This window comes from Microbacterium sp. ACRRU (assembly GCF_022346945.1).
Taxonomy (GTDB): Bacteria; Actinomycetota; Actinomycetes; order Actinomycetales; family Microbacteriaceae; genus Microbacterium; species Microbacterium mcarthurae.
Genome location: NZ_JAKRNI010000020.1, coordinates 1 through 54,164 on the forward strand (window position 1 = coordinate 1; position 54,164 = coordinate 54,164).

The 54,164-nt window shown below is 70.9% G+C and carries 42 protein-coding genes; 23 read left to right on the forward strand and 19 right to left on the reverse strand.

What is annotated here, in order from left to right; all coding sequences use genetic code 11:
• Window positions 1-409: 409 nt before the first annotated feature.
• Window positions 410-1,414, reverse strand: coding sequence for a LacI family DNA-binding transcriptional regulator (locus MHY30_RS10360; RefSeq protein ID WP_239276841.1), 1,005 nt, complete (start codon window positions 1,412-1,414; stop codon window positions 410-412).
• A gap of 172 nt (window positions 1,415-1,586) precedes the next feature.
• Between MHY30_RS10360 and MHY30_RS10365 the strand changes: the two genes are divergently transcribed.
• The 5 genes from MHY30_RS10365 to MHY30_RS10385 all read left to right on the forward strand — a co-directional run bounded on the left by MHY30_RS10365 (window position 1,587) and on the right by MHY30_RS10385 (window position 8,704).
• Window positions 1,587-2,876 (forward strand): extracellular solute-binding protein, encoded by a 1,290-nt coding sequence (locus MHY30_RS10365; protein WP_239276842.1) that lies wholly within the window; start codon window positions 1,587-1,589, stop codon window positions 2,874-2,876.
• Window positions 2,877-2,886: 10 nt separating this feature from the next.
• Window positions 2,887-3,909, forward strand: coding sequence for a carbohydrate ABC transporter permease (locus MHY30_RS10370; RefSeq protein ID WP_239276843.1), 1,023 nt, complete (start codon window positions 2,887-2,889; stop codon window positions 3,907-3,909).
• Window positions 3,906-4,790, forward strand: coding sequence for a carbohydrate ABC transporter permease (locus MHY30_RS10375; RefSeq protein ID WP_239276844.1), 885 nt, complete (start codon window positions 3,906-3,908; stop codon window positions 4,788-4,790). Before MHY30_RS10370 ends, MHY30_RS10375 begins: the two co-directional genes overlap by 4 nt.
• Window positions 4,791-4,795: 5 nt before the next feature.
• Entirely contained in the window at window positions 4,796-7,114 is a 2,319-nt protein-coding gene (locus MHY30_RS10380) for a glycoside hydrolase family 3 N-terminal domain-containing protein (RefSeq protein WP_239276845.1), read from the forward strand.
• A gap of 114 nt (window positions 7,115-7,228) precedes the next feature.
• Window positions 7,229-8,704 (forward strand): deoxyguanosinetriphosphate triphosphohydrolase family protein, encoded by a 1,476-nt coding sequence (locus MHY30_RS10385; RefSeq protein ID WP_239276846.1) that lies wholly within the window; start codon window positions 7,229-7,231, stop codon window positions 8,702-8,704.
• A gap of 307 nt (window positions 8,705-9,011) precedes the next feature.
• On the opposite strand, the gene araA is transcribed toward MHY30_RS10385, so the two are convergent.
• The 4 genes from araA to MHY30_RS10405 form a co-directional block, all read right to left on the reverse strand.
• A complete protein-coding gene (gene araA, locus MHY30_RS10390; protein WP_239276847.1) occupies window positions 9,012-10,523 on the reverse strand; it encodes an L-arabinose isomerase in 1,512 nt (503 codons plus the stop codon).
• Between the two features lie 17 nt (window positions 10,524-10,540).
• The gene (locus MHY30_RS10395; RefSeq protein ID WP_239276848.1) at window positions 10,541-12,112 is read right to left on the reverse strand and encodes a xylulokinase; all 1,572 of its coding nucleotides are present in this window, start codon (window positions 12,110-12,112) and stop codon (window positions 10,541-10,543) included.
• A complete protein-coding gene (locus tag MHY30_RS10400) occupies window positions 12,109-12,825 on the reverse strand; it encodes an L-ribulose-5-phosphate 4-epimerase (protein WP_239276849.1) in 717 nt (238 codons plus the stop codon). Before MHY30_RS10400 ends, MHY30_RS10395 begins: the two co-directional genes overlap by 4 nt.
• A gap of 563 nt (window positions 12,826-13,388) precedes the next feature.
• Entirely contained in the window at window positions 13,389-14,357 is a 969-nt protein-coding gene (locus MHY30_RS10405) for a LacI family DNA-binding transcriptional regulator (protein ID WP_239276850.1), read from the reverse strand.
• 136 nt (window positions 14,358-14,493) lie between these two features.
• Between MHY30_RS10405 and MHY30_RS10410 the strand changes: the two genes are divergently transcribed.
• The gene (locus tag MHY30_RS10410) at window positions 14,494-15,516 is read left to right on the forward strand and encodes a 6-phosphofructokinase (protein ID WP_239276851.1); all 1,023 of its coding nucleotides are present in this window, start codon (window positions 14,494-14,496) and stop codon (window positions 15,514-15,516) included.
• Between the two features lie 104 nt (window positions 15,517-15,620).
• On the opposite strand, the gene MHY30_RS10415 is transcribed toward MHY30_RS10410, so the two are convergent.
• Complete coding sequence (locus MHY30_RS10415) at window positions 15,621-16,991, reverse strand: 2-oxo acid dehydrogenase subunit E2 (RefSeq protein WP_239276852.1); 1,371 nt, start codon at window positions 16,989-16,991, stop codon at window positions 15,621-15,623.
• A gap of 24 nt (window positions 16,992-17,015) precedes the next feature.
• Entirely contained in the window at window positions 17,016-19,190 is a 2,175-nt protein-coding gene (locus MHY30_RS10420) for a thiamine pyrophosphate-dependent enzyme (RefSeq protein WP_239276853.1), read from the reverse strand.
• Between the two features lie 223 nt (window positions 19,191-19,413).
• Here MHY30_RS10420 and MHY30_RS10425 point away from each other — a divergent pair, with 223 nt between their 5' ends.
• The gene (locus MHY30_RS10425; protein ID WP_239276854.1) at window positions 19,414-20,151 is read left to right on the forward strand and encodes a GntR family transcriptional regulator; all 738 of its coding nucleotides are present in this window, start codon (window positions 19,414-19,416) and stop codon (window positions 20,149-20,151) included.
• Between the two features lie 48 nt (window positions 20,152-20,199).
• On the opposite strand, the gene MHY30_RS10430 is transcribed toward MHY30_RS10425, so the two are convergent.
• The 6 genes from MHY30_RS10430 to MHY30_RS10455 form a co-directional block, all read right to left on the reverse strand.
• Window positions 20,200-20,973: an HAD-IA family hydrolase gene (locus MHY30_RS10430; protein WP_239276855.1), complete on the reverse strand. Its 774-nt coding sequence runs from the start codon at window positions 20,971-20,973 to the stop codon at window positions 20,200-20,202.
• Window positions 20,970-21,842, reverse strand: coding sequence for a class II fructose-bisphosphate aldolase (locus tag MHY30_RS10435; protein ID WP_239276856.1), 873 nt, complete (start codon window positions 21,840-21,842; stop codon window positions 20,970-20,972). Before MHY30_RS10435 ends, MHY30_RS10430 begins: the two co-directional genes overlap by 4 nt.
• Before the next feature lie 77 nt (window positions 21,843-21,919).
• On the reverse strand, window positions 21,920-23,293 hold the full coding sequence (locus MHY30_RS10440; protein ID WP_239276857.1) for an iron-containing alcohol dehydrogenase: 1,374 nt from the start codon (window positions 23,291-23,293) through the stop codon (window positions 21,920-21,922).
• Window positions 23,294-23,333: 40 nt separating this feature from the next.
• Complete coding sequence (locus MHY30_RS10445; RefSeq protein ID WP_239276858.1) at window positions 23,334-24,158, reverse strand: HAD-IIA family hydrolase; 825 nt, start codon at window positions 24,156-24,158, stop codon at window positions 23,334-23,336.
• Window positions 24,155-25,648 carry a glycerol kinase GlpK gene (locus tag MHY30_RS10450; protein ID WP_239276859.1) on the reverse strand — a complete coding sequence of 498 codons (1,494 nt, stop codon included), beginning with the start codon at window positions 25,646-25,648 and terminating at the stop codon, window positions 24,155-24,157. Before MHY30_RS10450 ends, MHY30_RS10445 begins: the two co-directional genes overlap by 4 nt.
• 98 nt (window positions 25,649-25,746) lie before the next feature.
• Window positions 25,747-27,246, reverse strand: coding sequence for a glycerol kinase GlpK (locus MHY30_RS10455; protein ID WP_239276860.1), 1,500 nt, complete (start codon window positions 27,244-27,246; stop codon window positions 25,747-25,749).
• A 205-nt stretch (window positions 27,247-27,451) separates the two neighbouring features.
• Here MHY30_RS10455 and MHY30_RS10460 point away from each other — a divergent pair, with 205 nt between their 5' ends.
• Genes MHY30_RS10460 through MHY30_RS10470 form a run of 3 tightly spaced genes read left to right on the forward strand, consistent with a single transcriptional unit; the run spans window position 27,452 to window position 30,518 of the window.
• On the forward strand, window positions 27,452-28,396 hold the full coding sequence (locus MHY30_RS10460) for a hypothetical protein (RefSeq protein WP_239276861.1): 945 nt from the start codon (window positions 27,452-27,454) through the stop codon (window positions 28,394-28,396).
• Between the two features lie 4 nt (window positions 28,397-28,400).
• Complete coding sequence (locus MHY30_RS10465; RefSeq protein ID WP_239276862.1) at window positions 28,401-29,231, forward strand: HAD family hydrolase; 831 nt, start codon at window positions 28,401-28,403, stop codon at window positions 29,229-29,231.
• A 9-nt stretch (window positions 29,232-29,240) separates the two neighbouring features.
• On the forward strand, window positions 29,241-30,518 hold the full coding sequence (locus MHY30_RS10470; protein ID WP_239276863.1) for a RuBisCO large subunit C-terminal-like domain-containing protein: 1,278 nt from the start codon (window positions 29,241-29,243) through the stop codon (window positions 30,516-30,518).
• Between the two features lie 57 nt (window positions 30,519-30,575).
• On the opposite strand, the gene MHY30_RS10475 is transcribed toward MHY30_RS10470, so the two are convergent.
• Complete coding sequence (locus MHY30_RS10475; protein ID WP_239276864.1) at window positions 30,576-31,343, reverse strand: triose-phosphate isomerase family protein; 768 nt, start codon at window positions 31,341-31,343, stop codon at window positions 30,576-30,578.
• A 116-nt stretch (window positions 31,344-31,459) separates the two neighbouring features.
• On the opposite strand from MHY30_RS10475, the gene MHY30_RS10480 reads away from it, so the two are divergent.
• Genes MHY30_RS10480 through MHY30_RS10490 form a run of 3 tightly spaced genes read left to right on the forward strand, consistent with a single transcriptional unit; the run spans window position 31,460 to window position 35,370 of the window.
• On the forward strand, window positions 31,460-33,136 hold the full coding sequence (locus tag MHY30_RS10480; protein WP_239276865.1) for a glycerol-3-phosphate dehydrogenase/oxidase: 1,677 nt from the start codon (window positions 31,460-31,462) through the stop codon (window positions 33,134-33,136).
• A gap of 4 nt (window positions 33,137-33,140) precedes the next feature.
• Complete coding sequence (gene lpdA, locus MHY30_RS10485; RefSeq protein ID WP_239276866.1) at window positions 33,141-34,538, forward strand: dihydrolipoyl dehydrogenase; 1,398 nt, start codon at window positions 33,141-33,143, stop codon at window positions 34,536-34,538.
• A gap of 52 nt (window positions 34,539-34,590) precedes the next feature.
• Complete coding sequence (locus MHY30_RS10490) at window positions 34,591-35,370, forward strand: hypothetical protein (protein ID WP_239276867.1); 780 nt, start codon at window positions 34,591-34,593, stop codon at window positions 35,368-35,370.
• On the opposite strand, the gene xylB is transcribed toward MHY30_RS10490, so the two are convergent.
• The 4 genes from xylB to MHY30_RS10510 all read right to left on the reverse strand — a co-directional run bounded on the left by xylB (window position 35,334) and on the right by MHY30_RS10510 (window position 40,048).
• Complete coding sequence (xylB, locus tag MHY30_RS10495; protein ID WP_239276868.1) at window positions 35,334-36,725, reverse strand: xylulokinase; 1,392 nt, start codon at window positions 36,723-36,725, stop codon at window positions 35,334-35,336. The genes MHY30_RS10490 and xylB overlap by 37 nt on opposite strands.
• Before the next feature lie 207 nt (window positions 36,726-36,932).
• Complete coding sequence (gene xylA, locus MHY30_RS10500) at window positions 36,933-38,120, reverse strand: xylose isomerase (RefSeq protein ID WP_239276869.1); 1,188 nt, start codon at window positions 38,118-38,120, stop codon at window positions 36,933-36,935.
• Between the two features lie 101 nt (window positions 38,121-38,221).
• Complete coding sequence (locus MHY30_RS10505) at window positions 38,222-39,118, reverse strand: triacylglycerol lipase (protein WP_239276870.1); 897 nt, start codon at window positions 39,116-39,118, stop codon at window positions 38,222-38,224.
• 444 nt (window positions 39,119-39,562) lie between these two features.
• Entirely contained in the window at window positions 39,563-40,048 is a 486-nt protein-coding gene (locus MHY30_RS10510; RefSeq protein WP_239276871.1) for a glutathione peroxidase, read from the reverse strand.
• Between the two features lie 184 nt (window positions 40,049-40,232).
• Here MHY30_RS10510 and MHY30_RS10515 point away from each other — a divergent pair, with 184 nt between their 5' ends.
• The 3 genes from MHY30_RS10515 to MHY30_RS10525 all read left to right on the forward strand — a co-directional run bounded on the left by MHY30_RS10515 (window position 40,233) and on the right by MHY30_RS10525 (window position 44,043).
• Complete coding sequence (locus tag MHY30_RS10515; RefSeq protein WP_239276872.1) at window positions 40,233-41,390, forward strand: ROK family transcriptional regulator; 1,158 nt, start codon at window positions 40,233-40,235, stop codon at window positions 41,388-41,390.
• A 57-nt stretch (window positions 41,391-41,447) separates the two neighbouring features.
• Window positions 41,448-42,701 (forward strand): D-arabinono-1,4-lactone oxidase, encoded by a 1,254-nt coding sequence (locus MHY30_RS10520; protein ID WP_239276873.1) that lies wholly within the window; start codon window positions 41,448-41,450, stop codon window positions 42,699-42,701.
• A 193-nt stretch (window positions 42,702-42,894) separates the two neighbouring features.
• The gene (locus MHY30_RS10525; RefSeq protein ID WP_239276874.1) at window positions 42,895-44,043 is read left to right on the forward strand and encodes a nucleotidyltransferase family protein; all 1,149 of its coding nucleotides are present in this window, start codon (window positions 42,895-42,897) and stop codon (window positions 44,041-44,043) included.
• Between the two features lie 12 nt (window positions 44,044-44,055).
• On the opposite strand, the gene MHY30_RS15365 is transcribed toward MHY30_RS10525, so the two are convergent.
• Entirely contained in the window at window positions 44,056-45,378 is a 1,323-nt protein-coding gene (locus MHY30_RS15365) for an O-antigen ligase (RefSeq protein WP_239276875.1), read from the reverse strand.
• Between the two features lie 31 nt (window positions 45,379-45,409).
• On the opposite strand from MHY30_RS15365, the gene MHY30_RS10535 reads away from it, so the two are divergent.
• From MHY30_RS10535 to MHY30_RS10565, 7 genes are all read left to right on the forward strand, one after another.
• Window positions 45,410-46,849: an oligosaccharide flippase family protein gene (locus MHY30_RS10535; RefSeq protein WP_239276876.1), complete on the forward strand. Its 1,440-nt coding sequence runs from the start codon at window positions 45,410-45,412 to the stop codon at window positions 46,847-46,849.
• Window positions 46,850-46,923: 74 nt separating this feature from the next.
• Window positions 46,924-47,844, forward strand: coding sequence for an NAD-dependent epimerase/dehydratase family protein (locus MHY30_RS10540; RefSeq protein WP_239276877.1), 921 nt, complete (start codon window positions 46,924-46,926; stop codon window positions 47,842-47,844).
• On the forward strand, window positions 47,841-48,944 hold the full coding sequence (locus tag MHY30_RS10545) for a glycosyltransferase (RefSeq protein ID WP_239276878.1): 1,104 nt from the start codon (window positions 47,841-47,843) through the stop codon (window positions 48,942-48,944). Before MHY30_RS10540 ends, MHY30_RS10545 begins: the two co-directional genes overlap by 4 nt.
• Window positions 48,941-50,035 carry a glycosyltransferase family 1 protein gene (locus MHY30_RS15370; RefSeq protein WP_239276879.1) on the forward strand — a complete coding sequence of 365 codons (1,095 nt, stop codon included), beginning with the start codon at window positions 48,941-48,943 and terminating at the stop codon, window positions 50,033-50,035. Before MHY30_RS10545 ends, MHY30_RS15370 begins: the two co-directional genes overlap by 4 nt.
• 84 nt (window positions 50,036-50,119) lie before the next feature.
• The gene (locus MHY30_RS10555) at window positions 50,120-51,022 is read left to right on the forward strand and encodes an SDR family oxidoreductase (protein WP_239276880.1); all 903 of its coding nucleotides are present in this window, start codon (window positions 50,120-50,122) and stop codon (window positions 51,020-51,022) included.
• 167 nt (window positions 51,023-51,189) lie between these two features.
• The gene (locus tag MHY30_RS10560) at window positions 51,190-52,569 is read left to right on the forward strand and encodes an alpha/beta fold hydrolase (protein ID WP_239276881.1); all 1,380 of its coding nucleotides are present in this window, start codon (window positions 51,190-51,192) and stop codon (window positions 52,567-52,569) included.
• On the forward strand, window positions 52,566-54,110 hold the full coding sequence (locus MHY30_RS10565; RefSeq protein ID WP_239276882.1) for a GMC family oxidoreductase: 1,545 nt from the start codon (window positions 52,566-52,568) through the stop codon (window positions 54,108-54,110). The genes MHY30_RS10560 and MHY30_RS10565 overlap by 4 nt, the downstream gene beginning before the upstream one ends.
• Window positions 54,111-54,164 lie beyond the last annotated feature (54 nt).

Consider the following 54,164-nt stretch of genomic DNA (forward strand, 5'->3'; position numbering starts at 1 on the left):
GGCGGGGGGCAGAGTGTCCAAGACACGCCGATGCCGAGCGCGCGCATCCGCGTGTCTTGGACACCGAACCGCGGGAGGGACGCGGATCGTCAGGGCCGCTCTCGACCGGCGCAGCGAGTGTCCACCACACGCGGACACGCCTCACACGCGTCCGCGTGTCTTGGACACCCAACCGCGAGAGGAACGCGCATCGCCGGGGCCGCTCTCGACCGGCGCAGCGAGTGTCCACAACACGCGGACACGCCTCACACACGTCCGCGTGTCCTGGACACCGAACCCGCGGGAGGAACGCGCCCCACCGCGCACCCACCCCCTGAGGGTCCACAACACGCGGACACGCCTCACACGCGTCCGCGTGTCTTGGACACCGAACCCGCGGGCGGAGCGCGGGGCGGCGCCGGGAACAGGGTCAGCGGGGCCGAGGCGGGGGTGCGGTCGTGGCGCGGACGACGAGCCGGGTCGGCAGCTGGACGTGGGTTTCGGGCAAGTCCTCGCCCGTCAGGAGCGCGAGGACGATGCGCACCGCCTCGGCCCCGAGGCGTTTCATGGGCTGACGGATCGTCGTGAGGCCGGGCTGGGCGCGCGCGGCCTCGGGCACGTCGTCGAACCCGACGACCGATAGATCGTCGGGGACGCGCAGCCCCCGTTCGGCGGCGACTTCGATGATCGACAGGGCGGACAGGTCGTTCGCGGCAAAGACGGCGGTGGGTCGATCGAGCAGCGCGAGCATCGCGTGCGCGGCCTCGCGCGCGACGTCCTGCTCATAGCGTCCGACCCCCACCAGCGCGGGATCGAACGGGATGCCGGCCGCCGACAACGCCGCGCGATAACCGGACGCGCGCGCCACCGCCGACCGCAGGTCGGGGCGACCGGCGATGAAGCCGATGCGACGGTGGCCGAGCTGCACGAGGTAGTGGACGGCCTGCTGGGCGCCGGTGTAGCTGTCGGATTCGACCGTGGGCAGGTCAGCGCGGCCCGTGTGCGGGTCGACGGCGACGATCGGCACCTCGCTCACGACGTTGACGACCGTGGGCGTGACCAGGATCGCCGCGTCGATGAGCGTGCCGCTCAGGCGGCTCAGCGAGCGCCGCTCCCAGCCCTCACCGTCGCGGCGGGCACCCGTGTAGGCGAGGAGGTCGTAGCCCGTGTCGGACAACGCCCCGCCCACACCCTTCAGAATCTCCGCCGAGAACGGCTCGATGTCGGCCACGAGCACGCCGATGACCCCCGTGCGGCGCGCCCGCATGCTGCTGGCCACCAGACTGGACTCATAGCCGAGCGCCTCGACGGCGTCGAGCACACGCGCGACCGTCTCGGGCGAGACGCCGTATCGGCCGTTGACGGCCTTGGACACGGTTGCCACCGAAACCCCCGCGGCGGTGGCGACGTCGTGGATGGTCGCGCGTCTGTTCACGGCTCGACACTAGTCGTGGAAATCATTTTCGAAAACGTTTGACGCTCGTCACGCCCCGGGTGACACTTCTGGAACCTCGGGCCGCACACCCGGGGGTGAACGAACGGCATCGCAGCCGAACACCGGAGCATCCCGCGAGGGACGCACCTCGACGAAGAGAAACGGGAATCACATGAACACGAGGAAGATCCTCGCCGCGTCGGCCATCGCCGTCGCCGGCACCCTGGCCCTCGGCGGTTGCGCCGCGGGCGGCGGCGGCGGACAGAACGCCGACGGCAGCGTCACCCTGACTTTCTGGCACAACTCCACCACCGGTGACGGAAAGAAGTACTGGGAAGACACCGCCGCGGCCTTCGAGGAGGCCAACCCGGGTGTCACCATCGAGATCCAGGCCGTGCAGAACGAGGAGATGGACGGCAAGCTCCAGACCGCGCTGAACTCCGGCGACGCGCCGGACGTCTTCATGGCACGCGGTGGCGGCAAGCTCGCCGACATCGTCGAGGCCGGCCAGGCGATGGATCTCACCGACAAGATCTCCGACGACGTCAAGTCCGCTCTGGGCGGATCGCTCGGCGCCTTCGAGGTCGACGGCAAGAACTACGGCATGCCCGTCGCCGTGCTCCCCTCGGGCATCTTCACCTCGCAGGACCTGCTCACCGCCGCGGGTGTCACCGAGGCCCCCGCGACGATCGACGACCTCGTGGCGGCGGACGAGAAGATCCGCGCCACCGGCGTCGCCCCCATCGCCGTGGGCGCCAAGGACGCGTGGCCTGCCGCGCACTGGTACTACAACTTCGCACTGCGCGCCTGCGCCAAGGACGTGCTGGATGCCGCGGCCGAGAGCCGTAACTTCGACGACCCGTGCTGGCTCGAAGCGGGCGAGAACCTGCAGGCCTTCCTCGAGACCGAACCCTTCAACGAGGGCTTCCTGACCACCGCAGCCCAGCAGGGCGCCGGTTCTTCGGCGGGTCTTCTGGCCAACAAGCAGGCCGCGATGGAGCTCATGGGCGCCTGGAACCCCGGCGTCATCGCGTCGCTGACGCCCGACCAGCAGCCGCTGCCCGACCTCGGCTGGTTCCCGTTCCCCGAGGTCCCCGGTGGTGACGGAGAGCCCGGCGCCATCATGGGCGGCGTCGACGGATACTCCTGCTGGGTCAACGCCCCCGAACAGTGCGTCGACTTCCTCAACTTCATGGTGACCCAGGAGAACCAGGAGTACTACGCGGAAGCGTTCCAGACCATCCCCGCCTCGAGCGAGGCGACCGCAGCGGTCACGACGCCCGCCCTGCAGTCGGCCCTGGCCGCCTACACCGACGCCCCCTACGTGTCGGTGTGGCTCGACACCCTCTACGGCCAGAACGTCGGCAACGCGCTGAATGTCGCCGTGGTCGACATGTTCGCCGGCAAGGGCACACCGCAGGGCATCGTCGACGCCGTCAACGCGGCTGGCGCCCGCTCCTAAGGATCCCGACATGACCACCGTGCGTCACCCCGTCGCCACCGCGTCGGACGACGTCGCCGGTCGCCGCCTGGCCGAGGAAGGAGCTACCCGCTCCTCCTCGGCCGGGCGGTCGCCCGTGCGGCGCCGCCGAGAGAACTGGCGCATCCGCGGCGAACTGGCGATCCTCCTGGGCCCTGCCCTGGTGGTCTTCGTCTCGTTCGTCATCCTGCCGGTGGCCCTGGCCGCCTTCTACGGCTTCTACAGCTGGTCGGGGTTCGGCGTCCCCACCGAGTTCGTCGGATTCCGCAACTACCTGACGATCCTCACCGACCCCGCTTTCCACGAGGCGCTCGGTCACAACGCGTTCATCGTCGTCGGGTCCCTCGTGCTGCAGGGGCCGCTCGCCCTCGGACTCGCGCTCCTGCTCAACCGCAAGATGCGAGCGCAGTCCCTGATCCGCGTGCTGATCTTCGTTCCCTACGTCATCTCCGAGGTCGTCGTCGGCCTCGGCTGGGGCCTCATGCTGCAGTCCGGCGGCGCGCTCAACGGCGCACTGGAGAAGATCGGGCTCGGCGCCCTCCGCGCCGACTGGATCTCCGACCCGGCGCTGGCGATCTGGACGCTGCTCATCATCATCACGTGGAAGTACATCGGCTTCGCCGTCATCCTCTTCCTCGCGGGGCTCCAAGGCATCCCGGAGGAGCTGTCCGAGGCCGCCGCCATCGACGGCGCGTCGTTCTGGCAGATCCAGCGCCACATCGTGCTGCCCCTCATGGGACCCACGATCCGCATCTGGGCGTTCCTGTCGATCATCGGCTCGCTGCAGCTGTTCGACCTCGTCTGGATCATCTGGGGTCAGTACGTCGCCTCGACGGCCGGAACCTCGACCATGGCCACCTACATGGTCGCCAACGGCCGCAACGCCGGCAGCTTCGGCTACGGCAGCGCCGTGGCCGTGGTGATGTTCCTCATCTCCCTCGCCGTCGCCCTCATCTACCAGCGCTTCGTGCTCCGTCGTGACACGGCCGGCGCTCTCACGGGAGGCACCAAGTGACCGCCACCGCCACCCTCGTCGCGCCGAAGGCGCCGCGATCGGCCCGCCGCTCCCCTGTCGGCACCTCGCGCTCGAGCTCGGTCATCGTGGGCTTCGTCGCCCTCCTGCTGATCGGAATGATGCTCGCCCCGGTGGTGTACATCATCCTCGGCGGCTTCCGCTCGAACGCCGAGATCACCGTCGACTCGTCCGGGTTCCCGACCCGGTGGAACTGGGAGAACTACGCCGACGTCCTCGGCAGCGGCGTGTTCTGGGGCCAGGTCGGCAACTCGGCGATCGCCGCGATCGCGACGACGGTGTTCGTCGTCGCGCTGGGTCTGATGGCCGCGTACGCATTGTCGCGCTACCGCTTCCGCGGGCGCGGGGCCGTGTACGCGCTGTTCACCGCGGGGCTCATGTTCCCGATGACGGTGGCGATCACGCCGCTGTACATCCTGGTGCGCAACCTCGGGCTGACGAACTCGCTCACCGGCGTCATCATCCCCCAAATCGCGTTCGCGCTGCCGCTGACGATCATCATCCTGTCGCCGTTCCTCGCCGCGATCCCGAAGGAGCTGCAGGAGGCCTCCTCCATCGACGGTCTCGGTCGTCTCGGCTTCTTCTGGCGCATGGTGCTGCCGCTGGCCGTCCCCGCAGTCGTCACCGTCGGCATCCTGGCGTTCGTCAACAGCTGGAACTCCTACATGCTCCCGCTGTTCATCCTCAACAACGAGGCCTCGTACACGCTCCCGCTGGGCACGCAGGCCTTCGCTTCGCAGTACTCCGTCGACACCGCGCGCGTGCTCGCATTCACCTCGCTGTCGATGATCCCCGCTCTGCTGTTCTTCAGCGTGTTCGAGCGACGGATCGTCGGCGGCCTCACCGGCGCCGTGAAGGGCTGATCCGCATGACCATCCACACCTCCGACATCGGCGCACCGCTGGCCCCCGGCGTCTCGGCCCGCGTGCAGGCGCTCGTGACCGAGATGACCCTGGACGAGAAGCTGGCCCAGCTGGTCGGCTACTGGGTCGACCAGGGCGACGAGGTCGTCGCGCCGATGTCCGGCGAGAAGGTCACCTCGACCGACTACGCGGATGCCACGGTCCACGGCCTCGGCCACCTCACCCGGGTGTACGGCACGCGGCCGGTCGACCCGGTCGACCGGGCCGCCTGGCTGTGGAGCGAGCAGCGTCGACTGAAGACCGAGACGCGTCTGGGCATCCCCGCCCTCGTGCACGAGGAGTGCCTGACCGGTTTCGCGGCGTGGAAGGCGGCGACCTTCCCCACCCCGCTCGCGTGGGGCGCGTCGTTCGATCCCGAGACCGTCGAGCTCGTGGCATCCGCCATCGGACGCTCGATGCGCGAGGTCGGCGTGCACCAGGGACTCGCGCCGGTGCTCGATGTCATCCGCGATCCCCGGTGGGGACGTGTCGACGAGTGCATCGCCGAAGACCCGTACGTGGTCGGCACGATCGGCACCGCGTACGTGCGGGGCCTGCAGGACGCCGGTGTGCACGCGACGCTCAAGCACTTCGTCGGGTACTCGGGCTCACGGGCGGGCCGCAACCACGCCCCGGTGCACGCGGGTCCGCGCGAGCTGCAGGACGTGTTCCTCCCGCCGTTCGAGATGGCGGTGCGCGATGGCGGTGTGCGTTCGGTGATGAACTCGTACGCCGAGATCGACGGCGTCCCCGTCGCCGCCTCGCCCGAGCTGCTCACCGATCTGCTCCGCCGACGGTGGGGCTTCGACGGCACCGTGGTCTCCGACTACTTCGCGGTGGACTTCCTCCGTTCGATGCACGGCGTCGCGGGCACCCCCGGCGAGGCCGCGCAGCTCGCCCTGGAGGCGGGGATCGACGTCGAGCTCCCCGGCGCCGACGCATACCCGCACCTGGCCGCGCGGGTGGCATCCGGCGACCTTCCCGAAGCCGTGATCGACCGCGCGGTCGCGCGCGTCCTCGCCGAGAAGGAGGACCTCGGTCTCCTGGATGCCACCTTCGACGACGCCCCCACGGAGGTCGACCTCGACGACGCCGAACACCGCGCGCTGGCGTACCGCCTGGCGCTGGAGAGCGCCGTGCTGCTGCGCAACGACGGCGTACTGCCGCTCGCGGCCGCTCCCGGACGCATCGCCGTCATCGGGCCCAACGGCGACAGCGCCGAGGCGCTCATGGGCTGCTACTCGTTCGCCAACCACGTGCTCGCGCACCACCCCGGGACGCCGATGGGCTTCGACATCCCGACGGTGCGCGAGGCCCTGGCCGCGCGGTTCCCGGATGTCGTCGCGGCGGAAGGCTGCGCGGTCGAGGGGACGGATGCCTCGGGCATCGCCGCGGCGGTCGAACTCGCCCGTTCGGCCGACGTCGCGGTGGTCGTCGTCGGCGACCGCGCGGGCCTGTTCGGTCGCGGCACGGTGGGCGAGGGGAACGACGCCGATTCTCTCGAGCTGCCGGGCCTGCAGCGCCGTCTCGTCGAGGAGGTCGTGGCGACCGGGACGCCCGTGGTGATGGTGCTGCTGACCGGCCGCCCGTACGCCCTCGGGTGGGCCCTCGACGAGGCCACCGGTCCCGCGGCGGTCGTGCAGTCCTTCTTCCCGGGCGAGGAGGGCGGTCCCGCCCTCGCGACCCTGCTGGCCGGTGACGCCTCTCCCTCGGGGCGCCTCCCGGTGTCGCTTCCCCGCTCGGCCGGGGCGCAGCCGTACTCGTACCTGCACCCGATCCTCGGCGGTCCCACCGAGGTCACGAGCACCGACCCGACCCCCGTCCGGCCGTTCGGTTTCGGATTGTCGTACACGTCGTTCCGGCGCGAGGGCCTCGAGGTGGACGGGACGTCCGGCTCCGCCGTGGAGGTGCGCGCCGGCGATGCGTTCTGCGCGCGCGTCCGCGTGACCAACACGGGCGAGCACCGCGGTGCCGACGTCGTTCAGCTCTACGCGCACCGTGCCGTCGCGAGCGTGACGCGCCCCGTCGCCCAGCTCGTCGCGTACGCCCGGGTGGAGCTCGAGCCGGGCGAGACGGCGGACGTGCGGTTCACGATCCCCGCGTCGCGCCTGGCGTACAGCGATCGTGCGCTGCGCCGGGTCGTCGAGCCCGGCGAGGTCGAGCTGCGCGTGGGTCCGTCCTGCGCCGAGGTCGACGAAGCCGTGGCCCTGCGCCTCACGGGCCCGGCGTTCGAGCTGCGTCCCGACGACGCTCGCATCGTCGCCGTCGAGGTGCGCCGGGGCTGATCCCGCCTCTCCTGTCCGCGAGACTTCATCGCGCCGACGACCGCCCCGCATACTGCACGGGGGTTGTCGGCGCGATGCTGTCTCGCGGGGGTGGACGGCCGATAGCGTGGACGGATGACGCTCCCCACGGCATCCTCGCGCGTGTTCGACGATCGCGACGCCGCCGGCGCCGACCCGTGGTCGATCGACCTGGAACGCATTCAGTTCTCGCCGTACTTCTCCCGCCTGTCGGCCGTGACCCAGGTGGTGTCGCCGTCGATCTCGGGCGCCCCGGTGCACAACCGCCTCACGCACACGCTCAAGGTCAGCGCGATCGCCCGCGTCGTTGCCCTGCAGCTGAACACGAGCGCCGGCACCGACGTGTGCAACGCCACCGTCGTCGAAGCCGCCGCGTACGCGCACGACCTGGGCCACCCGCCGTTCGGCCACCTAGGTGAATCGACGCTCGACCGTCTCGCGCGCACCGAGCTCGGCCTTGCCGACGGGTTCGAGGGCAACGCGCAGACGTATCGCATCCTCGCGGCCCTCGACGTCGTCGAGCACGCGCCCCGAGGGCTCAACCTCACCGCCGCCGTGCGCGCGGCCTCGGCGAAGTACCCGTGGTCGCCGTCGGTGTCGGCGGCCGAGATCGAGCGGCTCGGTCCGCCCCGTGGCATCCGTCGCGCCTCCGACGGCGCGTACCGCGTGCACAAGTACTCGGTGTACGACCTGGATGCCGCTGACCTGGACCGGGCGCGGGAGGGCGTGGATGCCGAGCCGCTGCGGCAGACGATCGAGGGCGCCGTCATGGATCTCGCCGACGACATCGCGTACTCGGTGCACGACGTCGACGACTTCTACCGCGCGGGGATCCTGGACCACGCCCCGATCGCGGCGGAGTTCCGCGGCTGGCTGGACGACGTGCTCGAGTGGCGCTCGCGCGATGACGCCGAGGTGCGGGCTGAGCTCGCGCCCGGCGCGGCCCTGGAGCGCTTGCGGCGGAAGATGCGCCGCGACGACCCGTGGATCGCGGACGACGAGGCGTTCCTCGACGCGGTGAGCGACGTGGATGCCGAGATGGTCACCGACCTGCTCGCGCGCCCGTTCGACGGGTCGTTGACGGCCGAGCGGCGGCTGGCCGCGTTCACCGACCGGTGGATCCGCCGCTTCCAGGAATCGGTGCATCTGCGACCGCTGGACACTCCGCGGTCCGGACCGGTGGCGCTCTCGCCGTCGGCCTGGCACCACGTCGAGGTGCTGAAGTTCGTCCACAAGCGGTTCGTGCTGAGCCGCCCCGACCTGGCGATTCAGCAACGCGGAATGAGCCGGATCCTCGCGCGCTCCGTCCGCGCGCTCGGCGAATGGCTCGACGACGACCCCGACCGATCGCGCACCCCCCGGCGGCTGCGCGAGCTCATCGCCCTCGCGCAAGAGCAGTCCGCCGCGCTTCCCGCCGAACGCCGGCCGACGGATGCCGAGGCCGAGACGCTCGCGCGCTCCCGCGGGATCGTCGACTACGTGGCATCCCTCACCGACGCTCAGGCGTTCACGCTGTCGGAGGCGATCTCCGGCCGCGCCGACCGCCTGTGGTCGCTGGGCCAGCGACTGTAGCGCGGGCTCCCGGCATCCATGTCCCACTTCGTGCGACGGCAGTCTCCCAGAGCTGCACAAAGTGGGACACGCACGCCGGTCGAACGCCGCGGCTGCCGCGGCTGCGGGCACACGAATGCCCCGGGTCCCGCGGTGGCCCACCACCGACGCGGGCCCGGGGCACGGTTCGTGCGCCGGAACAACCGGGGCACGGTTCGTGCTGTGGGGCGCTCGATGTCCACCCCACTGCACGAGACGCGCCCCGAGCGACCGGTTCGCGTACGTGCCGCACCGCCCCGGGGCTCGAAGCAACCCGGGGCGGCGGGGGTCAGATGCCCTGGGCCAGGCGGTAGTACGCCTGGTTCCAGCGCAGCTCGCTCTGGAAGCCGCGGACCGTGGTGTCCTCGTCGATGACGACGAGCTCGGTCTTGGCCATCTCTGCGAAGTCGCGGAACACCTCGATGCCCACGGCCGTCGTCATGACGGTGTGGTGGGCGGCGCCGGCGGCGAGCCAGCACGCGGCCGACGTCGCGAAGTCCGGGGCGGGCTTCCACACCGCGCGGCCCACGGGGAGCTTCGGCAGGTCGGGAGCCTCGACGTTCTCGACGACGTTCGCCGTGAGGCGGAAGCGGTCGCGCATGTCGCTCAGCGCCACGACGAGGGCGGGCCCGGGGTCGGCGGTGAACACCAGGCGCACCGGGTCTTCCTTGCCGCCGATGCCCAGCTCGTGGATCTCCAGGCGCGGCTTGGCCGTCGTGAGCGACGGCGAGACCTCGAGCATGTGCGCCCCGAGGATGCGCTCGTTGCCGGGGACGAGGTCGTAGGTGTAGTCCTCCATGAGCGACGCGCCACCGGGGAGGCCCGCGCCCATGACGTTCGCGACGCGCACGAGGATCGCCGTCTTCCAGTCGCCCTCGGCGCCGAATCCGTAGCCCTCGGCCATGAGGCGCTGCACCGCGAGGCCGGGCAGCTGCTTCAGGGCACCGAGGTCTTCGAACGACGTCGTGAAGGCGCCGAAGCCGCCCTCCTCGAGGAACGACCGCAGGCCGAGCTCGATCGCGGCGCCGTCGCGCAGCGACTGGTGCCGCGCGCCACCGGGGAGCAGTTCCTCGACCACCTCGTAGCTGTCGATGTACTCCTGCACGAGCGCGTCGATGTCGGCATCCGAGGCCTGCGCGACGGCCTCGACGAGCTCGTTGACGCCCCACGTGTTGACCTGGACGCCGAAGCGCAGCTCGGCTTCGGTCTTGTCGCCCTCGGTGACGGCGACGAAGCGCATGTTGTCGCCGAAGCGCGCGAGCTTGAGGGTGCGGGCGGCGGTCCAGCCGGCGGCGGCGCGCTCCCAGTCCTCGATCTGCTGACGCACGGCGGGGTTCGACACGTGCCCGACGACGGTCTTGCGCGCGACGCCGAGGCGCGTCTGGATGTACCCGAACTCACGGTCGCCGTGCGCGGCCTGGTTGAGGTTCATGAAGTCGAAGTCGATGTCGTTCCACGGCAGCTCGACGTTGGCCTGCGTGTGCAGGTGCAGCAGCGGCTTCTGCAGCGCGTCGAGGCCTGCGATCCACATCTTCGCGGGGCTGAAGGTGTGCATCCACGCGATGACGCCGATGACGTCGTCACGGCCGTTGACCTCGAGGGCCATGCGGCGGATGCTGTCGGAGTCCTTCAGCACGGGCTTCCAGACGATCTTCACGGGCAGGCCCGCGAGGCCTTCGACGACACCCTGGGACTGCTCGGCGACCTGCTTCAGGGTCTCCTCGCCGTAGAGGTTCTGGCTGCCGGTGACGAACCAGACCTCGTAGCCGTCGAGGTCGTTCTTGAGGGGCGTGCGGGTCATGTCTTTTCCTGTCGTTCTCAAAGGGATGCCACGGCGGCCGCCTCGACGGCGAGCCCGGCGCGGTAACGGTCGAGGTAGGCCGAGAAGCCGGCGACGTCCGCCGGTTCGGGCTCGGCGGTGACGATGGGCGCGTCGGCGAAGACGGCCTCGCGCAGGTAGGTGTCGAGGTCGCGGCCCGCGCCGTCGGCGACGTACGCGGCGAGCACGGCCATGCCCCACGCCCCGCCCTCGGACGCGGTCTCGGCGACCGCGACGGGGGCGTCGAGGGCCGCCGCGAGGAAGCGCTGCGCGACCCCCGCGGTGCGGAACATGCCGCCGTGCGCGTACATCTTGTCGAGGCCGACGCCCTCGCCGTGGAGGACGGCCATGCCGAGCGCGAGCGTCCCGAAGACGCCGTACAGCTGTGCGCGCATGAAGTTCGGCAGCGTCAAGCGGCTGTCGGGAGTGCGGACGACGAGCGGGCGTCCCTCGTCGAGACCGGCGATCGGCTCACCGGCGAGGTGGTTGTAGGCCAGCAGTCCGCCGGCGTCGGCCTCGCCCTCCAGCGCCGCGGCGAAGAGCGCCGCGTACGTGGCATCCGGAGTCTGGGGCACGCCCGCGGCGGCAGCGAACGCGCCGAACATGTTCGCCCACGCCGCCAGCTCGCTCGCGCCGTTGTTGCAGTGCACCATCGCCACCGCGTCGCCGGACGGGGTCGTGACCAGGTCGAGCTCGTGGTGCACCTCGGTCAGCGGCCGCTCGAGCACGACCATCGCGAAGATGCTCGTGCCGGCACTGACGTTGCCCGTGCGCGGCGCGACGGCGCACGTCGCGACCATGCCCGTGCCCGCGTCGCCCTCGGGCGGGGCGAACGGGATGCCGGGCTGCAGCGCGCCGCTCGGATCGAGCAGCGCGGCGCCCGCCGCCGTCAGGCTGCCCGCTTCGGCGCCCGCGACGAGCACGCGCGGCAGCAGGTCGGCGAGCGCGGGCACGCGTCCGGCGGCGAGGCCGTCGTACCGCTCCACGAGTTCGGCGTCGTAGTCACGGGTGGCGGAGTCGATCGGGAACATGCCCGAGGCGTCGCCGACGCCCAGGACCTTCTCGCCCGTCAGCTGCCAGTGCACGTAGCCGGCGAGCGTGGTGAGGAAGCGGATCTCGGGCACATGGGGCTCGGCATCCACGACCGCCTGGTGCAGGTGCGCGATGGACCAGCGCAGCGGGATGTTCACGCCCAGCAGGTCGGTCAGCTCGGCCGCGGCGACACCGGTGTTGGTGTTGCGCCACGTGCGGAAGGGAGCGAGCAACTCCCCGTCGGCGTCGAAGGCGAGGTAGCCGTGCATCATCGCCGACACACCCATCGCGGCGTACCGCTCGGGGGTGACACCGTACTTGTGCTGTGCGTCGGCGACGAGGCCGGCATAGGCGGCGCGGAGCCCCGACCACACGGCATCCAGCGAGTACGTCCACAGCTTGTCGGCGTAGACGTTCTCCCACTCGTGCGAACCCGTGGCGAGCACCTCGGCGTCGGGGCCGATGAGACACGCCTTGATGCGGGTGGAGCCGAGCTCGATGCCGAGGGAAGCCCGGCCTTCGGTGATGTGCGCGTTCATCGACGGTCGTCCGTGCTCTGTCCGTAGACGTTCTGGTAGCGGTTGTAGAGGGCGTCGATCTTGTCCTGCGGGATCGGGATGAGGGGTCCGGCCTCGCGCGCGATGTGCACGGTGCGGGCGACGTCTTCGAGCATGACGGCGGCCTTCACGGCATCCTTCGCGCTCGTCCCGATCGTGAAGGGACCGTGGTTCTGCATGATCACGCCGCGCGAGCGGTGTCCGCGCAGGGTCTCGACGATGCCGCGGCCGATCGAGTCGTCGCCGATGATCGCGAAGGGGCCGACCGGGATGGGGCCGCCGAATTCGTCGGCCATGGCCGTGATGACGCAGGGGATCTCTTCGCCGCGGGCCGCCCACGCGACGCCGTAGGTCGAGTGGGTGTGCACGACGCCGCCGACCTCCGGCATGTTCCGGTACACGTAGGCGTGCGCAGCGGTGTCGCTCGAGGGGCTGCGCTCGCTGCCGGGCGTGCCGGGGATGGCGTTGCCGTCGAGGTCGCACAGGATCATGTTCTCGGGGGCCAGATCGTCGTAGGAGACGCCGGAGGGCTTGATGACGAACAGATCGGCACCGGCGACCCGGCCCGAGACGTTGCCGCCGGTCCACACGATGAGGTTGTAGCGCACGAGCTCGGCGTGCAGTTTCGCGACGTCGGCGCGGACGGCGTCGATCGCCTCCTGCACCTCGGGCGTGAACGGGGCGGCATCGGACACGCGGGGTCTCCTTCGACATTGGGGCCGGGTGGCGTGTTTATGTTACCGGTAACATCGGGGATTTCGCGACCCTCCGATGCGGTCGATTCGCGCCCCGGCATCCCCGCAGCCCAGCCCCGCGAGTCGGCGTGCACAACTCCGGCAAAACCGAACCCCGGATGCCAACCGCGCCCGCACCCGCGCGCAACGCCGGAGTTCTGCACGCCGAGCCGCCGCACGCCGGCGCGCATCGCTGCGCCTCATCCGCCTGTCGTGGGGCGTGTCCCACGATGTGCGGAACTGAGGACCTGAAGTCACACAGAGTGGGACATGGACGGCGTGGCATCCGGCACCCCCGCAGCACGGCTCCGCGAGCCGGCGCGCACAACTCCGGCGAAACCGAACCCCGGATGCCGACCGCGCCTGCACCCGCGCGCAACGCCGGAGTTCTGCCGGCCGAGGCGCCGCCGCGCCCGCACCCGCGCGCAACGCCGGAGTTCTGCCGACCGAGGCGCCGCCGCGGCCACGCCGTCGACGCCGGCCGAGCCACCACCGCGGCCACGCCGTCGACGCCCGCCGAGCCGCTACCGCGAGCGCGCCGTGGAGGCTCGCGGAACCAGCACCGGGTCGGCCGGGGCGGCGGCGGCCTCGCCGAGCACCGCCGCAACCGCCTCGGCGGCCTCGCCGTCGACGTCGAGTCGCACGGTGGTGAGCGCGGGCGTGTAGAAGGCGGCATCCGGATTGTCGTCGAAGCCCGCGACGGAGACGTCCTGCGGTACCGTCAGCCCGCGCGCGGCGAGCGCGGCCATGAGCCCCAACGCCATCTGGTCGTTGGCGACCGCGACGGCCGTGGCGCCCGCGCGCACGTGCGCTGCGACGGCGTCGGCGGCCGCCGCGCCCGATGATGCACTCCAGTCCCCGTCGATCCGACCGACGCACGCGAGCCCGCGGCGCGCGACGGCATCGGCTACGCCGGACGCGCGCGCCAGCGCCTCGCGCCAGTCCGAGGGTCCGGCGACCTCGACGATGCGGCGGTGGCCGAGGTCGGCGAGATGCTCGACGACGAGGGCCGCCGCGGAACGCTGGCGGACGCCCGACTCGCCGTAGAGCGGCACGAGCGGAACGCCGTGCCCCTCGAGCGGGGTCGTGCTGTGCGCGGCGACGAGAACGACCCCGTCGACGCCCTGTGCGAGCAGGTGCCGGACCGCGGCGTCGATATCGGCGGGGTCGTCCGAGCTGGTGTAGGCGGTCGAGATCCACCGTCCCCGAGCCCGCGCCGCTCGCTCGAGGGCCGCGATGCCCGCCGACGGTCCGTGCAGGGCGGCATCGGATGCCACGACGCCGACCGTGCGCGTGAGGCTCGTGCCCAGCGCGCGAGCGGCGTTGTTCAGGCGGTAGTCGAGCGCGGCGACCGCGTCGAGGACGCGCTCGCGCGTGGCATCCCGGATGCCGGGGTACCCGTTCAGCACTCGGGAGACCGTCTGGGTCGAGACGCCGGCGGCGTCGGCGACCTCGCGCATACCGATGCGCTTTCCCCCGCCGTCGCCGCTCATGGTCCCTCACAGTAGCGGCGACATGACACCCGCCTGACGGCTATACTTGTATATACAACAGCCTTTGCGGTCGATGTCGACCGCGGAGAGGAGCGACCGTGAGCGCGACGACCCCACCCGTCCCCGAGGAGCAGCCGTGCGCATCGGCATCCTGACCAGCGGCGGCGACTGCCCCGGCCTGAATGCCGTGATCCGCGGTGCCGTGCTGCGCGGTTTCGCCGCCGGAGACCACACCTTCGTCGGTTTCCGCGACGGCTGGCGCGGAGCCACCACGGGCGAGCACCTCGTCCTCGACCGCGAGCGCATCCGCGGCATCGCGAAGCAGGGCGGCACGATCCTGGGATCGAGCCGCTTCAACCCGTTCGACAACGGCGGCGTGGAGCGCGTGCGTGCGAATTTCGCCGATCTCGGCGTCGACGCCCTCATCGCGATCGGCGGCGAAGGCACCCTCGCCGCGGCGCAGCGACTCGGAGAGGGCGGCATCCACGTCCTGGGCGTTCCGAAGACCATCGACAACGACCTCAACGGGACGGATTACACCTTCGGCTTCGACACCGCCGTGCAGATCGCCACGGATGCCATGGACCGTCTGCGCACCACCGGAGATTCGCACGGCCGCTGCATGGTGGCCGAGGTCATGGGCCGACACGCGGGGTGGATCGCTCTGCACTCCGGCATGGCCGCCGGCGCGCACGCGATCCTCATCCCCGAGCGCCGCACGACGATGGACGAGATCGCGACCTGGGTCACCGATGCCCGGGCGCGCGGGAAGGCCCCGCTCGTCGTCGTCGCCGAGGGTTTCCTCCCCGACCAGGCCGACGACCCGCACTCCGAGCGCGGGTTGGATGCCTTCGGACGCCCGCGCCTCGGCGGAATCGGGGAACGCCTCGCGCCGCAGATCGAGGCCCTCACGGGCATCGAGACACGTGCGACGACCTTGGGTCACATCCAGCGCGGAGGAATCCCGTCGGCGTTCGACCGTGTCCTCGCCACCCGCATGGGCATGGCCGCGACCGAGGCGGTGCTGCGTGGGGAGCGCGACCGCATGGTGTCGCTGCGCGGCACCGACCTGACCACCGTCCCCTTCGCCGACGCCCTCGACGAGCTGAAGACCGTCCCCGCCGAGCGTTATGCCGAGGCCGAGATCCTCTTCGGCTGACCCCGCACGCTCCCACGCGCGGTCCCGCCAGCCGGACCTGGACGGATGGGCGGATGCCGAGGGCCCCGGACCGTGATCGGTCCGGGGCCCTCGCGATTCCTGCGTCAGAGCAGGATGGTCAGCGGCGACTCGATGAGGGCGGCCAGACGGTCCAGCCAGCGCGCGGCGATCGCGCCGTCCACGGGCCGGTGGTCCACCGACAGGGTCACCGTGACGACGGTCGCCGCCTCCAGCTCTCCGCCCGCACCCACGACCGGGCGCGCTGTCGCGGCACCGATCGCGAGGATCGCGGCCTGAGGCGGATTGATGATCGCGGCGAACTCGTCGACGCCGAACATGCCGAGGTTCGAGATCGACAGCGTCCCGCCCTCGAGTTCGGACTGCTGGAGCCGACCCTCGTTGGCGCGGGCCACGGCATCCTTGATGCTGCTCGAGAGCACCGTGAGCGACATCGACTCGACCGAGCGGAAGGTGGGCGTGACCAGGCCGCGCTCGCTGGCCACCGCGACCGAGACATCGGCGGTGTCGTAGCCGACGACAGCGTCGTCGGTCCAGATCACGTTCATCTCGGGCACGTCCACGAGCGCACGCGCCGCCGCCTTGACGAAGAAGTCGTTCACCGAGACGCGCACGGTCGCCTGCTCGTTGATCTGCGCGCGCAGCGCCAGGAGGGCGTCGACGCGCAGATGCCGCGTGAGGTAGAAATGCGGGGCGGTGCGCTTGCTCTCCTGCAGGCGGTTCGCGATCAGTCGACGCAGCTTCGTGTGCGGCGTCGCCGTCCCTCCGGCGGGCGCCGCGACCGGCGCCGCGGGGGCCGTCGTGGTGCCGGCCGCGGGGGTCGCGGGCGACGATGCGGCGGGCGCGTCGGCCGCAGGGGCGGGCGCTGCGGCGGCCGCCTCGACGTCGGCACGCACGATGCGGCCGCGAGGGCCGGACCCGGTCACGGTGGCCAGGTCGACGCCCTTGTCGGCGGCGACCCGACGCGCGAGCGGGCTGGCGAAGATGCGCCCGCCGGTGTCGTTCGTCGCGGCCGACACCTCCTCGGTCACCAGCTCGGGCGCGGCATCGGCGGGGGGCGAGGCCGGAGCGGCCATGTCCTCCGCGGCGAGGGCGGCCGGCGGCGCCGAAGCCGAGCCGCTCGACGCCGCCGGGTCTGGGGCCGCGTCCTCGGACGCGGAAAGGGATGCCGCTCCGCCGAGCTGGGCGAGCAGCTCCTCCGCCTCGGCGGGGTCCTCGCCGGGGGCGATGAGGACGGCGATCGGGTCGCCGACGGGAACCATGGAACCGGATTCCGCCACGAGGGCGTAGATGACGGCATCCTCGTCGATCTCGATGTCGACGACCGCTTTCTCGGTCTCGACCGAGGCGACGGTGTCGCCGGCCGAGACGGAATCACCCTTTTCGACGGTCCAGAACTCCAGCGCCGCGGCGTCGGAGTCGGCGGAGACGCCGGGCATGCGCAGGTAACGAGCCATGTCAGTTGTCCTCTCTCGCCCGGCTCAGACGATCGCCGTCAGCGCGGCGACGATGTCGTCGGTGGTGGCCAGGGCCGCCGCCTCGAGCACTTTCGAGATGCTCGGAGACGACTCCGACCCGGTGACCCGCTCCACGGGAGCGTCCAACCAATCGAAGTACCGGCGTTGGATCTCGTCGGCGAGCCAGCCGCCGTACGACGTGCCCTCCGAGCCCTGCTCGACGATGAGGACCCGATTGGTCTTGCGGATCGACTCGCCGATGGTGTCCCAGTCCACGCTGGCCTTGTCGAGCCAGCGCAGGTCGATGACCTCGCCGTCGACGCCGGCTTTCTCGACCGCCTCGACGGCCCGGTGCACCATGGACAGGTAGCTGATGACGGTGACCTGGGTGCCCTCCCGACGGACGGCGGCCTTGCCGAACGGCAGGCAGTAGTCGAGGTCCTTCGGGGCCTCCCCCATCGACTTGTAGAGGTCGGCGTCGTGTTCGAGGACCGCGACGGGGTCCTTCAACCGCATCGCGGTGTTGAGGAGGCCTACGTAGTCCAGCGGCGATGAGGGCGCGATGATGCGCCACCCGACCGAGGTCGCGAGAATCCCGGCGGGGTCCATCGAGTGCTGCGAACCGTAACCGGTGTTGGTGCCGATCTTGATCCGCAGCAGCAACGGCATGTCGTGGTCGCCGCCGAACATGTGCCGCGCCTTGCCGATCTGGTTGAAGAGCTGATCGGCGGCCACCCACAGAAAGTCGGCGTACATGAGCTCGACGACCGGGTAGTAGCGCCCGTCGAGCGCGAGTCCTCCCCCGAAACCGGTGAAGGCGTTCTCGCTGATGGGCGTGCCGAGGGTGCGGTCGGGGAAGTCGTCAGCCAGGCCCTTCGTCGCTCCGCGCGACCCGCCGTTGAGGCGGTGCACGTCCTCACCGAGGACGACGATCGAGGGGTCTTGCTCCATACGGCGATGCATCACCTCGGCGATGACATCGACGAACTTCTTCTCCTCCAGCTCGTCGGGCCCGAAGTCGGCGTTGTCCTTGACGGCGACGTCGGTGATCTCGGGGATCTCGCCCCGGATGCCGAGGTTGATCGTGTCGGTCGACGGCCACAGCTCGGCGCGCAGCCGCAGCTGACCGGGCTTGCCGTCGGGATCCGCCTCGACGACGGTCGAACCGACTTCCTGCATGATCTTCTTCGCGCGGGTGCGCACCGCCTGCGCCTCGTCCGCGCTCAGGATGCCGCGGCGCACGATGTGGGACTCGACCAGAGCGATCGGGTCGCGATCACGCCACCCTTTCTCCTCATCCTTCGTGCGGTATCCGAAGGCCGAACCGGGGAAGGGTCCGTTCTGGTGGAAGAAGCGGTACGTGTCGGCCTCGACGATCGTCGGTCCTCCCCCGGCCCGCATGAGTTCGACGGCCTGCTGCATCGCGAGGTAGACGGCAAGGGTGTCCTGCCCGTCGACGCGCCAGCTGGGGATGCCGAACCCGAGTCCGCGGCCGGACAGGCGCGCTTCGCCGGTGGCTTCGGCGACGGTCGTCGACACGGCGTACTGGTTGTTCTCGATGAAGAAGCACGTCGGCGTCTTCCATGCCGAGGCGAGGTTGAAGCTCTCGAGCACCGAGCCGATGTTGACCGCACCGTCACCGAAGAACGTCACCGCGACGTTGTCGGTGCCCGCGTGCTGATCGGCCCACCCGAAGCCGACGGCGAACGGAACCGCTCCTCCGACGATGGCGTTGGTGCCCATCGCCCCGGCCTCGGTCCACTGCAGGTGCATCGAACCTCCGCGACCCTTGCAGTAGCCGTCGCGCAGACCCGCGATCTCGGAGAGCGCACGGTAGAGCACCTCGCGCACCTCGGGCGAGAAGTCGGCGGTGGCGTCGAACCCGTTCGGCTGGACGTGACCGAAGGCCTTGGCGAGGAACTGGTGGTGGCCGCGGTGCGACCCGTTGACCTGGTCGGCGCTGACCAGCGGCAGCGCCGAGCCGACGGCGCCGCCCTCCTGCCCGATCGAGGAGTGCGCGGGACCGTTGATGAGCTTCTGTCCCGCGAGCTCGAGCACGTACTCCTCGAAGGCGCGGATGAGGTGCAGCTGCACCAGCATGGTCTGCAGGAGCACCGGGTCAGCGGCATCCCAGTCGGCCTCGGTCGTTCGGAGTTCGACCCACGGTGCCGCGGGCTCCAGCGTGATGGTCTGAGCCATGATCCTCATCCTCGATGAATCCTCCGGCACGCAGTGGCCGGACCGACGTCGGGCCGACACGGTCAGATAGGCTTCAGCGAAGCCGAGCGGACGTCGTCGTACCCGTTGTAGAAATACAATACAAGTATATACAAGGTTAGACGAGTTTGTCCGATTCGGCGACGACGATGATCGGCGACGCGCGAGCTGCGATGTCGCGACCGCCGCACGGAAGGGGCACCGGATGACCGAGAAGCTGGATCGCGACTCTGCAACACCGCTCTACATCCAACTCGCCGACGTGATCCGCGACAAGATCCAGCGCGGCGAATGGGTACCGGACCAGAAGATTCCGTCCGAGAACGAGCTCAACCAGATCTACGGCATCAGCCGCATGACCGCCCGCCAGGTGCTCGCCCGGCTCGTCGATGAGGGACTGCTCTTCCGCGTCCAGGGCAAGGGCACGTTCGTGTCCCGGCGCAAGATCAGCACGCGCTCTCCGTCCTACCAGGGCATCCGCGAGCAGCTGGAGCAGCAGGGCTACGCCACCGAGACCGAGGTCCTCACCAGCACCCTCGTGGATGCCGACGCCCGCGTGGCATCCGCCCTCTCGCTGCCCGAGGGGACCCAGGTCTACAACGTGCGCCGGCTCCGCCGCGTCGAGGGCCACCCAATCAGCCTGCACGAGTCATTCGTGCCCCGGGCCCTCGCCCCCGAGATGCTCGATCGCGACCTCGCGCACGAGCAGCTGTGCACGGTGCTGGATCGCGACTTCGGTCTGCGGATGGCCGGGGTCACCGAGACCCTCGAGACGACCACCGCCTCCCCCGCGGTGGCCAAGCTGTTCGGCACGCGGGCGGGCACGCCCCTGCTTCTGCTGGAGCAGCGCATCGCCGCACCCGACGGCACGCCGTTCGAGTTCAGCCGCATCAGCTTCCGCGGCGACATGATCCGCCTGGAGTTCCATTACGACCTCACCTGAGATCGCACGCACGACGGCCCCGCCGAAGCGGGGCCGTCGTGCGTGCGATCAGGCGCGTGCCGCGAGAATCCTCTCCAGTCCCTCGACGCCGATGACGCCGCGGTCATCGCGCACGTCGAGCCCCGAGCGGACCGTCGCCGGCGTGCGAGCATCGCCGACGACGTCGACGATGACCGCCGCCGCCGGGAAGTCGTCGTCGGCGGTGAAGTGACTGACCGTCACGATGTGGGCCATCCCCGCGGCAGCGGCCGCGGCGGCACCGGATTGCGAGTCCTCGATGACCACGATCTCCTCGGGCGAGCGGCCGAGCGACTCCGCCGCCAGCAGATAGATGTCGGGCGCCGGCTTCTTGGCCGGGACGACGTCGCCGGCGAACACCCCGGCCATACGCCCGCGCAGCTCGGACCCCACCACGGAGGCGAGCACGGCCTCGACGCTCTTCTCGGCGGAGGTCGACGCACAGGCGACCTGCCAACCGGCATCCAACGCCTCCCGGACGATGCGGGCGATTCCCGGCCGCCCGGGGAGAGCGCCGCTTTCGACCAGTTCGACGTAGATCTCGGACTTGCGTTTGTGCGCGCGGACGATCAGCGCGTCGACCTCTTCGGCAGTGCCGAGACCGATCTCGGGATGCTGGGCGAGGTAGGCGCGCATGCGCTCTTTGCCGCCACCGATGCGCAAGAGCGGGCCGTACTCGTCGGCGCTCCACCGGAACGGCATCCCCAGCTCCTCGAAGGTGCGGTTGAAGGCGACCAGGTGGCCGTCCAACTCGGTGTCGGCGAGGACGCCATCGCAATCAAGGATGAGGGCGCGACCGCTCATGCGGGCACCTCCTGACGCGAACCCGAACGGAACAGGGCGATGTGCTCGGTCACGACGTCCTCGACCGCGGCCCCGATCTGGTCGAAGAGCCGCACCGGCTCCCACTTGCCGGTGCGCTCGGCCTCGGCGAGGTGGTCACGCGCGGAGTACATGTACGCCAGCTTCAGCGCGGTGGAGATGTTGATCTTGGACACGCCGGCATCGATGAAGCGCGCGAACTCCTCCCCCGAGAGCCCCGTCCCGCCGTGCAGCACGATCGGGATGTCGGTCAGCGCGGCGAGCGCGGCGACGCGGTCGAACAGCAGCACGGGCGAGGCCTTGTAGAGCCCGTGGGCCGTTCCGAGGGCGGGGGCGATGAGATCCGTGCCGGTCTCCTCGGCGACCGCGACGAGCTGCTCATCGGGGTAGAAGTGCACGTTCGGGTCGTCCGAGCCGACGCCGTCCTCGACACCGACGATGTTCTCGATCTCGCTCTCGACGTCGACACCGGCCGCGTGAGCCTCCGCCGTCACCTCGGCCGTCTCCGTCCGAGCGACGTCGAAAGGACGGTCGGAGGCGTCGAACAGCACCGACGACCAGCCGTGGGCGATCGTCTCGGTGATCACGGCGCGGTCCGGGCAATGGTCGAGGTGAAGGGCGACGGGGACATCGGCGGCGTCGGCGGCCGCGCGTGCGAGGCCCGCCAGCACCTCGGCTCCGAAGTACTTCACCGTCTTGACCGAGGTCTGCAGGATGATGGGCGACCCGGCGCGGTCGGCCGCACGGACGACAGCGGCGATCGAGATGCCGTCGACGATGTTCACCGCGGGGATCGCGTACCCGTTCGCGCGCGCCTCGCGGGCGAGCAGCTTCGTGCTGGCGAAAGTCATTGGGGGTTCCCTCCTCTGGATCGGAGCGGCTCTGCTGCGATCAGTTTAACAGTACAAGTATAGCCAACCCTATACAACTAGACCCCTCCGTGGCCGCCGCCGGCGCGCTCGGCCCGGGCGAACACACGATCGAACAGGTCGTCGTTCCAGCGGCCGGCGAGGACGAGCAGATCGGCGAGCGACATCCGATCCCGCATGAAAGGCAGCGCCTCGAGCGCCCAGCGCGCCCGATCCGCCGACACCGCGGGGCGCAGCTGGGCGAACGTCGTCGGCGCGCCCCACGCCCGCAGAGCCGCCACCGGAAGCGCGGGGTCGGCGGCGAGCGCACGCAGCGTCGACACGTGCTCGCGGCGACGGTGGAAGAAGTCCTCGATCATGGGCGCGGCGGCCACCCATCGGCGCATCTTCGTCTCGACAGCGCGCCAGCACTCGTCCCCCAGCGCTCCGGAGGAGTCGACGGGATGCCAGACCGCCCGCACCCGCTCTTCCAGGCCGAGCGGCACGACGAGGTCGTCCGGACCGACGTCGAACACGCGTTCTTCGGTCAGCGCCACGTCCCACAGCGCCGCCGAAAGGACGCTGGCGACGCCCACCTGCGCACCGTGCAGGTCGTGCTCACCACCCTCCGCGAGCGCGGCCATGTCCAGGACATGGCTGACGAGGTGTTCGACACCCGACAGCGGCGCCGTGCTGCCCGCCTCGCCGATGACGAGACCACCGACGGTGAGCACATCCACGAGGGCGGCGAGCCGCTCGTCCGCGGCGAGCGACGTGTCCGCCAACCGCGGGGCGAGGTCGCGCACGGGGTCGACGAACCGGCTGTCGTACGCGCCCGGATCCATGCCGAGCGCGCAGGCCAGGTACCAATCGGCCGGGGACGACCAGATCGCCACGGCGTCGCCCACGCCCGCTCGCGTGAGATCCATCGGCGCTCCCGCGACGACATCGTGATCGACCACGAGGGCGTCGGGCCATCGGCTGGGGACCGTCCGCTTGGCTCCGCTGCGCACGAGCACCGACAGGGGGTCGGCGAACCCGTTCACGCTCGCGGCCGTCTGCACGGACACGAGCGGGACCCGCAGCGTCGCCGACACGACTTTGCCGAGGTCGCTCACCGTTCCCGAGCCGACGGTGACGATGATCGCGCCTCCCGCGACCGCGGCCGTCACCTCGTCCACCGTCGCCTCGTCGAGAGTGACGCCGTGCGGGCCGGCGGGCACGGGAACCGCGCGCCGAGGCCGCCCTGAGGGAAGAGCGGCGCCGACCAGGGCGTCCAGGGGGGCGCCGGAGACGAGCTTGGGGGTGTCATCGGAGACGAGGACGATGTCCCCGACGGGGGCGAGCTCGTCGACGAGGGAGGCGAGGTGCCGCAACGCGCCGGGTTCGGCGATGAGGCGCATCGCCCCGCCGGAGGACGTGCGGGCCAGGTCGATCGTCGATACGGAGGTCATGGGGGATCCTTTCCCGCGTCGCGCGCGCGACGCGGAGACGTCAGCGGAGGGCGAGGTCGACGTCCAGGAGGTCGTCGATGCGGTCGAGCACGAAATCGGGGCGCTGCTCCTCCGGCGCCGCCGCCAAGAGGCCGCGGTCGGTCTCTCCGGTCAGCACGAGGGCCGAACGCATTCCGGTGTTCTTGGCGAAGAGCATGTCGGTGGCCAGCCGATCGCCCACCATCACCGAGGTCGCGGGATCCAGACCGGTCTCGGCGGCGATGATCTCCAGCAGATCCTTCGACGGCTTGCCGAAGACGGCCTCGCATTCGATCTGGGTTCCCGCGGTGATCGCGGCCGTGATGCAGGCGGCATCCGGTTCTCCACGCCCGCCGGGGAAGGGGCAGAACCGGTCGGGGTTCGTCGTCACCAGCCGAGCGCGCCGATGGAACCACAGCGCGTCGAAGGCGATCTGCAGCTTGCGGTACTCGAACGTGCGGTCGTACGACGACACGACCAGGTCGATACGCTCCGGGTCGTCGCTCATGTGGATACCCGCCTCAGCCAGCGCCTCGACCAGCGGCATCTCGCCGATCGGGAACACGGCCGCGTGAGGCATGGTGCGACGGATCCACGACACCGTCGCGGCGAGGCTCGTGTAGACCTCGGGCACCGCCGTCGGAAGTCCCAGCCGCGTGAGTTTGTCGGCGTAGTCCTCGGGACGCTTCGTGGGGTTGTTGCTGCAGAAGATGACGCGCTTGCCGCGCGCGCGCAGCCCCTCGATGAGACGTTGCGCCCCGGGCAGGAGCGCTTCGCCGAGGTAGATCGTGCCGTCCAGGTCGAAGACGTAGGACTCGAAGTCCGGGATCTGTGCGGGGCGGTTCATGCCACGGCCGCCGTCCAGCCACGGGTCAGATCGCGCGCCGCACGCCACCCCGCGTAGAGCTCGTCCGCGCGACCGGCGTCGATCTGCGGCTCGAAGACGCGGTCGACGACGTACTTCGACCGCACTTCCGCCAGATCTCGGTACACCCCGGTGGAGAGGCCGGCCAGCATCATGGCACCGAAGATGGTGGCCTCGGAATTCTTCGGCCGGACGACGGGAATGCCGAGCACATCGGCCTGCAGCTGGCACAGGAGGTCGTTCTTGACGGCCCCTCCGTCCACCCGCAGCTCGGGGATCTCGAAATGCGAGCCCGTGACGGCGGCATCCACCAGATCCCGTGTCTGGAACACCATCGACTCCACGGCGGCGCGGATGATGTGCAGACGGTTGGTCGCATTGGACATCCCGACGATCACGGCCCGCGCGGTGGGGTCCCACGTGGGCGCTGCCAGACCCGTGAAGGCCGGGACGAGATACACGCCTTCCGTCCCGGCGACCTGACCGGCGTACCACTCGCTGTCGGGAGCGGCGTGGATGAGCTGGAGGTCGTCGCGCAGCCACTGCATCGTCTTGCCCATCGCGTACACGACGCCCTCGGTCTCGTACATCACCTCGCCGCGGATGTTCCACGCCGCGCTGGGGGTCAGCCCCTCGGGACGGAAAGGGGTCGCGCCGTTGTTGATGTTGAGGACGCCGGCGGTGCCGTAGGTCATCTTCACCTGGCCCTGCGCGTGCGCCGCCTGGCCGAACAGGCCGGCCTGCTGGTCTCCGAGATCGGAGGCGATCGGCACAGGCGCGCCGAACGTGGCCTCGATGGTGCCGAAGTGCGCATCGGAGGGAACGATGCGGGCGAGCATGTGCCGCGGAATCCTCATCCCGCGCAGCAGATCGTCGTCCCAGTCGCAGGTCTCAAGGTTCATCATCATCGTCTGCGACGCGTTCGAGGGCTCGGTGACGAAGGACTCACGACCGGTGAGGTTCCAGATCAGCCACGTGTCGACGGTGCCGGCCAGCAACTCGCCCCGCTCGGCGCGTTCCTGCGCCCCGGGCACGTGATCGAGGATCCACCGGATCTTGGATGCCGCGTAGAAGGCGTCCGGGACGAGGCCGGTGCGCTCCTTGATCAGTTCGCCGAGACCCGAGTCCACCCACTGCTGGACAACGCCGTCGGAGTGGCGGGAGGCCCACACGATGAGGTTGAAGATGGGACGCCCGGTCTCCTTCTCCCACACCATCGCCGACTCGCGCTGGTTCGTCAGGCCGACCGCGGTGAGCTGATCGGGGGTGATTCCCGCCTGGCTCATCGCCTCGCGCATGACGTCGAGCTGCGTGTGGAGGATCTGCATCGGGTCGTGCTCGAGCCAGCCGGGGCGCGGGGAGATCTGGGTGAGCTCGGACTGCCCGAATCCGAGCACGGTGGCGTCCTCGTCGATGACGAACGCCCGAGCGCTCGTCGTTCCCTCGTCGATACCGAGGATGTACTGGGTCACAATGTCGCCCTTCGTCTGGCGGTGGCGGAGCCCGCGCGGCGTTCCGCGGGCAGGGCGGAGCACCGGTGCGCTGCGCGCACCGGTGCCCCGGAGGGGGATCAGGCGACCTGGACCTTCTTGGTCCACCCCTTGGTCAGCTCGCGGGCGGCGGTCCAACCCGCGTAGCGCGCGTCGGCCTCGTCCCGGCTCATCTGCGGCTCGAACACGCGGTCAACCACCCACTTGGACTCGAGCTCTTCGAGGCTGGAGTACACGCCCGTGGTCAGACCCGCCAGCAGCATGGCGCCGAAGATCGTCGCCTCGGCGTTCTTGGGCCGGATGACGGGCACGCCGAGCATGTCGGCCTGCAGCTGGCACAGCAGGTTGTTCTTCACCGCACCGCCGTCCACCCGCAGTTCGGGGATCGACAGGTCCGAGCCCGCGAGAGCGGCCTCGACGACGTCGCGGGTCTGGAACACCATCGATTCCACGGCCGCGCGGATGATGTGCAGCCGGTTGGTGGAGTTGCTCATGCCGATGAGTGCGGCACGCGCGTACGGATCCCACGTGGGGGCGGCGAGGCCGGTGAAGGCCGGGATCAGGTAGACGCCCTGCGTGTCAGGCACCTGCCCCGCGTACCACTCGCTGTCGGGGGCGGCGTGGATCAGCTGCATGTCGTCGCGCAGCCACTGCATGGTCTTGCCCATGGCGAACAGGACGCCCTCGACCTCGTACGCCGTGGTTCCTTGCACACCCCACGCCAGGCTCGGGGTGAGGCCCTCGATACGGCGCGGCGTGCTGCCGCAGTTGATGTTGAGCACGCCCGCGGTGCCGTAGGTCATCTTGACCTGACCCGGGGTGAACGCGGCCTGACCGAAGAGACCGGCCTGTTGATCGCCGAGGTCGGACCCGATGACGACGGGCGCGCCGAAGGTCGGCTCGATGGTGCCGAAGTTCGAGTCGGACGGGACGATCTCGGCGAGCATGCCGACCGGAATGTTGTAGTGCCCGAGCAGCTCCTCGTCCCACTGCAGGGTCTCGAGGTTCATCATCATGGTGCGCGACGCGTTGGAGTAGTCCGTCTTGAACGACTTCCGCCCCGTGAGGTTCCAGATGAGCCACGTGTCGACGGTCCCGGCGAGCAGCTCGCCGCGCTCGGCCGGCCCCTGCGCTCCCGGCACCTGGTCGAGGATCCACCGGATCTTGGATGCCGTGTAGTAGGCGTCGGGGATGAGGCCGGTGCGCTCCTGGATGAGGTCGCCGATGCCGGCATCCACCCAACCCTGGACGATGTCGACGGAGTGGCGTGAAGCCCAGACAATGGCGTTGTAGATCGGGCGGCCGGTCTCCTTGTCCCACACGATGCCGGTCTCTCGCTGGTTGGTCAGGCCCACGCCGGCCAGCTGATCGGGCGTGATGCCGGCGTCACGCAGCGCGGCGCGGATGACCTCGAGCTGTGTGTTCAGGATCTGCATCGGGTCATGCTCGATCCAGCCCGGCCGCGGGTAGATCTGCGTCAGTTCGGCCTGACCGAAGCCGACGACGGTGGTGTCCTCGTCGATGACGAAGGCACGCGCGCTCGTGGTTCCTTCGTCGATTCCCAGCAGGTATTTGACCATGGGTACTCCCACTTCATCGTGTTGGAGGTGAATGCGTCGTCGGGCACGGGCGTCCGACGGCACGCTGAGGTTATTCGGATAGAACTTGTATAGTCAAGTATTGCCCTGTTAGTCGCAGATCTCTACTCTGTGATCCGGTCGGTAGCGCCCGACCGAAGGTTATCCCTATCCGCGCACACAACGACGTGAAGCCAAGGACACACACATGGACATCGATCTCTTCTCGATCCTCGCCGCCGCCGCCGGCGGCTTCTTCGGCGCCGCCATCGGCGCCCTGCAGGCGTTCATCTTCACCGGGGTCATGGTGCTCGTCGGGCTCGTGAGCCTGATCGCCGATCCCTCCTCGCCGATCCTCGGATCGGTCGCCTTCGGACCGGCATTCGGTCCGCACATCTCCTTCGCCGGTGGCGTCGCCGCCGCGGCGTACGCTGCTCGCAAGCACGATCTCCAGGGGAAGGACATCGTCACGCCCCTGGCGAAGTTCGCCCAGCCCGACGTCCTGCTCGTGGGCGCCCTGTTCGGCGTCTTCGGCTACTTCCTCCAGAAGCTCGTCGCGCTCATCCCGTGGTTCGGGGCGAACACGGACTCCGTAGCCGTCACGGTCCTCGTGTCGGCGCTCGTCGCCCGGATCGTCTTCGGACGCAAGGGCGTCTTCGCTCGCAACTCCTCCGGCGCCAGCGGCTGGGCCGCGTACTCGCCGTCGGACGAGGGCCGGTGGATCGAAGGACAGGAACGCTTCGTGCCCAACACCGTCCTCGGCGTCTTCGTCGGCGGGCTCGGCGCCTTCGTCGCCATCACGATCGCGCAGTCGCTTCCCGCGATCGCCGGGAGTGCCGCAACGTTCATGTTCGCCGTCTCCGCCGTCTCGCTGATCTTCCTCACCATCGGCATCCCGGTTCCCGTGACACACCACATCACCCTGCCCGCCGGCGTCGCCGCCGTCACCTTCCTCCCGATCGTCGGCGGACAGGCGTGGGCGGCCATGCTCATCGGCATCGCGGCCGGTGTGCTCGGCGCCTGGATCGCCGAGGTCTTCGCCCGGCTGTGGCTCGCACACGGCGACACCCACATCGACCCGCCGGCCGCGGCGATCTGGCCCGTGACCACCCTCGTCCTGGGCGCGGCCGCGCTCTTCCCGGCGGTGAGCTGACCCGATGGGCCACGAGACCGGGACCCCGCAGGACGTCCACGCCGTCGCCCTCGACGTCGACGGAACCATCGCCGGCGCCGACCACGCGGTGAGCGCGCGCACGATGGCCGCGATCGCCGCCGTGCACGCCGCGGGGCTCCCGGTCTTCCTTCTCACCGGCCGATCGCGCCGCAGCGTCCTGCGCCTGGCGCGTGAGCTGGGGTTGCGCAACCGCGTAGCCGCAGCCAACGGTTCGGTCGCCTTCGACCCCGTGGCCGACGTCGACACGCGCGTCGCGCCGATGTCGGCCGCAGACGTCACCGCCGCGGTCGGGCTTCACCGCTCCACGGGACTGGCCCTGACGTGGTGGGAACGCGACACCATCTGGGTGGATGCCGACGGCCCCGCGGCCGACGAGCTGATCGCGCTCGGAGAGTCGCCCGAAGCGATCCGCGTCGGCGACCCCGACGGCATCCGCCCGGACACGACCCTCAAGATGATGCTGCACGGGACACCGGAGGCCCTCGACGCCGCCGCGCACGAGGTGCGCACCGCTCTCCCGGACGCGGCCCGGTCGATGGACACGTTCTGGGAATTCGTCGCACCGGACGCCCACAAGTGGGCCGCGTTGCAGCATCTGCTCGCGGGGGAGATCGATCCCGCACACGTCCTCGGCATCGGCGACGGGGGCAACGACGTGCCCTGGCTGAGCCGCATCGGCCACCCGGTCGCGATGGCGAACGCCCGCGAGGAAGTCAAAGCGCTCACCCGACGCCATACCCTCCACCACGCGGACGACGGCGCCGCCGTGGTCCTCGAACAGCTCGCCGCCGAGCTGAACCGAGCCCGACACTGAAGGAACCCCATGCCCACTCCCCTCGACCTGTTCGCCCTCCCCGAGACCGTGCGCGACAGCGACCACATCGTGGCGACCTACGTGCTCGAGCTCCCGGCCGACGCCGACGCTCTCGTCCGCGCCACCCGCTTCGCGGTGGGTCAGACCATCGGGACGTGGCTGCCGGTTCCCGGGATCACCGACGACATGCGCGCCCGGCACGAGGCTCGCGTGCTGAGCGTGTACAGCCTTCCCCCCTCCGACACCACACGCATCGACGATCCCGCGCGGATCGGCTACGTCCTGCGCATCGCCGTCCCCACGATCAATTTCGGCGCCTCGCTGCCGATGCTGCTGACGACCGTGCTCGGCAACGATTCCTCGACGTCGGTGGAGGCCAAGCTCGTCGACCTCGAAATGCCCGAGTCCTTCACGCGTTCGTTCTCCGGACCGGCCTTCGGCGTCGAGGGCCTGCGCCGACTGACCGGCGTCCAGGACCGGCCGCTTCTGCTCAACATGCTGAAGCCGTGCGCGGGCATGCCGCCCACTGTCGCCCGGGACGTGTTCTTCGAGACCGCCCTCGGGGGCATCGACCTCATCAAAGACGACGAGCTCACGGCCGACCCCGAGTACTCGCCCGTCGTGGAGCGCGTGCGCCTCTTCACCCGAGCCGCACGGGAAGCCGCGCAGGAGACCGGCATCGAGACGATCTACATCCCCAACGTCAGCGATCGACCGGATCGCATGATCGACACCGCCCGCCGCGCCGTGGACGCCGGTGCCCGCGCCGTCATGGCGACCTACGCCACGGTGGGGTACGGGTCGCTCGAGGCCCTGGCCGAGGCCGTCGACGTCCCCGTCCTCGCGCACTTCGCGGGCGCGGCCCCCTACTTCGAAGGACCGTCGACGGGCATGAGCGCTCCCCTGGCCATGGGCCTGCTACCGCGCCTCGCCGGCGCCGACCTCGCCCTGGTCAGCACCCCCTACGGCGGTGCGACGATCCGCTCGCTGCCCTATCAGCGCACCGTGCACCAGCTGCTCCTCCCCCGGCCCGGCATCGCGCCGACGATGCCCGTCATCGGTGGCGGCGTGCACCCCGGCACGGTCGCCCGCTACGTCGCCGACCTCGGCGTCGACATCGTGCTCGGCGCCGGAGGCGCCGTCCAGGGTCACCCCGGGGGCGCCGCGGCCGGCGTCCGAGCGATGCGTCGGGCGATCGACGCCGCCGTCGCGGGGATCCCGGTCGAGGAGGCCGCGGCGGACACAGACGAACTCCGGGTCGCGATCGACGCGTGGGGCGTCATCTGACCCGGAGTTCCCTCGACGGCGGCCCGGATGCCACGCACCCGGGCCGCCGTTCGGCATTCACGTGGATCGCACCTCGGCGATCGTGGCGAGAAAGCCCGCGGCATCCACTCCCGCGCGGCCGAGGAAGACTCCGTCCGGGATGCCGCTGGGCGCACCGGCCGCACGGCCGGCCGCGGCGATCGCCGCGTACGTCCCGGGGCCGGCACTGCCGCCGTAGACCACCCGCACCGGGCCGCGGCGATCGGCGAGGAGTTCTCGGAGCCGGGCGACGACACCCACGACGTGGGCCGGTGGGGCGGGTTCGGCCGCACCGATCGCCCACGTGGGCTCGTAGGCGACCACCACGGGCGCGTCTGCGGCGATCTCGCCGAAGGCCGCGTCCAGCTGCGGCCGGATGATGCGCTCGGGGTCGGCACCGCGTTCGGGCTCGCCCACGATGAGGACGGGGGCGATGCCCGCGCTCGCTGCGGCGCGCGCCTTGGCCCCGAACACCTCGGGGGTTTCGCCGAAGTACCGCACGCGCTCGGGGTGCCCGATCATCGCCAGCCGCGCGCCGAGTCCCGCCAGCAGCTCCGCGTTGTCTTCTCCGGTGAAGGCCCCGACGGGGTGCGCCGACACGTCCTGGGTGCCGACGACGACGCCGAGCGGCGCGAGCATCTCAACGCCCCGGGCCAGGAGGGCGGCGGGCAGACAGACGAAGACGCCCTCGCCCCGCTCAGGAGTGCGCTGCAGACCGTCGACGAGGGCGTCGAGCCAGCGCTCAGCGGTATCGGCGGTGAGGTAGCTCTTCGGGCTGCATCCGACCATGGTCGCGGGCAGGGACATCAGACCTCCTGTCGTTCGGATCGGCATCCTCGCTCGAACCGAAGTTGTGTACTCTTGTATATACATCTTAGGTGCACCGGCACCGCCCATGTCCCCGTCAATGGAGAACGAGACATATGACCAGCTTCTCTCGCGCCGATGCCGCGCAGCTGACCGGCCGGACGTTCGACGTCCTCGTCGTGGGGGGAGGCATCAACGGTGTCGCGATCGCCCGCGACGCCGCCACCCGCGGACTCTCCGTCGCCCTGATCGAACGCGGCGATCTCGCCGTGGGCACGTCGTCGTGGAACAGCCGCCTCATCCACGGCGGGCTCCGCTACCTCGAGCACGGCGAGATCCCGCTCGTCTACGAGTCGCTCCACGACCGCGAATGCCTGTTCCGCATCGCACCGCACCTGGTCACGCCGCTCCCCTTCGTCGTGCCCCTGTACGGACACAACCACCTCCCGGGCTGGATGTTCCGCATCGGACTGCTCATGTACGACGTGCTGTCGCTGCGCAAGTCCGTGCCCGCACACCGCTACCTCGGCCGCAAGGCCATCGACACCGAGCTGCCCGGGCTCGAGAAGGACCGCCTGTCCGGCGCGGTGCGGTACTACGACGGGCAGGTCACCTACCCCGAGCGCCTGGTGATCGAGACCGCCCTGTCGGCCGCCGACTCCGGCGCCGTCATCGGCACCTACATCGAGGCATCCGACGTCCTGCGCGACGGCGCGCGCGTCGTCGGCGTCGCCGCGCGCGACGTTCTCACCGACGAGACGTTCGAGATCCGAGCCGGCGCGGTCGTCAACGCCGCCGGCCCCTGGGTCGATGAGATCGGACAGAAGCTGGGGATGCCACGACAGATCGGCGGCACGACGGGCACGCACTTCGTCGTAGACGCCTTCCCGGGCGCTCCCGACGCGTGCATCTACTTCGAAGCCCGATCGGACAATCGTGCGATTCTCGTCATCCCGTGGAACGGCCGCTACCTCATCGGCACCACCGATGACCGCTTCGACGGGGACCCGGGGGCGGTGCGCGGAACAGACGAGGAGGTGGCCTATCTCCTCGCCGAGACGAATCTGCTGATCCCCAGTGCGCACCTCACCGCTGACGACGTTCTCTACACCTACACGGGAGTGCGCCCCCTCCCCTATCGGCCGGGAGTCAAGGCCGGCAACATTCCGCGCAGCCACCTGATCCTCACGCACGACGACGCCCCCGGTCTCGTCACGATCGTCGGCGGCAAGCTGACCCCGCACCTCAGCCTCGGACAGCAGACCATCGACAAGATCGCTCGGAAGCTCGGGCGCCGCCTGACCCCCTCCCGGACGGCGCGGATGCCGCTTCCCGGCGCACTCTCTGCGCGCTGGGCGGGAGCCGCGGCGGCGCGTCAGAGCCTGCTCGCAACCCTCCCCTTCGAACCCGCGCTCGCGGAGCGCCTCGTCGATGTGTACGGCGCGGGGGCAGCGGCGATTCGCGACCTCGCGGCGACCGACCCCGGGGAAGCAGAGGTGTTCGGCCACGGCCGGGGCGCCGTTGTCGCGGCGGAGGTGACCCATGCCATCCGCGCAGAGGGCGCCGCCACCCTCGTCGACATCCTGCACCGGCGCACACTCGTCGGTCTCGAGCCGGCGCTGGGCACCGACGTCGAGCGCGCCGTGGCCGAACGCGCCGCGCGCGAATTGGGGTGGGATGCCGCGCGGGTGGCGGCCGAGATCGCCGCCCACCGCTCCTACATCGAGCGTCTGCAGGGCGGGGTCTCCCGTCCGCGCACGGTCGCCCCCGCCACCGCGAACACGAAGGGCTGAGCGCATGCCTCATTACGATCTGGTCATTCTTGGTGCGGGTCCCGGCGGGTACGTCGCGGCCGTGCGCGGCGCGCAGCTGGGGCTGTCGGTCGCGATCGTCGAAGAGAAGTATTGGGGTGGGGTGTGCTTGAACGTGGGCTGCATCCCCTCCAAGGCGCTGCTGCGTAACGCCGACCTCGCGCACACCTTCAACGCCAAGGCCGACCTGTTCGGTATCTCCGGGGATGTGCACTTCGACTTCGGCAAGGCGTTCGACCGGTCCCGTTCGGTCGCGGCCGGTCACGTCAAGGGCATCCACTACCTGATGAAGAAGAACAAGGTCACCGAGTACGAAGGCCGTGGTCACTTCACCGACGACCACTCCCTGACCGTGACCAAGACCGACGGGTCGACCGAGCAGGTCACCTTCGACAACGTCATCATCGCCACCGGCTCCACCGTGCGGTTGCTGCCCGGGGTCGAGCTGTCCGAGAACGTCGTCACCTATGAAGAGCAGATCCTCACCCGCGAGCTGCCCGCATCCATCGTCATCGTCGGCGCCGGCGCGATCGGGATGGAGTTCGCGTACGTGATGACCAACTACGGCGTGAAGGTCACCATCATCGAGTTCCTCGACCGGGCCCTGCCCAACGAAGACGCCGAGGTCTCCAAAGAGATCCAGAAGCAGTACAAGAGCTACGGCGTGGACATCCTCACCTCCACCAAGGTCGACTCGGTCACCGACCACGGCGACAAGGTCACCGTCGCCTACACCACCAAAGACGGCTCGACCGGCTCGATCGACGCCGACCGGGTGCTGATGTCGATCGGGTTCGCGCCCAAGGTCGACGGGTTCGGCCTGGAGAACACCGGCGTGAAGCTCACCGAGCGCGGCGCGATCGACATCGACGACCACATGCGCACCAACGTCCCCCACATCTACGCCATCGGCGACGTCACCGCGAAACTCCAGCTCGCGCACGTCGCCGAAGCCCAGGGCGTCGTGGCGGCCGAGACCATCGGGAACGCCGAGACCCAGACGCTCGGCGATTACCGCAACATGCCCCGCGCCACCTTCTGCAACCCCCAGGTCGCCTCCTTCGGCCTCACCGAGCAGCAGGCCCGCGACGCCGGCCACGACATCAAGGTCGCCAAGTTCCCCTTCTCCGCCAACGGCAAAGCCAACGGCCTGGGCGAGCCCGTCGGCTTCGTCAAGCTCGTCGCCGACGCCGAAACGCTGGAACTCATCGGCGGACACCTCATCGGCCCCGACGTCTCCGAACTCCTCCCCGAACTCACCCTCGCCCAGAAATGGGAGCTGACGGCGTGGGAGGCCGCGCGCAACGTCCATACCCACCCGACGCTGTCCGAAGCGATGCAGGAGGCCTTCCACGGGCTGACCGGTCACATGATCAACGCCTAACGCGGCGCGCAACCCCCTCGGCTCCTCCGCCCGCGCGGGGTGCTATGGGCGGATGACCCCGCCCACCGGCATCGCGCGCCCGTCACGCGCCCCGATCGCCCGCACGATCGGGGCGGCACTCGAACTCGGGTTCGCCGCCGCTCAGCGCGTCCGGCCCCCGCGTCCGATCCACAGCCGCGGCGTGGTCCTGCGTGGTGAGGTGCGCCGGATGCCGGATGCCGCACCCGCGGGCATCGCGTGGATCGACGACGCACCCGCCGGTGAGTGGACGGTCGTGGCCCGGGTGTCCCGTTCCCTCGGGCTGCCCGCGCCGCTGCCGGACATCCTGGGGTTGGCGCTGCGTGTGGACACCGATGGGGGTCCCGCCGACATCGAGTTCGCCTCGACCGGGTGGCGCGTGCCCGGACGGTTCGCGCTGCTGCCCCACCGCCGGGCGGAGCGCGCGCACTTCGGCATCCTGCTCCCCTACCGCGGCACGCGAGGCCCGGTCCTCCTGGGCGCGCGCACGGTGTCGGGGCGTCCGCCGGCGACGGACCCTCGCGCGCTGACCGGCGCCGACGTCCGGGCGACCTGGACGCTCGAGCTCTTCCACGCGCGGCCGCGCGGCCCGTGGCGTCCGTTCGCCCTGCTCGAGCTGCGGCTCGCCCCGGGGCGCGGGGACGACGACCTGCGCTTCGACGCCGTGCGGCGCCCGTTGCCCGGCGCGCGCGCGTACGCGTGGGTGCGCGCCGCGCGGCAGCCGTCGTACGTGCGCGTGCAGCCCGCCGTCCCGCCGGGTCCCCTCAACCGCGAGACTTACTCGCGGGAGCGCAGGGCGGCGACCTCGTCGTAACGGCGACGGATCACGGGGCGGTGGTCGGGGTCGACGGCGCGGGCCGTCGCGACGGTCCAGTCCACCGGACCGCCCGCGAGGACGCCGGCGGCCTGGCGCGCGGCACCCAGCGCCACGTACTCCCCCGCGGCCGGGACGACGATCTCGGCGTCGAACACCTGCGCCGCGATGCGTGCGACGGCCTCGTTGGCTGCCGCGCCACCGATGAGCAGCACGCGCCGCACCCCGACACCCTGCGCCTGAATGGCCTCGAGTCCGACGGCGAGACCGCTCAGCATGCCTTCGATCGCCGCGCGGGCGAAGTTCGGTCGAGTCGTGGATGCCAGGGTCAGGCCGGTCAGAGACGCCTGCGCGTGCGGCAGGTTCGGTGTGCGCTCCCCCTCGAACCACGGCACGAGAACGACCCCGCCCGCGCCGGGTTCGGCCTGCAGCGCGAGGTCGCCGAGCTCGTCGTGCGAGACCCCGAGGAGCCCCGCGAAGGCGTCCAGGACGCGGGCCGCGTTGAGCGTCGCCACGAGCGGCAGGAATCGGCCGGTGGCATCCGCGAATCCGGCGACGGCACCCGAAGTGTCGCGCACGACGTGGTCGGTCACGGCGAACACGGTGCCCGACGTGCCCAGCGAAACGACGACATCGCCGACCCCTGCTCCGAGGCCGAGCGCCGCACCGGCGTTGTCACCGGCGCCGGGCCCGACGTGGGCGCCGGAGGGAAGCGTTCCGGCGCTCTCCCACGGCCCCAGCACTCGGGGCAGGACGGCGTCGTGGCCGAGCGCGCGCTCGAGCAGCTCGCGGTCGTAGCCGTCGGCGCCCCAGTAGGCGGTACCCGAGGCGTCGGAGCGGTCGGTGGTCAGTGCCGAGAAGTCGGCGTTGCCCGGGCCGAAGCCGCGCAGGCGCCACGTGAGCCAGTCGTGCGGCAGGGCGACGGCGGCGACTCGCGCGGCGTTGTCGGGCTCGGCATCCCGGAGCCACCGCAGCTTCGTCGCGGTGAACGAGGCAACCGGGACGACGCCCGTGCGATCGGCGTACGCGTCGGCGCCGACCTCGGCGATGAGGTCGCGCGCCGCCTGCGCGGAGCGCGTGTCGTTCCACAGCAGCGCATCGCGGATGACGCGCCCCTCCGCGTCGAGAACGACCATGCCGTGCTGCTGTCCCGCGATCGAAACCGCCGCGACGTCATCCAGTCCGCCCGCCTGGGCGATGGCATCCTGCAGCGCGATCCACCACGCCTCGGGATCGACCGACGTGCCGGCGGGGTGCGACGCCCGCCCCTCGCGGATCACGCGGCCGGTCTCGGCATCCGCGATGACGACCTTGCACGACTGCGTCGACGAGTCGACCCCCATGACGAGCGCCATGCTCACCCTCCCTCTGCGCCGGCCCGCCTGTGCGTCGGCGCCTCATTCCGTTTGGTGTCCTCGGGCGGCGCCGCCCTGTTGGTTCGGCGCCCCCTACCGTTCAGTGTCCAAGACACGCGGTCCGCGTCGGCGCGCACCCGCGTGTCTTGGACACTCAACGGGGAGCCGGGGTCGGGAACGCCCCACGCGCTCCCGACCCCGGAAGGTTCAGCGTGCGCCGAGCAGGTGCTCGGTCGCGAGCTGCTGCAGACGGACGAAGCCGAAGCCCTTGCCGCCGAGGTAGGCGTCGGCGTCGAAGTCCTCGTACGCCGAACGGTCGGCGAGGAGGTCGTCGTAGGACTCGCCCTCGTTCAGCGTCGGCTGCGCGAGCTCGAGCACCTTCGCGGCCTCGAGGGCTTCCTGCACCTCGGGGTCGGCGCGGAAGGCCGCGGCGCGCTCCTTCAGCAGCAGGTACGTGTTCATGTTGGCCGAGACCGAGTCCCACACGCCCGACTCGTCCTCGGTGCGCGAGGGCTTGTAGTCGAAGTGGCGCGGGCCGTCGTACGCCGGGACGCCGCCGGGGCCACCGTTCTCGAGCAGGTCGACGAGCGCGAAGGCGTTGTGCAGGTCGCCGTGGCCGAACACGAGATCCTGGTCGTACTTGATGCCGCGCTGACCATTGAGGTCGATGTGGAAGAGCTTGCCGTGGTACAGCGCCTGCGCGATGCCGGCGGCGAAGTTCAGCCCCGCCATCTGCTCGTGGCCGACCTCGGGGTTGAGGCCGACGAGTTCGGGGCGCTCGAGCGAGTCGATGAAGGCGATCGCGTGGCCGAGGGTCGGCAGCAGGATGTCGCCGCGGGGCTCGTTGGGCTTGGGCTCGATCGCGAAGCGGATGTCGTAGCCCTTGTCGGTGACGTAGTCGCCGAGGAGGTTCACGGCCTCGCGGTAGCGCTCGAGCGCCTGACGGATGTCCTTCGCGGAGTCGTACTCGGCGCCCTCACGGCCACCCCACATGACGAACGTCTTCGCGCCAAGCTCGGCGGCGAGGTCGATGTTGCGCAGGACCTTCCGCAGCGCGAAGCGGCGCACCTGGCGGTCGTTGGACGTGAAGCCGCCGTCCTTGAAGACGGGGGCCGAGAAGAGGTTGGTCGTGACCATCGGGGTGACGATGCCCGTGGCATCCATCGCGCCCTTCAGACGGTCGATCTGCGTCTGGCGCTCCGCGTCGGTCGAGCCGAACGCGAACAGGTCGTCGTCGTGGAAGGTCAGACCGTAGGCGCCGAGCTCGGCGAGCTTCTCGACGACGTGCACGACGTCGAGCGGCTTGCGGGTCGGTCCGCCGAACGGGTCGGTGCCGTTGTATCCGACGGTCCACAGACCGAAGGAGAACTTGTCGTCACGGGTGGGGGTGGGCATTCCTGCTCCTTCGCATGGATGCGCACGGTGGTTCGCCGACGCACGGGGTTTTGTTGGTGTTCACAACATATACCCCGGATGCCACGACGTAAAGCCCCGCGTCAGAGTTCGAGGGCTCCGTCGACCACCGCGAACACCTCGGGATCCCACGTCAGGGCACGCTCCCACGGCAGGCCGAACGCGTCGGCGAAGAAGATGCTGTGCACGTGGTCCGGGAACGAATGCCTCTGGACCCGCGGCAGCACCGCGGAGGGCACCTCGTCGGCGCGGCCGCTGGCCAGCGAGACGAGCCCGTCGTGCGGCCACAGCTGACGCGGCTCGGTCGCCGCCGCGAAGTACCCCGCCCCGATGGCGGTGACCGGGATGCCGTCCAGCACCCCCGCTTGCGCGTCGTTCCACCCGCGCAGGAAGCGGCGCGACACCTCGGCCGCCGCGCCCTGCGAGTTCGCGTCGGCGTAGGGGCGGACCTCGGTGAAGATCTGCAGCGTCGCCGGGTCGCCCTTCGCGTCGGCCTCGGAGATCTCGCCGTCGAGGAAGTCTCCCAGCACCGACCCGTCCCACGGCGTTCCGAGTGTCACCAGCCGGTCGACGCGCGGGCCTTTCCCGCTCATCTCGCGGATCGCCGCACGCGAGAAGAGCCCGCCCATCGAGTGCCCGACGAGCGAGAAGCTCCCCAGCTCGTGCTCCGCCGACAGCCACCGCAGGAAACCGGCGAGCGCGACACCGGCGTCATCGACGCGGCCGACGGCGTTGATCGTGACCTCGGCCGGGAGCACCACCGGCACCTCCGAGAAGCCTTGCCAGCCGACATCCTCCCGCACCTCTCCCGCCCCGATGCGGGCCGGGGCGGTGAAGACCCGGATGCCGCGGTCGAGGAAGTGCGTGCGAAGGGCGGTCATCGTGTTGCCCGCCGCGAGGCCGGACGCGGCCGCGCGCTCCGGGTCGGTGTACGGAGTGACAGCGGCTCCACCGGAGACGAGGACGACGGCATCGGTCATGGCGCCCAGATTACCGACGCGCCTTCGGGCTGCGCGGGCACCTTCGGGCGGCGCGGGCGGCTCGGCATCCATCCCGGGGCCCCGCCGCGCCCGCGCGAGCCACCTCTACTCAGTGTCCACAACACGCGGACGCCACGACGCACGACCCGCGTGTCTTGGACACTCAACGCCGCCGCGCCGCACCCCGCGCAACCCACCCCGCTCAGTGTCCACAACACGCGGACGCCACGACGCACGACCCGCGTGTCCTGGACACTCAACGCCCGCCCGGCGTCGCCCTCGTCGCTCGCGTCGCCCCGTCGATCGTCTCGCCCTCCCCTGCGAATCACCCCGCTCAGTGTCCACAACACGCGGACGCCACGACGCACGATCCGCGCGTCCTGGACACTCAACGCCCGAACACGCGGCGGCGCGCAACGCCCGACGCGCGGCGCGCGACGCAGGTCAGCGCGGAAGCGCGTCTTCGATGGCGGCGACGACATCGGGGGCGTCGGGGTGCGTGCGCGGTCTGAAGCGCACGACGCGCCCGTCGGGGGCGACGACGAACTTCTCGAAGTTCCACGAGATGCGGCCCGTCTTCCCCTCGGCATCCGGGGTCTGCGTGAGTTCCCGGTAGAGCGGGTGGGCGTGGCGTCCGTTGACCTTGACCTTCTCCGACATCGGGAAGGTCACGCCCCACGTGGCCGAGCAGTACTCCGCGATCTTCTCCTCGTCGCCGAGCTCCTGCAGGAATTGATTGCTCGGGAAACCGACGACCGTGAAGCCGCGGTCCGCGTACTTCTTGTGCAGCGCCTCGAGCGCTTCGTACTGCGGCGCGAGACCGCAGCGGGAGGCGACATTGACCACGAGCGCTGCCTTGCCCTCGGTGAGGGCGCCGAAGGTGGTCTGCTCGCCACGGATGGTGGTGATCGGGATGCCGGAGAGGTCCATGCCCCGATTTTGGCACCGGGTGCCCGCGCCGGGGCCCGTTCGCGACAAACCGTTCGCGACAAACCGTTCGCGATAACCGACGACTTCGGCAGCGGCGCGTTCTCCGGCCGTTCGTGCCGGGCGGGAGACGTCGACGGCGCGGCGGTGCCCCGCACCGGACGCGCGGGCGTGGCACAGTGGTCGGATGGTCACGGCGAGCAGGGGCGACGGCATGCGTCGCGCCAACCTCGCGCTCGTGCTGCGCACGGTGCACCGCGAAGGCCCGCGCTCGCGCGCCGCGCTCACGGAGGCGACGGGGCTGAACCGCTCCACGATCGCCGATCTCGTCGCCGAGCTGGTCGGCGACGGGCTCGTCCTCGAGCGCGCCCCCGATCCCGTGGGACGGGTGGGGCGCCCGTCCCCGACCGTCGCCCCCGACCCGCGCGTCGTCGCCATTGCCGTCAACCCCGAGGTCGACGCGCTCGATATCGGAGCCCTCGCCCTCGACGGCACGCTCGTCGCGCGCGATCGGGTTCCGCAGACCCGGCTGCTCACGCCCGAGCGCACAGCCGAACTCGTCGGCGAGCGCGTCGCGGCGTGGCGCCGCGGGACCCTGCGCGGCCGGCGGCTCGTGGGTGTCGGCGTGGCGGTGCCCGGTCCTGTCCGCGGTACGGACGGTCTCGTGCGCACCGCCCCGCACCTCGAATGGACGGATGCCGCCATCGGCGACCTGATCGCGAACACGACGGGCCTTCCCACCCGGGTGGGCAACGACGCCGCCCTCGGCGCCCTCGCCGAGCACCTGTTCGGCGCGGCTCGCGGCGCGCACGACCTGGTGTACCTCAATGGCGGCGCGAGCGGCATCGGTGGCGCCGTCATCGTCGGGGGCGTCTTGCTGGGCGGGGCGGGGGGATACGCGGGCGAGTTCGGCCGCAATCGTCCCGGCATCCTCGCTCCGGCCGACCGCCGCTCCACGGACGGTGTGCTGGAGGACGAGGTGAGCCGCGCGCGTCTTCTCTCGGTCCTCGGACTCGACGAGGCCGACGACGCCATCCTCGACGAGGCGCTGCGCACCTCATCCGCCCCCTCGGTGCGGGACGAGACCGAGCGTCAGCGGCGCATCCTCGCCACTGCCCTCGCGAACGCCGCGAACGTCCTCAATCCCGCGGTCGTCGTTCTCGGCGGCTTCCTCGCCACGGTGGCCGCGCTCGACATGGATGCGCTCGACGCGGCCGTCCGCGCCCAGACGATGCCCGCGTGCGCGGAGGATCTGCGCCTGCGCGTGGCCGGGCTGGGTGAGAACCGGCTGCTCGTCGGGGCGGCCGAGGCGGTGTTCGAGGCCGAGCTCTTCCCGTCGCCCTGAACGGCCGCCACCCACCCCGCGAGGGGGGAGGATGGAACCGGACCGACGGAGGAACCCATGATCCAGACACGACCGGCCGGCGCGAATTGGTCGGGGAACCACCGCTACCGTGCGGCGCAGACCCTGCTCCCGGCCGACCTCGATGAGCTGGCGACGGCGATCTCGGACGCCGGTTCCGTGCGCGTGCAGGCGACCCGGCACACCTTCAACGACGTCGGCGACACCGACGGTGCGCTGGTTTCGCTCGAACGGATGCCGGTCGCGATCGACGTCGCGGCGGAGCACGTCCGCGTCGAGGGTCTGGTGACCTTCGCGCAGCTCGCGCCGGTGCTGGAGGCCGAGGGCCGCGCCCTGCACAACCTCGGCTCGCTCCCCCACATCTCGGTCGCCGGCGCGACAGCGACCGGGACCCACGGATCGGGTGTGCTCAACGGCAACCTGTCCAGCGCCGTGACGGCGGTGGAGATCATGGATGCCACGGGCGCCATCGAGCGGTTCGACCGGGCGCACGCGTGGTTCCCGGCCGCCGCCCTCTCGCTCGGGGCGCTGGGCGTCGTCACGGCGGTCGAGCTCCGCACGGAGCCGACGTACCTCGTCACCGCGCAGGTGTACACGGGCATCTCTTGGGAGGCGATCGCCGGCGACCCGGATCGCGTGCTCTCGTGCGCCCGCTCCGTGAGTGTCTTCACCACGTGGGGCGATCCCGACGACGACCTCGTGTGGGTGAAGGCGAGCGATGGCGACGAATCCGACGCGGTCCTGCGCGGCCTCGGAGGCGAGGCACTGGACGGACCGCTCCACCTCGGCCGGATCCGCACAGTGAACAACACCACCGCCCTCGGCACCGCCGGTCCGTGGCACACGCGCCTGCCGCACTTCCGCGCGGATGCCCTGCCGAGCGACGGCGACGAGATCCAGTCGGAGTACTTCGTCCCGCTCGCCTCGGCCCGCGAGGCGCTGACGGCTGTGCGCGCGATCGCGCCGTCGTTCACGGACCAGCTGCTCGTGAGCGAGCTGCGCACCGTGGCATCCGACGACCTGTGGCTCAGCCCCGCCTTCGAGCGAGACGTGCTCGCCGTGCACTTCACGTGGCGCAACGACACCCCGGGGGTGCAGGAGGCGCTCCCCCGAGTCGAAGCGGCTCTCGCCCCGTTCGACGTGCGACCGCACTGGGGGAAGGCGTTCACCCTGTCGGGGTCCGATGTGAGGGCCACGCTCCCGCGAGCCGACGACTTCTCGGCGGTCGTCCGCGCGGCCGATCCGGACGGCGTCTTCCGCAACGCCTTCTTGGAGCGGACGCTCGGTCTCTGAGGGCTCCCGCGTCCGATCGCGGATTCTCGGAGCGGCGCACATCCTCGGCACGTGACGTGAAAAGCAGGCCGCGATCGGGCGACCCGAGTGGTGAAGGAGGGGGCTCCTCGGCGGGGCGGGCACGGAGCTCGCCAGCGGGATCGCCCCGCGGCGGTCCAGAGTGGACGCACCCGCCCACCGCCCGAAAGGCCCCATGCCTACGCAGCCGTCGTCCCCGACGGGCTGGGTCGCCATCGCTTCCGGCGCTCTCGACGTCCGAGCGTCGACCCCGTTCAGCTCGGACATCGAGATCCTCGTCGCACCCGCGATCCCCGGCGACGCGATGTGGGTGGCGGGTGCCGGGGCGCGACTGTGGCGGCGGCTCGTCCACGGTGGCCCGCTGAACACTCGCGACGACGAGGAGCGGTCGATGCTCCACGAGATGGAGACGCTCGGCATCGCCTCGCCGGATGCCGCGCACCCCGACCGGGTCACCCGGCTCCCCGAGCCGGTGCTGTCCTCACCGGCGCATGAACTCGTGTACGCCGTGACCGCGCGCGTCGCGGCGGCCCATGGCATCCCGTGCCTGTTCATCAAGGGACCCGCGCTGCACCACCAGGGTCTGCGCGAACGCGAGCACTCCGGCGACGTCGATGTCTGGTGCCACCCGAGGCACTGGGATGCGCTGGCCGAGGCGCTCAGCGCGTGGGGGTGGCATCGCGAACCCGACCCCTGGCGGGGCACCTCGGTGCACCATACGGCGACGATGACACCGCCGTCGTGGGGGTGCGAGATCGACGTGCACCGGCGAATCCCCGGTCTCGCTCTCGACGACGAGGACGCCTTCGCGATCGCCTCGCGGTGGCGCACCGTCGTCACCTACGCCGGTGTCGATGTCGCCATCCCCCGGCGCGACGCCCACGCGGTGCTCGCCGCCGTGCATTCGGTGCGTCCGGAGATCGGGGCCGGTGCCCGATCCGCGGCCGCGTCGCACAGTGCGTCGGCCATGCTCGCCGCCGCGGAGGGGAGCGCGGAACGGGCCTGCGAGCTCGGCGCGGTGCCCGTTCTGCGAGCGGAGCTCGCGGGGCTGCTTCCCGACGAGGTGCTCGACGCGCACGCGGGCGGGCGGCCCCGCGACTGGCAATGGCGCGGTGCCCGCAACAGGGCGGTGGCCTACTGGCGGGCGCTCGGGGAGGAGCCGTGGCGGGTCCGACTCAGAGTGCTGTGGCGCTTCGTGTGGCCCCCCGACGACATCGCGCTCGCCTCGGCTCGTCAGGCGGCGGATGCCTCGACGAACCCGAACATCGTGCGGTGGCGGCGTCTGCTGCGGGGCGCGCGCGGCCTGCTTCCGCACCGTCGGTGACGGACCGCCGGGTCAGCGGTTCCTCTGTCGACGGCGCGCCTCAGCGCGCGTCGTCGGAGGGGCCTGCGCGGCGAGCTCGTCACGCTCGATCCACGGGCGCGTCGCGAGGACGAACAGGGGTACGAGAACGGATGCCGACAGCGGCCCCCACCCCACGAGGGCGTAGGGGGTCTCGGTCGCGCCGATCGCCAGCAGTCCGAGAACGAACGCGACACCGACGACCGACGTGGATCTCACCGGATCGCTGGCGGCTCCGCGGAAGGCGAGGAAGATGACGACGAGCCACCCGGCCAGCACGAAGGCGCCGCCGAGGATGAGCGTGGTGAGGACGAGGTTGTGCCCGTGGCTGGCCGCGCTGGAGAGGGTGTCGCGCAGCGCGAGGTAGTTGTCGGCGTACCAGTGGGCCCCGAGGCCGAACACGCCGTTGTCGCCGAGCGCCTGGCGACTGTGAATCCAAATGGCCCCGCGGTAGGTGAACGCCTGGGGGTCGGTCTCGCGGAACGGGAGCAGGATCACCGCGATGAGAGCAACGACGGCTCCCGCTCCGCTGACCACGACGAACGCTACGCGGGAAAGCAGACGAGACAGCAGGAGGACGGCGACCATGACGGCAGCTCCCACGAGGGCCGTGCGCGACGACGTCAGGATCAGCGCCCACACGATGACCCCGAACGACAGCCATCGCAGCGGCCACGCGCGCATGAGGAACACGAACGGCAAGGTGAACGCCAGAAACATCCCGAGGATGTTCGAATGCGAGAAGATCCCCGCCAGAAGCGGCGCCCCGGTGATCGACTTCTCGAACAGTCCGACACCGCCCGAGATGAGCACGGAGGACGGGTCCACGTACATCGCGACGATCGATCCCGCGGCGACCGCGGTTCCGACATAGCCGAGGACGACGAGATCGGGCGGTTTCACCCGCACAGTCACCAGGAGAACGCCTCCGGCTGCCGTCAACAGCAACCCCAGGCTCGGGGGTCTGCCGTGCAGGAACTCGTTCGCCGCGAGCAGCAGACCGGGGAGCACGACCACGAGCAGCCCCGGCCCCGAGACCTGCGAGAACAGCAGGAACAGCAGCGCGGCGGAGGCCGCGACGGCGGGCACGAGCATGCTCCCGACCTCGGCGATCGCCGCGGCGGCGGGCGCCGTGGCGGTCTTGCCCTCGATGTACGCCGACCGGTCCGTCACGAGCGTCTCGATGAGCGGACCCACCAGCGAGTAGGCGCACAGGAGCACGACCATGATGCGCCGCGCCCCGAGCGAGTCGACTAACCCGTTCGGCGCCGCGGACGGCGGAACGGTCGCGGGTCCTCGACTGGCTAGCGTGCTCACGGCCGACACCGTACAACCCGAGAGGAGCGCCATGACCTCGAGCTCCGTCGTCTCGCCGCGTCGCCGCGGCGCGGCCTTCCTCCTCGGCGCGCAGTGGGGTCGGTACCTTTCGCAGATCGCCGGGATCGTGGTGCTGGCCCGACTGGTGGGTCCGGCGGACTTCGGCATCGTCGCCGTCGGCGCCGCAGTGGCGGGCCTCGCGGCCGTCCTCGGCGACTTCGGTCTGAGCATGGCCGCGTTGCGCGCCCCCGCTCTCGATGCACAGCAGCGCACGAACCTGTTCTGGACGAACACCTCGATCGGGGTGCTCGCCACCGGCATCGTCCTCGCCGCGGCGGTACCGGTCAGCGTGGCCGTGGGCGACGACCGTCTCGTCATCGTCCTGGCGCTGCTCGCGCCCGCGTTCGTGCTGCGGTCGGCGAGTGCGCAGTTCCGCGTCGAGCTGAACCGGTCGGGTCGACTCGGCCGCCTGGCCGCGGCGGAGCTGAGCGGGGATCTCGTCGGACTCGGCACGGCGATCGTTCTCGCCCTGCTGGGCGGGGGCTATCTCGCCATCGCCTCGCAAGGAACGGTCGCAGCTCTCGTGACCCTCGCGCTGGTCGTCGGACTCACCCCGTGGCATCCGGGCCTCCCCCGCCGCGGAGCCGACATGCGCGGCCTGCTGACATTCGGAGGCCACACGTTCGTGGTGCACGCGCTGAACTACGCCTCGACCAACGTCGGAATCATCATGCTGGGCGGGACCACCACCGACCGGGCGGTCGGACTCTTCAGCCGGGCGATCCAGTTGGTGAATCTTCCGATCGACCAGCTCATCACTCCACTGACCCGCGTCGTGATCCCGGGCCTTGCCGATACCACCGACCCCACCCCGCTCGTCGCCCGGCTGGCGCGCTACCAGACGCTGTTGAGCTACCCCGCCCTGGCGTATCTGAGTCTGTTCACGGCCACGGCGGAACCGGCCATCACCGTCGTTCTCGGCCGCGAATGGGCCGGTGCCGCGGTCTTCGTCCCCATCCTCGCCGTCGGCGCGCTCTTCCAGACCCTCGGATACCCGCAGTACTGGGCGTTCGTCGCCACCGGACGGTCGGGATTGCTGCTGACGAGCGAGGCGATCGGTCGGTCGCTCATGATCGGACTCGTCCTCGCGCTGTCGGCGATCGGGCCCGTCGGCGTCGCGATCGGGATGACCTCGGGTCAGGTCGTGCTGTGGCTCGCCGCCTTCCTTCTCCTGCCCCGCGCCGGCATCGCATCGGCCACGCTGGCGCGCGCGGGTGCGCGCCCCGTCGCGGTCTTCGTGACCGCGTGCGTCGTGGCATCCCTCGTCGACGCGGGCTTCTTCACCCCGCTCGACGCGTGGACACGCCTGCTCGCGATCGGCGCGACGTGGGCCATCGTCGTCGGTGCGCTGATCGTCCTCGTCGCCCGTCGGGACCTCCGCTTTCTGCGAGACCTCGCACGGCGCCGCTGACCCGCGCCGCCCGAGACACCGAACCGACGGAAGACCCCCATGCCGCGCACCCCCGCCACCGAGGATCGGCGCTGATGGCCCGATGCCTAGTGATCGGCGCCAACGGGTTCTTGGGTGCGCGGCTCTCCGACGCCCTCGCCGAGGCGGGCCACGACGTGACGGGCTTCGATCGCTACAGTCGCGGCAGTCGCGCCTTCTCGTCGCCCGACATTCGAATCGCCGCCGGCGATTTCCTCAACACGGCCGACCTGGCCGCCGCCGTGGAGGGCCAGCAGTACGTCTTCCACTTCCTCTCGACGACGACGCCCGCGACGGCCGACAGCGAGCCCACCGTCGATGTGCGGACCAACGTCAGCCAGAGCATCGAATTGCTGTCGCTGTGCGTGACGGCCGGCGTGCAACGCGTCTTCTACGCCTCCAGCGGCGGCGCGATCTACGGCCCGCAGCGGCGCCGCGTCTTCGACGAGAACACGGCCCCCGCTCCGGTATCGCCGTACGGCATCGGCAAGCTCACGGTAGAGCGCTACCTCGACTACTACGCCACGACCGCCGGACTGGATGCCGTGGCCCTGCGCATCTCGAACCCGTACGGGCCGCACGCCAGCCCCGCCAAGCGCCAGGGAATCATCCCGCTGACGCTCGACCGCATCCGGCGCGGCGAGTCGGTGATTCAAGTCGGTGACGGCTCGATGGTGCGCGACTACATCCACGTCGATGACCTGGTCGCCCGGATCCTCCGCATGGTCGACACCCGTCCCCGCTACCGGGCGTACAACCTCGGCAGCGGCCACGGGCACTCGGTCGCCGAGGTCTTCGCGGCGATCCGCTCCGTGGTCGGCCGCGACTTCGACGTGGCCGTCGTCCCGAAACCCGCGACGTTCGTCGATCACGTCGTCCTCGACGTGTCGCGGTTCCGCCGAGAGTACGGCGCCGACGACGACAGGACACTCACCGAGGGGATCGCCCACACGTGGACCGAGATGGCGACGCGATGACCCGCGTGCTGCACGTGACCGAGGCGATGAGCAGCGGGGTCCTGAGCCTCGTCGACCGCATCTCCCGGCGTCAGGCCGAGGAGGGCGCCGCGGTCGATGTGCTGTTCGCCCCGCGCCCGGACACCCCGTCCGACGCGGCGCTGCGCGGGCGGTTCGATCCCCGCGTGGGACTCGAACGCGTCTCGACGGGGAGCCGCCTTCGCGATCTGCACGCCCTGTCCACCGCGGTCACGCGCCGTGCCGCCGAGGTCGACGTCGTCCACCTCCATTCCAGCTACGCCGGCGCCGTCGGCCGGCTCGCACTCCGGCGGATGCTCCCCGCCGACCGCGTCTTCTACTCGCCCCACGGATTCGCCTTCCTGCGCCTGGACGTGCCCGCGCCGGTGCGGCACGGGATCCGGAGTCTCGAGCGCGTCTTGGCGCGGCACTCGACCCTCGCGCTGACCTCACCCTCCGAGTACGCCCTCGCAGAAACCGCCCTGCGGCCCCCGCGTGCGCACGTGCTGCGCACCGGCATCCCCTCCACCTCCGTCCGCGGCCAGGCGCGGGCTGTCGATCCGGATCGGCGCCCGGTCGTCGGCATGATCGGCCGCGTCACCGCGCAGAAGGCGCCGTGGCGTTTCGCCTCGGTGGCACGCGCCCTGACGGACCGGGCCGACTTCCTCTGGATCGGTGGGGGGAGCGACCGCGACGAGCGGCGATGGTTCGGCGATTCGCCCGTCCGCGTCACCGGGTGGGTCTCGCCCGCGCGGTTGGCCGAGCTCATCGACACCATCGACATCCTGCTGTTCCCGACACTGTGGGAGGGGATGTCCCTCTCGCTCATTCAGGCCCAGGCGCACGGCATCCCGGCCGTGGTGTCGGATGCCATCGGCAACCGTGACAGTGTCGAGCCCGGAATTACCGGCTTCGTCTGCGCCGACGACGAAGAACTTGTCCGGGCCACGCGCCGTCTGCTCGATGACCCCGCGCTCCGTGGGCGCATGTCCGACGCGGCCCTGCAGTGGGCACGTCGCGGTCTCACCGACGACGCGCTCGGGCGCGACTCGCTGGAGCTGTATCGACGGTCCGTCGCGCGCGACCGATCGGGTGCGGTGTGATCGTCGTCAACGCCCGGTTCCTGACCCAGAAGACGACCGGCATCCAGCGTTTCGCCACCGAGATCACTCGAGAGCTGCTGACGCTGCGGTCCGACATTCTGCTCGCGGCTCCGAGAGACGCCACCGATCTCGCCGGACTCGACCCGGCCGTGGTGCACCGGGTCGGAAGGCTCACCGGCCACCCGTGGGAACAGATCGATCTGCCGCTGTTCGCTCGCCGCCGACGCGCTCTGCTGCTCGGTCTCGCCAGCACGGGTCCGGTCTGGTACCGCCCGCAGATCTCGACTCATCACGACATCACCTACGTCCGGCATCCCGAGAGCTTCGGGCGCCGCTTCCGCGCGCTGTACGGCGTGGTCGTGCCGCGCCTCATCGCACACAGCGCGCACCTGCTCACCGTGAGCGATTTCTCTCGCGACGAGATCGCGCAGCACTTCGGTGTCGCGCCCGAGGCGTTCACGGTCATCGCCAACGCCGCCGATGAGCGGTTCCGCCCCCCGGGCCCCGACGAAGAAGCCGAAGACGGCCGCTACCTCCTCGCGGTGTCCTCGCCCAACGCGCACAAGAACTTCGCGCGGATGATCGAGGGATTCCGCCGGCTCTCCCTCACTCACGCCGATGTCGAACTGCGCGTGGTGGGAGGGCAGGCGCGCAGCTTCTCCCGCCAGGACTACGGCGACGACCTCGATCGGGTGCGCTTCGTCGGCCGCGTCGATGACGACGAACTCGCGCGTCTGTATCGGGGCGCGCTGGCGTTCGTGTTCCCCTCGCTGTACGAGGGGTTCGGTATCCCTCCGCTGGAGGCGCAACGGTGCGGGTGTCCCGTGATCGCCGCGCGCGCCGCCTCGATGCCGGAGGTGCTCGGCGATTCCGCGCTCTACATCGACCCGTACGACGTCGACGACATCGCGCGCGCCATGGCCACCGTCATCGACGACCCCTGGGTGCGCGACCGGCTCGTGGCGAAAGGCCACCGCAACGTCGCGCAGTACTCGTGGCGGGCTTCGGCCGCGCGCGTCTCGCGTGTGCTCGACGACGTTCTCGCCCGCGAGGGCCTCGCTGACGCAACGTCCCCGCGGGCCCCGCTCTGACTCGTCTGCGGACGACGTGGGGAGCTCCCTCGATCGACGTCAAGGGAGCCCGGATCGGAAAGGACCCGCCGTACTGTCGCGGACATGAGTACCGAACGCGACCAGTACACCTTCGACAACCCCGTCACCCGCTATTCGCGCGTCGAGCCTCCCCTCCAGCACCAGCCGGAGCCGGGCGTGCAGGCCGACATGACGCCGGTCCCCGACCTGGGCGAGAACACCTACCGCGGTCTCGGACGACTCGTCGGCCGCAAGGCGCTCATCACGGGTGGCGATTCCGGAATCGGCGGCGCCGTCGCGATCGCCTTCGCGCGCGAGGGGGCGGACGTCGCGATCGTGCATCTGCCCGATGAGCAGCGCGACGCCGACCACGTCCTCACCCAGATCCGGGATGCCGGCCGCACCGGCGTCTCGATCGCGACCGACATCACCGATCCCGCCGCGTGCCGCGCCCTGGTCGCCGACGCCGTGGAGGCGCTCGGCGGCCTGGACATCGTGGTCAACAACGCCGGGAAGCAGGTGATGGTCGAGAAGGTCGACGACCTCTCCGACGAGCAGTTCGAGCAGACGTTCCGCACGAACGTGTTCGCCCCGTTCTGGATCACCAAAGCCGCGCTGCCGCACCTCCCCGAGGGCGCCACGATCATCAACACCGCCTCGCTCGAGGCCTACGTCCCCGCCCCCGACCGGCTCGATTACGCCGCCACCAAGGCCGCCATCAACAACCTGTCGAAGGGGCTCGCGCAGCAACTGGCGTCGCGCGGCATCCGGGTCAACGTCGTGGCCCCCGGACCGACCTGGTCCGCCCTGCAGGTGAGCCAGGGCGTCTCCGACGAGCAGATGGAGCACTTCGACGACGAGAGCACCTATCAGCGCGCCGGACAGCCCGCCGAGATCGCGCCGGCCTTCGTGTTCCTCGCGTCCGCGGAATCCAGCTACGTCTCCGGCGAGACGCTCAACGTCAACGGCGGCATGGTCACGCCGTAGCCGCGAGCTCGCGGCACCCACCGGCCCGCACACGTCCGGCGGATGCCGCGGGCCGGCGCCCCTCGACCCTCGCGCGCGCGGAATCTGCCGGAGATGCGCTCCTTGCGTAAAACGGCTGGAAGCGCAACCGGCCCATGCCCGCCACGGGGGTGCGAAAGCGTGAAGGCATGCCGAGCCCGAACGCCTCCCCCACCCTGTTTCTGCTGCACGCTCTCGGGGCGAGCAGCGGGTCGTTCCAGCGGATCGGCGACGCCCTGACCGGACACGTGGACGTGCAGGGCATCGACCTTCCCGGGTTCGGCTCGGCTGCCGCGGTATCCGACACCTCGCTGGAAGCCACGGTCGAGCATGTCGTGCGCGTCCTGTCCGAGCGGGCGCGAGGACGGTGGATGCTCGGCGGCCACAGCATGGGCGGAAAGATCGCGGCGCTGGTAGCCGCGCGCGTCCTCGACGGAACCGCGCCTCTGACGGGCCTCGCCGGGATGGTGCTGCTGGCTCCGTCGCCGCCCCGGCCCGAGCCGATGGACGAGGAGCGCCGCGCCGCGATGCTGTCGTGGGTCGACGACGGGGCGATCTCGGAACAGGATGCCGAGACCTTCATCGCGCAGAACACCGCGCGGCCGCTCGACCCCGGTGCGCACAGCGTCGCTCTCACCGACCTGCGCCGCACATCGCCGACGGCGTGGCGTGCGTGGCTCGAGACGGGGAGCCGTGTCGACGCCCGCGCCGACGTGGGTCGCCTCGATCTGCCCGTCCTCGTGCTCGCGGGTGAGGACGACACCGACCTCGGCGCCGCCGCGCAACCCGGGCTCCTCGCCGACGTGTACCCCCGTGCGCGCTTCCACCCCCTCGCGGACACCGGGCACATGATCCCCTTCGAACGCGCACCCGAAGCGGCCGCGGCCATCGCCGCTTTCGTCGCCGACGAGGTGCTCGCCGGCCCCGTGGTGCCCGATGCCTGGGCTCGGCTGATCGCCGGAGACCGCGTGGACGCCCGGACCCGTGGCATCCTGAACCGCCGGGCGATGCCCGACGATCGCGGGTACGCTCCGCGCGCGCTCGACCTGGCGCAGCTGACGCTTCTGCGGGAGATCGCGGATCTGGTCGTGCCGCAGGATGGCCCCGCCATCGATATCGCCGCGCGCGTGGACGCGCAGCTGGCCCGCGGCGAGGGAGACGGGTGGCGACCGGAAGGACTGCCGCCCGACCCCGAGGCGTATCGGCGCGGGCTGAACACCCTCGCGGCGGTGTGGCCGACGGACCCGATCGAGCGCGAGACCGTGCTGCGTGCAGCGATCGACGGCGACGGCCCCGCCGAGGGGGAGCTGGATGCCGACCTCCTCGCGGCGTGGCTCGAGGATGCGCGCGTCGACCTCGTGCGCCAGTGGCTGGCCCACCCCGCGAGCATGGCGCGCACCGGCTTCGACGGTTTCGCCACCGGCGGTCGCGAGCCTCTGCGGGGCTACGTCCACCTCGAGCTCGGACGACGCGAGGACTGGGAGCCCGCCGACGTCGGCGGCACGATCGCGACGGGAGACGCCGCATGAACCTCACCGACATGCGCACCCACGGCACCGATGACATCGTCGACGTCGTCGTGGTCGGGACGGGTGCCGGCGGCGCCCCGTTGACAGCCGAGCTCGCGCGACGCGGACTGTCGGTCGTCGCCCTCGAAGCGGGACGGAACTTCGACCTCGACGACTTCACCCCGGATGAGACCGAGGCGGTCGAGATCAACTGGATGTCCGAGCGGCTCAGCGGCGGTGTCGACGCCACCGCGTTCGGCCCCAACAACAGCGGTCGCGGCGTGGGTGGGTCGACGCTGCACTGGGGGGCGTTCAGCCCGCGCCCCGACGCCCGCGACCTCCGCCTGCGCACCGAGACGGGCGAGGGCCGCGACTGGCCGCTCGATCCCGACGAGCTGCTGTCGTACGTCGCCCGCGTCGAGGGCGACATCGGCGTATCCGGCCCGACGCCGTACCCGTGGGACGCCGACCGCTCGTACGCCTACGCCCCACCGGCCCGCAACGCCCCGGCGAACCTCGTCGCTCGCGGGTGCGAGGCCCTCGGCATCCGGTGGGCGGATGCACCGGCCGCGGTGCTGACCCGCGCTCGCCTGCAGGACCATCACGGCGAACGCCGTTCGTGCATCAACTGCGGCGCGTGCCACCAGGGGTGCCGGGTGGATGCCAAAGCCACCACGGCCAACACCTACCTGCCGGCCGCGGTGGCGCACGGTGCCGAGATCCGGACCGAGGCGATGGTCCATGACATCGAACTCGACGCCCGCGGGCACGTGACGGCGGTCGTGTACCGCCAGGACGGCGTGGACGTACGCCAGCGATGCCGGTCCCTCGTCCTCGCCGCCGGCGGCGTCGAGACACCGCGGCTCCTGCTGCACACGGGCATCGCGAACGGCAGTGGACACGTGGGCCGCAACTTCCTCGCGCACGGCGCGACGCAGGTGTGGGGCCGGTTCGACGAGCCCGTGCGCGGGCACCGCGGCTACCCGTCGGCGCTCATCACCGAGGACATGCTGCGCCCCGCCGATGCGGACTTCGCCGGCGGGTACCTCGTGCAGAGCCTCGGCGTGATGCCGCTGACCTTCGCCACGACGCTCGCGCGCGGCGGCGGCCTGTGGGGCCGCGACCTCATGCAGCGCCTCGAGCAGGCGCAGCACATGGCGGGCATCGGCATCAACGGCGACTGCCTCCCGTCGGATCAGAACCGCCTCGTGCTCTCCGACGAGACCGACGAGTTCGGCATCCCCCGCGCCCACGTGACCTTCACGGCGGGGGCTAACGAGCAGGCGATGACGCGGCACGCGACCGCGTTCCTGCAGCGGGTGATGGAGGCCGCCGGCGCGCGCGAGACCCTGGTGCTCGCTCGGTCGGCGCACACCATCGGGACGTGCCGCATGTCGGCCGACCCCGGCGACGGCGTCGTCGACCCCGACGGTCGCTCGCACGAGGTCCCGAACCTGTGGATCTGCGACAACAGCGTCTTCCCCTCGGCGTTGGCCGCCAACCCCGCGTTGACGATCATGGCCCTGTCGCTGCGGACCGCCGACCGCTTCGTGGCCGCCTGAGGCCTGGCATCCACCGTCGCCGAGGGCACACGTTCGCTGGGCCCGCGGGAGGGC

Excerpts from the sequence above, each read along its gene's own strand:
- MHY30_RS10405 (WP_239276850.1), bottom strand. The coding sequence starts at position 14,357 with ATGAGCGGCGACGGCGGGGGAAAGCGCATCGGTATGCGCGAGGTCGCC.
- MHY30_RS10505 (WP_239276870.1), bottom strand. The coding sequence starts at position 39,118 with ATGACCGATGCCGTCGTCCTCGTCTCCGGTGGAGCCGCTGTCACTCCG.
- MHY30_RS10435 (WP_239276856.1), bottom strand. The coding sequence starts at position 21,842 with ATGACTTTCGCCAGCACGAAGCTGCTCGCCCGCGAGGCGCGCGCGAAC.
- MHY30_RS10385 (WP_239276846.1), top strand. The coding sequence starts at position 7,229 with ATGACGCTCCCCACGGCATCCTCGCGCGTGTTCGACGATCGCGACGCC.
- MHY30_RS10525 (WP_239276874.1), top strand. The coding sequence starts at position 42,895 with ATGCCTACGCAGCCGTCGTCCCCGACGGGCTGGGTCGCCATCGCTTCC.
- MHY30_RS10445 (WP_239276858.1), bottom strand. The coding sequence starts at position 24,158 with ATGAACCGCCCCGCACAGATCCCGGACTTCGAGTCCTACGTCTTCGAC.
- MHY30_RS10475 (WP_239276864.1), bottom strand. The coding sequence starts at position 31,343 with ATGTCCCTGCCCGCGACCATGGTCGGATGCAGCCCGAAGAGCTACCTC.
- MHY30_RS10515 (WP_239276872.1), top strand. The coding sequence starts at position 40,233 with ATGGTCACGGCGAGCAGGGGCGACGGCATGCGTCGCGCCAACCTCGCG.
- MHY30_RS10535 (WP_239276876.1), top strand. The coding sequence starts at position 45,410 with ATGACCTCGAGCTCCGTCGTCTCGCCGCGTCGCCGCGGCGCGGCCTTC.
- MHY30_RS10440 (WP_239276857.1), bottom strand. The coding sequence starts at position 23,293 with ATGACCTCCGTATCGACGATCGACCTGGCCCGCACGTCCTCCGGCGGG.
- xylA (WP_239276869.1), bottom strand. The coding sequence starts at position 38,120 with ATGCCCACCCCCACCCGTGACGACAAGTTCTCCTTCGGTCTGTGGACC.
- MHY30_RS10480 (WP_239276865.1), top strand. The coding sequence starts at position 31,460 with ATGACCAGCTTCTCTCGCGCCGATGCCGCGCAGCTGACCGGCCGGACG.
- MHY30_RS10370 (WP_239276843.1), top strand. The coding sequence starts at position 2,887 with ATGACCACCGTGCGTCACCCCGTCGCCACCGCGTCGGACGACGTCGCC.
- lpdA (WP_239276866.1), top strand. The coding sequence starts at position 33,141 with ATGCCTCATTACGATCTGGTCATTCTTGGTGCGGGTCCCGGCGGGTAC.
- MHY30_RS10490 (WP_239276867.1), top strand. The coding sequence starts at position 34,591 with ATGACCCCGCCCACCGGCATCGCGCGCCCGTCACGCGCCCCGATCGCC.
- MHY30_RS10420 (WP_239276853.1), bottom strand. The coding sequence starts at position 19,190 with ATGGCTCAGACCATCACGCTGGAGCCCGCGGCACCGTGGGTCGAACTC.
- MHY30_RS10560 (WP_239276881.1), top strand. The coding sequence starts at position 51,190 with ATGCCGAGCCCGAACGCCTCCCCCACCCTGTTTCTGCTGCACGCTCTC.
- MHY30_RS10425 (WP_239276854.1), top strand. The coding sequence starts at position 19,414 with ATGACCGAGAAGCTGGATCGCGACTCTGCAACACCGCTCTACATCCAA.
- MHY30_RS10455 (WP_239276860.1), bottom strand. The coding sequence starts at position 27,246 with ATGGTCAAATACCTGCTGGGAATCGACGAAGGAACCACGAGCGCGCGT.
- MHY30_RS10520 (WP_239276873.1), top strand. The coding sequence starts at position 41,448 with ATGATCCAGACACGACCGGCCGGCGCGAATTGGTCGGGGAACCACCGC.
- MHY30_RS10510 (WP_239276871.1), bottom strand. The coding sequence starts at position 40,048 with ATGGACCTCTCCGGCATCCCGATCACCACCATCCGTGGCGAGCAGACC.
- MHY30_RS10565 (WP_239276882.1), top strand. The coding sequence starts at position 52,566 with ATGAACCTCACCGACATGCGCACCCACGGCACCGATGACATCGTCGAC.
- MHY30_RS10540 (WP_239276877.1), top strand. The coding sequence starts at position 46,924 with ATGGCCCGATGCCTAGTGATCGGCGCCAACGGGTTCTTGGGTGCGCGG.
- MHY30_RS10465 (WP_239276862.1), top strand. The coding sequence starts at position 28,401 with ATGGGCCACGAGACCGGGACCCCGCAGGACGTCCACGCCGTCGCCCTC.
- MHY30_RS10470 (WP_239276863.1), top strand. The coding sequence starts at position 29,241 with ATGCCCACTCCCCTCGACCTGTTCGCCCTCCCCGAGACCGTGCGCGAC.
- MHY30_RS10415 (WP_239276852.1), bottom strand. The coding sequence starts at position 16,991 with ATGGCTCGTTACCTGCGCATGCCCGGCGTCTCCGCCGACTCCGACGCC.
- MHY30_RS10460 (WP_239276861.1), top strand. The coding sequence starts at position 27,452 with ATGGACATCGATCTCTTCTCGATCCTCGCCGCCGCCGCCGGCGGCTTC.
- MHY30_RS10380 (WP_239276845.1), top strand. The coding sequence starts at position 4,796 with ATGACCATCCACACCTCCGACATCGGCGCACCGCTGGCCCCCGGCGTC.
- MHY30_RS10395 (WP_239276848.1), bottom strand. The coding sequence starts at position 12,112 with ATGAACGCGCACATCACCGAAGGCCGGGCTTCCCTCGGCATCGAGCTC.
- xylB (WP_239276868.1), bottom strand. The coding sequence starts at position 36,725 with ATGGCGCTCGTCATGGGGGTCGACTCGTCGACGCAGTCGTGCAAGGTC.
- MHY30_RS10365 (WP_239276842.1), top strand. The coding sequence starts at position 1,587 with ATGAACACGAGGAAGATCCTCGCCGCGTCGGCCATCGCCGTCGCCGGC.
- MHY30_RS10430 (WP_239276855.1), bottom strand. The coding sequence starts at position 20,973 with ATGAGCGGTCGCGCCCTCATCCTTGATTGCGATGGCGTCCTCGCCGAC.
- MHY30_RS10555 (WP_239276880.1), top strand. The coding sequence starts at position 50,120 with ATGAGTACCGAACGCGACCAGTACACCTTCGACAACCCCGTCACCCGC.
- araA (WP_239276847.1), bottom strand. The coding sequence starts at position 10,523 with ATGACCCGCACGCCCCTCAAGAACGACCTCGACGGCTACGAGGTCTGG.
- MHY30_RS10545 (WP_239276878.1), top strand. The coding sequence starts at position 47,841 with ATGACCCGCGTGCTGCACGTGACCGAGGCGATGAGCAGCGGGGTCCTG.